The sequence below is a fragment of the Nocardioides kribbensis genome (assembly GCF_015070375.1).
In the GTDB taxonomy this organism is placed as follows: Bacteria; Actinomycetota; Actinomycetes; order Propionibacteriales; family Nocardioidaceae; genus Nocardioides; species Nocardioides kribbensis.
Window position 1 is genome coordinate 1 of sequence record NZ_JADCLL010000002.1, and the last position, 56,553, is coordinate 56,553.

Sequence of the window (56,553 nt, forward strand, 5' to 3'; positions counted from 1 at the left end):
TCGCCCAAGTCGCCTCCGCCGCCGACGACACCCGCCACGGCGCCCACAACACCCTCGAGTCCGCCACCGCCCTGGCCACCATGGCCACCGAGCTCAAGGCCCTCGTGGCCCGCTTCCAGGTCTGAGGGGGCTGACATGGAGGCATCCACCCAGCAGTCCCAGACCGTCACCGTCGACGTGTGGTCGAGCCCGCAGGCCCTCGAGCGCGCCGTGCCGGAGGCCTTCCGGCTCTGGGCGTCCTGGTACGGCGAGCCGCACCCCGACCGGTCGGTCCACCTGCTCGCCTGCCCCTCGGGGGCCTACGCGCCCTCCAAGACCGGCGTCGCCGCGGCGCTCGACGAGCCCCGACCGCCCGGCACGCCGGGGCGGGTCTCGGTCGTGCTCACCGACGACCCCACCGCCGGCGAGTCGCTCTGGCTGCTGCGCACCGTCACCCGCCTCGCCGAGCCGCAGCTGCCCTGAGCCCCCGGCTGCGCCCGCCTGAGCCCCCGGGGGACCGGGCCCTGGGGCTCAGGCGGGGGCGTCCACGCCCAGCGGCGGCGGCGCGTGCCGCTCGAGTCGGCGTACGTCGCGCGAGAGCAGGGCCAGCAGCGACGAGGCGGCCATGACGCCCGCGACCACGAGCAGCCACCGGTCGTAGCCGACCGCCTCGGCCACCGGCCCGGTCAGGGCCAGGCCCACCGGGCGGAAGACGAAGGAGCCGACCTGGTCGAAGGAGTAGACCCGGGCCAGCCGGTCCTCGGGCACGTTCTGCTGGATCGAGAGGTCCCAGGCCACCGAGAAGACCTCGAGGCCGAGGCCGTGCACGAAGGCGCCCAGGAGCACCAGGACGAGCTGGTCGGAGACGGCCATCGCCAGCGGGAACGCCGCGGTGAGCGAGAGCATCGCGACCCCCACCCGCAGCCCGTGGCGCGGTCGCCAGCGCAGGGTGAGCAGGCCGCCGACCACGAAGCCGGCCATCAGGCTCGCCAGCGCCCAGCCCCACGCCGCGCGGCCGAACCCGTCGCCGACCACGATCGGCCCGAGCACGCCCTGGGCGCCGCCGTAGACGAGGTGGTAGAGCAGGGCCTGGCCGATGAGCAGCCACAGCCAGGTGCGGCTGAGCACCTCCCGCAGCCCGACCCCGAGGTCGCCCAGCACCGAGGCGCCGGCCGAGACGCCCCGCACGTGCGGCACCCGGAGCGCGGCGTAGCACCCCGCGGCCACGGCGTACGTCGCCGCGTCGACCGCGATCGCCCACCCCGGCCCGGCGGCCGCGACGAGCACCCCGCCCACCGAGAAGCCGACGATCTGCGAGCCGGTCTGCCCGATCCGCCGCACCGACACCGCCGAGGCCAGCTCGGCCGCGGGCACGGTCAGCCGGGTCATCGCCTGCGACGAGGGGCCGCTCAGCGCGGCCAGGCAACCGGTGACCACCCCCATCGCCGTCAGCAGCGCGATGCTGGCGCCGCCGGTGAGCAGCACCGCCGCGAGCACCGCCTGCACCAGCGCGCACGCGCCCGCCGAGCCCTCCATCAGCACCTTGCGCGAGACCCGGTCGCCGAGCACCCCGCCGAAGAGCACCGTGACCACCTCGGCCAGCGCGAACGCCGCCACCACCAGGCCCAGCTCCTGCGCCGAGCCGCCGAGGTCGATCACCGCGAAGGCCAGCGCCACCGGCGCCATCGCGTTGCCCAGCGAGCTGGTCGCCGTGCCGGCCACGAGCAGCCGGAAGTCGCGGTGGCGCAGCGGCCCGAGCCGGTCGGTCACGCCGACCACCCAAGCCTGCGCGGGCCCGCGGGGTCAACCGGATTGCCGGCGCCTCCGAGCGGGCACAGGCCAGACCCCGTCAGCACTCGGACCGCGGAGCGAACGCACCCGTCGCCGCTCGCGCGACGAGCGCGTCGATGCGGGCGGCGAGCCCATCCTCGCCAGGTGCACCGGGGAAATCCTCCCGGTGCACCACGACGGGGGCGACGTCGCGCCACGTCCGTGCCGCTCCCAACCGCACGACCCCCACGACCCAGTCGCGGCGCCGACGCCTCACACGAGCCGTAGCCCACCGGATGCCGCGCCCCACGAGCACCGGCAGGTCGACGAGGAGCTCGCTCGTCACCCCGGTCCGAGGCAACAGCTCGCCGTCGTGGCGCACGCCGCGGACGTAGTAGACCCAGCCGTCGCGCTCCAAGCGTTGGTCGTGAGCTCGCAGCCGCACGTCGTAGAGGTCGTCCCTCCGTCGTTCGTCGTCGATCGTCACGCGGCCATGGTTCCTCCTCCGACCTGAAACCGCCTGCGCGGCGTCCGAGGTCGTGTCGCACGGGGGTTTAGCCGAGCGACGTCGGCTCGTCACCCTCCTCGTACACGGCGAATCCTCCAGGAGCCAGATCCAACAGCTGCTTGAAGGCGTCCCTGGTCTGGGTTCCCCAGTTGCTGTGGACCACCCAGGTCTTGTCGCCCTCGACGATGGGATGGGCGAGGTGCCAGCGGCGGGGGTCCGGCTTGCCGAGCTGTGTCTGGATGGCAGCCCACAACGCCTCCGCATCGGGATACGTCCCGGTGACGTGCAGGATCTTGCTGTCGGGCAGGGCTCGGCTGACGTGCTCCATCGCCACCCCCGCCTCGGCAAGACCCTTAACCAGTTCAAGCACTGCCCACCGCTTCGGCAACGGTTTGGTGGTGCTCGTCGGAGACTGGACGACGAACTTGGTCCAATCAGCGCCGGATTCCTTGGCCTGCTTGACGGCGATCTCCTTCTCGCGCACCCGCACGGTGTACTCCGAGGCCTCTGGCAGCGGGATGACGTGCTGCACGTCCAACAGAAGACGGTCCTCCAGTCGGTAGGGGCTGAGCCGCACGCAACGGATGTCGAAGCCGTAGAACTCGTTCAGCCACAGGACGGTCGTCGTGATCTCCTGGCTGAAGTCCTCGGAGGCGAGCACGACACCCACCTCTCTCGGGATGACCAGCTCCTCGTCGTCGAGCGCCAGCCAGGCCAGGAGGCGGTCACGTGCGTCCTCCTCGGAGTGGTCGGCGTCGCCGCGACCCTTGCGGTACTTGGCGAACGCCCTCACCACCTGAGCGAACGTCATGGTCGAGACCATCGCCGCGTAACGGAGGGCTTGGAGCTCCATGTGCCCCCCGTCGACCGTGCGCTTGAGCTCGACCACGACGAGCTTGCAGTTCTTGTCGATGCACAGCAGGTCGATGCGCCGGTTGGCGCCCTCGAAGTCCCCGAACTCCTCGGCGATCACGTGGAGGTCGTGGTCGATGAGGTCGATGTGATCTCTCAGCGCGGCTTGCAGGTGCGAGCGCTCCTGGATCCCCTCCTCGGCGAAGCTGGTCCGCGTCACCTCGACCAGAGCAGCGGACGTCGAGGGGAGACCGCTCTTGATAGCGGTCATGTCGTACAGGGTCACGGGCACTCCTTGGTTGAAGAATCGGGGGCCGAGCGCGGCGGGGTGCGGCACGACCCAGCCGAAGGTAAAGCCTAGAAGCCGAAGAGCTTGCCCAGGCCGGAGAAGAGCGCGTTGAACGTCCGGGTGACCGGGTTGGCCGCCTCGCCGGTGTCGGACTGCTGCCCGAAGAGCGGGTGGTGGCCGGTGAACTCGTCGTCGACGAGGGGCGCGCGGCCGCGCAGGTAGGGCCAGAAGACCTCGGTGCGGTTGACGCCCAGGCTCAGGCGGGAGTCGAAGCCCATCACCAGGTTCTGGTTGACCCTGGTCGCCCTGCCCTCGGGGTTGGTCGCCACCACGTCGCCGCAGCCCTCGACGATGAGGCCGCCGGTGCCGGCGAAGAGGATGTAGCGCACCTGCCAGGTCGCGAAGGCGTGCACGCCCCACCGCCAGCGCGTCTCCAGCGTGGGCGTCCCGACGACGCCGACCACGTGCTTGGGGTGCATCACGAGGCCGGGGTGGTCGCGGAGGTCGATGCGCATCAGGTAGGCGTTGGGGTCGTCGGGGTTGGCCAGGGTCACCGAGCCGCCCGCCTCGTCCCCGACCAGGCGGCTCATCTCGTGGAGCCCGGCGGCGTAGCTGATGAAGGGCGAGGACCAGTCGTAGAGGAGTCGGCTGCGGGCCCTGCCCTGCACCGAGCGCACGTGCGCCGACCGCGTCGACAGCACCTCGCCGGCGCCGACGTGGACGGTCATCGTGCGCTGCGCGTCGCTGGTGCGGATCTCGGCGTCCGCGGCCTCCGCCTCGTCGGCCAGCCGCACCGGCGTGTGGAGTCGGCGCACCACCGGCATCAGCACGAAGTAGCTGACGACGCGCAGCACGATCGGGGCGAGCAGGACGGTGAGCGCGATGACGGCCAGCCACTTCCACGACCGGGCCCACTGGTCCACGACCCAGCCCGTGCCGGAGCCCTGGGCCTCCTCCAGGGTGTCCTCCTCGCTCTGGGTCTCCTCAAGCGCCGACTCCTGCGCGTCGATCTCGTCCTGGCGGAACGCCGGGTCGTCGCCCCGACCCAGCCGGTCCAGCTTCTCCTGGTCGCTGAGGTCGGGGTCGCGCAGCACGGCCACACCCTCCTCGGCCCGGGCGAGACCGCCCTCCAGGGAGTCGAGCGCCTCGTCGGCCTGCCGCACCGCGGCCTCGGCGGCGTCGCACGCGTCGCCCGGCGTCACCAGGTCGATGAGGTCCCGCACCAGCCCGCAGACGTCCTGCTGGCCGTCGCGCAGCCGCTCGACCTCGGCCCTCTTGTCGGCGACGGCCCCCTGCAGCGTGCCGACCTCGTCGCCGAGCTCGGCCTCCAGCGAGGCCGTCGCCTCGCTCCGGGCCGCGGCGGCGGCCGCCTGCAGCCGGCCCAGGTCCTCCTGCAGCGCGGCTCGCTCCTCGACGACCCGCTCCAGCCGGTCCCGGTCGGCCGCGGCCTCGCGCAGGGCCGGCACCAGGGACTGCATGACCAGGTAGCCGAGGAACAGCGAGAGCACCAGCGCCGCCAACAGGCCGAGCTTCCGCAGGAAGAAGCCGACGACCGTCGACACGAGACGCATGGGCTCGATCCTAGTGTCGGACGTCTTTACCGTGGCGCGCTCTCACGGGCGGTACGTCAGCATCCTTCGCCGGCCCCGGCTCCCGGCCGCGGTCCGGCGTCCTCCGGTCGTCGTCCCGCGGCCGACGCCCCGCACCGGCGCTGACACCGACCGGCAGACTGGCGCCGTGACCAGCGCGCGCGACGTCCTCGGGCAGGTCGTGCGCGCCCTCGACGCCGACGGTTTCGGCGCCGAGGCCGTCCACGTGCTCCTCGCCGACGACAGCGCGGTCCACCACTGGTCCCCCGACGTACGCCGCGACGTGCACTCCGCGGCCAAGGCGGTCTGCACCCTCGCCGTCGGGCTGGCCTGCGACGCCGGCCTCTACGACGTCGACGCGCCGGTCACCCGCTACCTGCGGCCCCCGGTGGTCGGCGAGGGCGTCGAGTCGGTCACGACGCGGCACCTGCTCTCGATGACCAGCGGCATCGACCTGGCGTGGAGCGAGACGATGCTGACCGACTGGCCCGACCTGGCCCAGGAGTTCCTGTCGCGCCCGTCCGCGGGGCGGGTCTTCCAGTACTCCAACGCGAGCACCTACACCGCGATGCGCGCGCTCAGCAGCGTCGTCGGCGACGTCGTCGACTGGCTGCAGCCGACCCTCTTCACCCCGCTCGGCATCGACGCGCCGCCCTGGGACCGGTGCCCGCACGGGTACGTCGCCGCCGGCGGAGGGCTGCACCTGCGGGTCGAGGAGCTCGCGCGCCTGGGCCGGCTGATCCGCGACGACGGCGTCTGGGACGGACGGCGACTGGTCTCCTCGCGCTGGACCACCGGCCTGCGCTCGGACTGGACCGAGCGGGACGCGGCCTCCCCCGCCTACGCGCGCTACTCCCTGGGAGCGTGGGGCGGACCGGGCGACGCCTGGCGCCTGCACGGCGCCCACGGTCAGCTCGTGCTGTTCCTCGGCGACGCGGTCGTGACGATCCAGGCCCACGACCACGCCGGGGCCGACCTCGCGTCCGAGCGCGTCGTGGCGATCCTCGACTCCATCTGACTGAGATCAGTCGAAGATGAATCGCCCCGGGTTTCGTGGAGGCCCTGGCGTGTCCCGGGTCCCTTGGAGATGCCATCTGAATTTTAGTTTCCGTCACCAGAAGGCAGCAATGGGAAGACGGGGCTATCCGCCGGAGTTCCGACGCAAGGTCTTGGACCTACTGAAGAAGGCAGATCAGTCGCACAGGTCGCACACGACCTGGACATAAGCCAGGAGTCGATCTACACCTGGCGACGCCAGGACAGAATCAACCGCGGCCTCACGCCCGGACTGTCAAGCGGCGAGAAGGCCGAGCTAACCGCTGCCCGCAAGCAGATCGCTGACCTCGAAGCCGAGCTGAAGGCGACATGGCGAGCGATCGAGCTACTGAAGGAGTCAGCGCACCCAAAAGGCGGTACTCGGCGGCGGAAGTAATCGTCGCCGAGGGCACTCCCGTCCAGATCGCCTGCCGGGTCGCAGGGATCTCCGAGTGCGGCTGGTTCGCCCGGATCAAACGGACGCCCTCACCGCGCTCGATCCGCCACGCCCTGCTCACGACCTCATCATCCAGATCCACCGCGACTCCCGCGGCAGCTACGGCGGTCACCGAGTACACGCCGAGCTCGCCCTCGGACGCGGGATCGAGGTGGGCCACGGCCAAGTCGAGCGCCCGATGCGCCGCGCCGGCCTGCAGGGCGTGGGAGAACGATCGCGGTGGAAGCGGGTCAAGCCTGACAACATCGCCACTGACCTGGTCAAACGAGACTTCGCCTGCCCCGGCCCGAACCAGCTGTGGGTCACCGACATCACCGAGCACACCTCGCACCGAACGGTGCTCGTCGAGGAGGTACACCCGAGCACGATGAGCTTGCTGCACTCACTGTCGGCGGCTCTAGGCAGCCGATCGCGTGGCCGCCGGCAGCGGGCTGGTGCTCGCCGACACGCTAGGCCGCGGGGTGTCACCAGACGCCTACTTGGACCGACTCCGGACGCTGTGCGTCAAGGCCGGCGTGCCAACCATCCGCCTTTACGAGGTGCGCCACACGTTGGCGCTTGTCCTGCATCGGGCAGGCGAGGCACCAACCTATGTGGCGGCGTTACTGGGACACACGCTGGCGACACTACGCCCACTACGTGCCGCGCACCGAGCGCGGCGTGACATCGGCGGCTGGGCGTCTCGCGGAGGTGCTGGCAACGGTCTGCTAAGCACCTAGTTTGCCACACTCCACGCGGCTAGCAGTCCCCCGCACGGGTTGCAGCACCGCCCGCACGCGGCAACGCAGCGTGACACCGTTAACGCGAACCTGCTAGCAAAACCCCGAACCGGTTGCAGCGTCAGCTACACGCAGCAACCACACGTTGTGGACACACTCCACGCGGCTAGCAGTCCCCCGCACGGGTTGCAGCACCGCCCGCACGCGGCAACGCAGCGTGACACCAAAACCCCGAACCGGTTGCAGCGTCAGCTACACGCAGCAACCACACGTTGTGGACACACTCCACGCGGCTAGCAGTCCCCCGCACGGGTTGCAGCACCGCCCGCACGCGGCAACGCAGCGTGACACCGTTAACGCGAACCTGCTAACAAAACCCCGAACCGGTTGCAGCGTCAGCTACACGCAGCAACCACACGTTGTGGACACACTCCACGCGGCTAGCAGTCCCCCGCACGGGTTGCAGCACCGCCCGCACGCGGCAACGCAGCGTGACACCGTTAACGCGAACCTGCTAACAAGTCCCTCGGGTGCTTGCAGTAAGGTCCATTCGACGTAGCAGCAGTTGCTCGCCTTCTTCAAAGATGCAAACTTTCGCATCATTATTTGGTAGTATTCGCCCATGGACCCGAACCGTTTCACCGCACCAGTCTTCGGCGAAGCTGTGCGCGAGCCTGGGAACAAGTGGGGATTCTGGTACTTCAAGCCTGCCCCGATCCCCCGCGATCTCGCCCTCACGACCGCAACCGTTCGCGCCCTCTCCGAGGCAGACGCGTCTCTCGGACGCTTGCAGGGACTAGGGGCCCTCATCAGAGACCCTGAGCTTCTGCTGGGCCCCTACCTCACACAGGAGGCGCTGGCTAGTTCGCGCATTGAAGGCACGCAGGCATCTCTGTCCGATGTGCTGCAAGCTGAAGCCAGCGGCCACCCGAGCGACAGCGAAGACATCGCCGAAGTTGAGCGCTACATCGACGCCACGCGTCAGGGCTACGCACTCGTGGGGACCCTGCCGATCACTCAAAGACTGATCCTGCAGTTGCATGAGACGCTGTTGTCTGGCGTGCGAGGCCAGGAAAAGCTGCCCGGCGAGTTCCGGCGGACTCCCGTCTGGGTGGGCTCTACCACTGACAGCCCTGACACAGCGATTTTCGTCCCGCCCCTTCCGGACGACCTACTTAACGCCTTCAGTGATTGGGAGACATTCGTCAACACTCCGGGGGACCTCCCGACGTTGATCCGCTGCGGCCTCATGCACTACCAGTTCGAGACCATCCACCCTTTCTTAGATGGCAACGGACGCATCGGTCGACTGCTGATCAACCTCATGCTGTTGGAGGAGGGAAGGCTCAAGACACCGCTCCTCTACCTGTCCGGCTATCTCGAGCAGCATCGTCGCGAGTACTACGAGCGGCTGCAGTCGGTTCGTGAGAGCGGTGAGATCCAGGAGTGGCTTCAGTTTTTTCTGACAGCTGTCAAGCGGAGCGCCGATGACGCTGTCATTCGAGCCGAGCGCCTCGTCGACGTCCGGGAGAACTACCTCAGAGAGGCCAGTGCCTCCCGGTCCAACAACCTTCACACACTGGTCGAGCTCATCTTCAGCAACCCCTACATGACGGTGGCCCGCCTGCAGCGCAAGAGCGGACTGACGCCCCAGGGCGCGCGCAACGTCATCAAGGACGCCGCCAGTCGCGGCTGGCTGGAAGAGATCGGGACTACCGGTCGTGGGGGTCGCATGTTCTGGGTCGCCAAGGAGCTGTACAGCATCGTGGATGCCCCTTGGTCATACGCAGACACAGCCGCTTTGTGAGGCATCTGTAAAGAAGGAAGGCCCCCGAGCGCTAAGTCTCGGGGGCCTTCGTATCTTTCCGCAGTTCAATCGCTGTTTTGCTCTGTGCGCCTGTAGGGATTCGAACCCCAAACCTTCTGATCCGTAGTCAGATGCTCTATCCGTTGAGCTACAGGCGCATGTCGGCCGATCCGGCCGGGGCCGGTGCGACGACTGGTCGAGGATAGCCGACCGGGCACCGTGGGTCGAAATCGGCCCCTGCCCGGTCGGCTACACGCTCAGGAGTCGGCGTCGGCGAGGGCCTGGGCGACCCGGCGGTGGGCCTCCCAGATCTCCTCGGGCAGGCCGTCGAACTGCTGGAGGTGCTCCTCGCGGAAGCCCATCTCCTGGCGCCAGCGCTCGACGTCGATGTCGAGGATGCGGGCCAGCTCGTCGGCGGGCAGGTCGAGGCCGGTGAGGTCGAGCTCCTCCTCGGTGGGCAGGACGCCGACCGGGGTCTGGCGGCCCGAGACCTCGCCGGCGGCGTACTTGACCAGCCACAGCAGCGGGCGCAGGTTCTCCCGGTAGCCGGGCCACAGGAAGTGGCCGTCCTCGGCGTCGCGCTGGAACCAGTTGACGTGGGCGAAGATCGGCTGCTGCGTGGCGGCGCCGATGATCTTCAGCCAGTGCGCGGCGTAGTCGGCCTCGGCGTAGGCCATGAAGGGCCGCATCGACATCGGGTCGTAGCGCAGCTGGCCGTCGAGGCCGTCGGCGGCGAAGGTCGCCTCGGCGCCGAGCGTGAGGCCGTCGTAGACGCCCTCGGCGAGGTCGGTGATCGCGCGCACCAGCGGCTCGCGGTCGCGGGTGCGGCCGCCGAAGATGATCGCGTCGACGGGCACGCCGGCGGGGTCCTCGAAGTCGCCCGCGACGTTGGGCACGTTGGCCAGCGTCGTGGTGAAGCGGCTGTTGGGGTGGGCCCACGGGGAGTCGTCGCCGGCCTCGCGGTCGGAGATCTTCTCGCCCTTCCAGTCCTCCCACCCGGTGACGTCGGCGGGGTATTCGGGCGTCTTGCCCTCCCACCACACCTCCTGGGTGTCGGGGTTGTAGGCGACGTTGGTGAAGATCGCGCCGCTGCCGGGCTTGATGGAGTCCAGCGCGGTGGGGTTGGTGAGCTCGTTGGTGTCCTTGGCGACGCCGAAGACCCCGTTCTCGGGGTTCATCGCGTAGACCTTGCCGTCCTCGCCGACCCAGAGCCAGGCGATGTCGTCGCCGTAGAACTCCACGTGGTAGCGGCTGCCCATGGCGTCGGGCGCCAGCGTCATGGCGAGGTTGGTCTTGCCCGAGGCCGACGGGAAGCCGCCGCACACGTGGTACTTCTTGCCGGTCTCGTGGTCGGTGATCCCCAGCAGCATGAACTGCTCGGCGAGGAACTTGCCCGACGCGCGTCCGTCGTAGCAGGCCTGGCGCAGGCCGTGGGCGATCTTGCCCAGCAGCGCGTTGCCGCCGTACGACGAGCCGAAGTGCAGGATCGTGCGCTGGTCGGCGACCGTGACGAAGTAGCGCTGGTCGTCGGGGGTGCCCTGGCCGAGGTTCTCCAGGTCGCCGGTGACATGCACGGCGCGCACGAACGAGGTGGGGTCCTCGAGGTTGTCCACATGGGCGGTGCCGACGCGGGCCATCCGGATCATGTGGAGCACGACCGGGCGGTTGTCGGTGAGCTCGACGCCCGCGGCGTAGGCCTCGAGCGGGGAGCCGGGAGGCGCCATCAGGTAGGGGATGACGTACATCGTCTTGCCGCGCGACTGACCGCGCATGCGCTCCAGCTGGCTGGAGGTCATCTCCTCGGCGTCGCGCCAGTTGTTGTAGACGCCCTTGTCCTCGGGCTTGCTCGTGGCCACGATCGTGCGCTCCTCGGAGCGCGCGGTGTCCTTGAAGTAGGAGCGCGAGTAGTACAGCCCCTCGCCGGCGGGCAGGAGCTCGCCGGCCTCGAGGGCCTCGGCCACCAGGCGGGCGTCGTCGGAGGCGTTGACGACCTCGATCCGCTCGGGCTCGGTCACCCCCGCCCAGTACGCGACGTACTCACGCACGTGCGGGTTCTTGAGACCCGCCTCGTCGAGGACCTTCTCCACATCGACCATGTCCAGATTCGCCTTTCCCGGGGCTGCTTGACAGGCACGCTAGCCGCTCTTTACCCCCCCTCCGCACGCCAGGGTCGTTGGATCGATCCAGACTGGACAGGCGATTTTCGGACCTTCCACGAGGCCCTCCGAGGCCTGTGACCTGGGCCACGAATCATGGATCGATCCAAGTCAGGACGCCGTCCGGCCGGGCCACGGGGCGCTCGCCGGCCGGTCGCCGGGGTCTCGCCCGCGGAGGGTCTGCGCGGGGTGTGTCATCATCCGCAGCAGACTCGGGGAGCGCGGCACACCAGGTGCTCGCGCACGACGACGAGCCAGGTCAGGGGCCAGGTCAGGGGGACGCGTGGCGGTGTTCGGGCCCGAGGACAGGGCGGCCTTCGAGGAGCACTGCGTCGCCCTCTACGAGGACATGGTCGCGGCCGGTGGCATCGCCGCCGACGACCCGCGGGTGGCCGAGGGCGCCGACGACCGGCCGGCCTTCGACCTGCTGGTGCAGCTCGGTCTGGTCAGCCTCGACGCCGACAGCGCGACCTGGCTCCCCGAGGACCCCGCCGCCGTCCAGTCGCGGGTGGTCACCCCGCTGAGCGCGGAGGCCGGGCGCCTGCTGGAGGAGTCCTCGCAGTGGGCGCGCGCCTTCGGCCCGCTGCGCCAGGCGTGGCGTCGCGCCCCGGAGACCGGCGGCCGCGGGCCCTTCACCTACCTGCGCGGCGCCGCGATCGGCCCCTACATCGGCGGGCTCACCGCCGAGACCGAGAGCGAGCTGCTCACCGCGCAGCCGCAGACCGGCCGCGACCCGCAGACCCTCGCCGAGGCCGCGCTGCGCGACACCGCCGCGCTCGCCCGCGGGGTCAGGATGCGCACGCTCTACCAGCACAGCGCCCGGCGCAGCGCGGTCACGCACAAGTACGTCGCGGCCGTCACCGGCCTCGGCGCCGAGGTGCGCACGCTGGACGAGTTCTTCAACCGCATGATCGTCGTCGACCGCCGCGTCGTGGTCATCCCCGCCACCGACGACAACACCCTGGCCATCGCCGTGCGCGAGCCCTCGGTGGTGGCCTACCTCGTCGACGTATTCGAGCGCGCCTGGGAGCGCGCGCGCCCCTTCGGCAACCGCGAGTCCACGACGATGAAGGACATCGCCGAGGAGCAGCGGGCCATGACGATCCGGATGCTCATCGAGGGCCACGCCGACCCGGTCAGCGCCAAGCGCCTCGGGGTCAGCCCCCGCACCTACGCCGGCTACGTCGCCGACCTCAAGGCCGAGCACGACGCCGACACCCGCTTCCAGCTCGGCTACCTGATGGGCCGGCGCGGGGTGCAGGGCGACCGGGCCCTCGACGGCGAGACGGGCGCGCCCGACCAGGAGTGACGCTCCGCCGCACGGCCCGGCGCGCGCGGTGCCGGGCGTGACCGGGCCGGGCGTGACCGGGCCGGGCGTGACCGGACCGGAGGTGGCGGGGCCTGACGTGGGCCGGACCCGCACGCCAGCGGCGTACGGGTCCGGAACCAGCGAGGACAGCGACCGGAGTCGCTGTCCTCGGGGGGAGACGGGCCGTGGACCGGCACTGGGACCGAACAAGTCGGGGGGGACGTTCGCTCCCCGTCTCACAAGGGAGAGGCGCGGGACCAGCCCGCGCTCAGGTCACTTCTTGCTGACGCAGCCGCCGCAACCCCAGCTGGTGTCGGCCTGGGCGGGAGCGGAGGTGAGACCGACGAGGCCGACGCTCAGGACGGTGGCGGCGACGGTGACGGCGAGCTTGCGGGCGACGTTCATGGCGGAGTCCTTGTCCTCGGGGGCCCACGGAATGGCCCGTGGCTCCATCCTGCGTCGTCGGCGGCGCGATCGGGCGCGGCGGGTTGGCTCAGAAACCTGCATTGCAGAAGATTGCAGCCGCCGTCGCGGAATAGCGGTCCGACCCCGAGGCCGGCCCGTGCACTGCCACGAGGGTCGCCCGAGCCGCGGGTCCGTGGCAAGCACCCCGCCGGTCGCCGCCGGTGTCGCCCGGGTCACGCCGTCACCCCGGCGGGCGCGCGCCGTGCGGTCGGCGGGGACAGGACGACCCCCGGCGGAGGAGTCCGACGGGGGTCGTGGCTGGCGGAGGCGGCGGGATTTGAACCCGCGAGAGGGTTCAACCCTCAACCCGCTTAGCAGGCGGGCGCACTAGGCCACTATGCGACGCCTCCGGGAACAGCGAGCACAGGCTACAAGGAGGCCGTCCCGGCGCACCAATCAGGCGCGCGGACCGGACCCCACCGGCTCGGAGCCGCGTCGCGGCGGCGGACCGGCGCGGTCAGGAGTCGCCGAGGCGGCGCAGGCCGCGACCGGCGTCGAGGCGGCGCTGCACCTCGCGCACCAGCTGCTCGCGGTCGATCGCGACGGCCTGCACCGGGATCGTCGTCGTGCCGCCGCCGCGCAGGTGCAGCACCAGGCACGGGATGCCGCGCGGGGAGGAGGTGGCGGCCGACTCGACGTCGCGCCAGGCGGCGTCCCGCACACCGGCGCCCCGCACCAGCCGCACGTGGTAGCCCTCGGCGTCGGCGCGCAGCACGTAGGCCCGCGAGCGCAGCCACCAGCCGAGGGTGATGACGCCGACGACGCCGAGCACCAGCGGCACGAGCAGCAGGTCGCCGGACCACCCCGCCACCGCCACCAGCGCGGTGCCGCCGAACATCACCAGCGCCAGCGCCACCAGGCCGGCGCCCACGAAGCGGGCGGCCAGGGCGGGGTGCATGCGGTAGTCGTGCGGGGTCGGCAGCGGCTCGGGCATGCCTCGATTGTCCACCCGCCCGCTCCTCGTAGACTGCGCGGGTCGCACCACCCGCGCTGCGGGCGGGCGCGGCGAGGAGGGGTGCCGGAGCGGCCGATCGGAACCGCCTTGAAAGCGGTCGTAGGGAGACCTACCGCGGGTTCGAATCCCGCCCCCTCTGCCACGTGCCGTGCCTGGTCGCCTGGGTGCCCCGCGGGTACGGCGCCGACGGGTCGGGCCCGGTCGATGGGGCCCGGTCGGCGAGGGCCGTCGGTGGGGCCGGTCAGGCGCGGGTGAGGGCCACGAGCAGGTCGCCCTCCTGGACGACGTCGCCGGGGCTGACGCGCACCTCGGTCACGACGCCGGGGACCTCGGCGATGACCGGGATCTCCATCTTCATCGACTCCAGCAGCACCACGGTGTCACCGGTCTCGACGCGCTCGCCGGGCGCGACCGCGATGGTGAGCACGTTGGCCACCATCTCCGCGAGGATCTCCGTCACCTGTTCACGAGCCACGCCTCGAACCTAGCCGTTACCGGCGCGTACTACTGCAGCGCCGAGGCCCGAGGTGGCTCCGGGCGCACCGCGGCCTCGGCCTCGGCGCGGCGGGCCCGCGAGCCGCGCGGGCCGGTGAGGGCGAGGTCGACGCGGATGACGACGAAGCCGATCACCAGGCCCACCACGAGGCCGTAGCTCACCGAGAGGCCCGCCTCGAGCAGCGAGGTGGCGGGGTTCATCAGCGCGGTGGTCACCGGGGCCGTGGCCGCCACGCCGAAGGCGCAGATCCACCAGCCCTGACGGCGCCGGGCGCGCATGTGGCAGCCCCACGCGAGGGCGGGCACGCCCAGGACGGTCTCGATCGGACGGGGGAACGCACCGAGGGTCTCCCGGGTCCACCGGACGCCGTCGAGCACGCTGTCCACGGCGTCGCCGGGACCGTAGCGGCGCAGCAGCTCGGCGTAGGCCAGGGTCAGCGCGAGCAGGATCCCGCCGCCGAGCACGCCGACCAGACCGCGGCGGCCCAGGCCGTGGAGCCCGGCGCCGAGGCGGTGGACGAGCGCGAAGGCGGCGAGTAGGGAGAGCCCGAAGACGGTGTACTCGAAGCGCACCTGCGCGATGACCGGCTCGAAGCCGAGCATGGCCAGCGCCCCGCCCGCGGCCACCAGCACCGCCAGGGCGCACTCGCGGGCGGCCTGCACGAAGCGCTGCGCCGGCACCGTGACCATCACGCCGAGCACGGAGGCGACCGCGCACGTCATCACCGCCGCGCCCGTGCGCAGCCAGTCCTCGTCGAGCACCAGGACACCCACGCCGAGCAGCAGGGCGAGCGCGCCGAAGAGCAGCGGCCGTCCGCCGGCGCGGGCCACCAGCGCCCAGGTGTAGGCGCTGGTGACGGCCACCGACCCGATGCCCGAGAGCAGCCGCTCGTCGGCGGGCACGACGTCGAGCAGCGCCACCACGAGGGCCGCCACCCCGCCGAGCACCACGACCCACCAGGCGGCCAGCGGGGCCACGCGGCGCCATCCGGCGCGGGTCGGCGTGCCCGGGGAGGTGTCGGGCCGGGCGTCGGACGGGGCATCGGAGGGGGTGCCGGAGGGCGCGGTGCTCGAGGGCGCGGGGGTCGCGGGGTCGGGGGCGGGCACGAGCGGAGAGGCTACAGACGCCGGTTGGCCAGGGAGGGGTTGGTACGACGCGCCTGCGCCAGCACCGCCGCGCTGATCTCGGCGCCGACGACCTCGGAGCCGTCGCCGGCCTCGGCGAGCACGTCGCCGAGCGGGTCGACGAGCATCGAGTGGCCGGAGTAGCGCGGGGCCGGCTGGGCGGCGGCCGCGACGTAGACGGTGTTCTCGATCGCGCGGGCCCGCACGAGGGTGCGCCAGTGGTCGACCTTGCGCTCCCCCGCGACCCAGGCCGCGGGCACCACGAGCAGCTCGGCGCCGGCGTCGACCAGCGCGCGGGCGTGCTCGGGGAAGCGCAGGTCGTAGCAGGTCATCAGACCGACCCGCAGGCCGGCGAGGTCGACCACCCGGGGGGTCGTGGGGCCGGCCGTCAGCACGTCGGACTCGCGGTAGCCGAAGGAGTCGTAGAGGTGGATCTTGCGGTACTCCGCGCTCACCGCCCCGCGCACCACCAGCGTGTTCCACGGGCGCTCGGGGTCGGGGCCGGTCTCGAACATCCCGGCGACCACGGTGGTGCCGGCGGCGCTCGCGACCCGGGCCACCTCGGAGGCGAAGGGCCCGTCGACCGGCTCGGCGTGCTCCCCCAGCGGCGAGCCGGCGGTGCCGAAGTCGCGGGCGAAGGCCTCCGGCAGCACGACCAGGTCGTGGCCGGTCGGCACCAGCGCGGCCAGGCGCTCGCGGTTGCCCGCGGGCTCGAGACCCGAGGCCTCCTGCACGAGGGCGACCCGTGCCGTGGTCCACGTCGTGTCGGCGGTCATGGCTCCAGCCTGCCAGCCGGCCGCGACCGGTGCGAGACTCCAGGCATGCCCGGCTCCTCCCCCACCGGTCCCCTGCTCGACCCCGACACCGGCGGCTTCTGCGCCGTCGTGCTCGCCGGCGGCACCGCGGTGCGCCTCGACGGCGTCGACAAGGCCGGCGTCGAGCTGCACGGCCGCTCGCTGCTCACCCACGCCCTCGACGCGCTCGTCGACGCCGCCGAGGTCGTGGTGGTCGGCGACCCGGTGCCGACCGAGCGGCCGGTCACCTTCTGCCGCGAGTCGCCGCGCCACGGCGGCCCGGTCGCGGCGCTGCTCACCGGGCGCGACGCCCTCGTGCGGGCGCCCCGCACGCTCGGCGTACTGGCCGTCGACATGCCCCGCGTCACCGCCCACACCTTCCGCCGCCTCCACGACGCGCTCCTCGGGGAGGACGGTCTCGACGAGGACCTCGACGGGGCGCGCCTGGTCGCCCCCGACGGGCGCCACCAGCTCGCCCTCGTGCTCCGCACCGACCGGCTCGACGCCGTGCGCCCGGACCACGAGGGGCAGCACGGCATGGCCATGAGGCACCTGCTGCGCGACCTGCGGCTCGCCGAGGTCGCCGCCCTGGGCGAGGAGCACCGGGACGTCGACACCTGGGCCGACCTGCGCGACCTCGCCGAGCCGCCGGGCTGAGGCGGCTGACCCCAGGGGGCGGTCGTGGGGCGGCCGTCAGGTGGGCGGCGGCCGTCGGGGGCCGCCGGGGGCCGCCGGCGGGGGCCGTGGTCGGGGCTGCGCAAGCGGCGCAATTGCGCGGGACCGGCGGGACCGCCAGGCCCGGTTTGCGTGGCTGGAGCACGGCCGCCGACGCCTGGACTGCGGAAACAGCGCAATTGCGCTGGACCCGGCGGGCCGCTGGGCCAGGATTGTGCGGCTGGTGCAGCGGTGCGGACGGCTCCGCTGCGGACCGGGCGCAATCGCGCTGGGGGACCGCGACGCCGGCGGGGCTGCGCAAGCGGCGCAATGGCGCGAGAAGGACCGAGCCGCCGAGCCAGGTTTGCGTGGCTGGTGCACCGGTCCGGGCGTCTCGGCTGCGCAAGCGGCGCAATTGCGCGGACAAGACCGGGCAACTGAGCCAGGTTTGCACCGTTGGCGCACCGGCGCGGACGTCTCAGCTGCGCAAGCAGCGCAATGGCGCGGGAAGGACAGCGCCGCGGGTGGGGTTCAGCGGGGGGACCGGGGCCGGCACCCGAGCGGCCGGTACCTGAGAGGCTGAGGCCATGACCTCCCCCGCGGACGACCAGACCCCCGCCCCCGCCGAGCCGACGCTGGCCGACTGGATCGACGAGGCCACGGCCGCGCTCGGGCTCGAGGGTCACGAGGTCGACGAGGCACTCGTGCTCGACCTGGCCCGCGTGGCTGCGCACGGGGTGCTGCGGCCGGCCGCGCCGGTGACGACCTACCTCGTCGGACTCGCCGCCGGGCTCCGCGGCGGCGACCCCGCGGTCGTCGAGGAGCTGTCGGCCCGCGCCGAGCGACTGGCCGAGGAGTGGGCCGCCCGCCACAGCGCAGGCTGAGGGCTGCGGCCTAGCGACCGACGGCTGCGGTCGCAGGGCTCAGGGCTCCGGGCCTCGGGCCCCGGGCGCGGCGTACGGCGGCGCTGCCGCGGGTCGGCACCGGGCCTGGACCTAGGGGTGGTCCGGGCGTCGTCGCGGCGGCCTAGGGTCGCAGTCATGCGTGCTGTCGTCGCCCAGGGGACCGGTGGTCCCGAGGTCCTGTCCGTCACCGAACTGCCCGACCCCGAGCCGGGGCCGGGCGAGGTCGTGCTCGACGTCGCGGCCGCGGGCCTCAACCGCGCCGACCTGCTGCAGCGCCAGGGCCACTACCCGCCCCCGCCCGGCGCCTCCGACGTGATCGGCATGGAGTGCTCCGGCACGGTCTCCGCCGTCGGCGAGGGCGTGACGCGCTGGGCCGTGGGCGACGAGGTCTGCGCGCTGCTCGCCGGCGGCGGCTACGCGACGAAGGTCGCCGTGCCCGAGGGCCAGGTCATGCCCGTGCCGGCCGGGCTCGACCTGGTCACGGCGGCGGCCGTGCCCGAGGTGGCGGCCACGGTGTGGTCCAACGTCTTCATGATCGCCGGTCTCGAGGCCGGGCAGACCTTCCTGGTGCACGGCGGCGCCGGCGGCATCGGCACCTTCGCGATCCAGCTGGCCCACGCCCGCGGCGCCCGCGTCATGACCACCGGAGGCACCGCCGAGAAGCTGGCCTTCTGCCGCGACCTCGGCGCCGACGTGACCATCGACTACCACGACCAGGACTTCGTCGAGGTCGTCACGGAGGCCACCGACGGCGCCGGGGTCGACGTCATCCTCGACAACATGGGCGCCAAGTACCTCATGCGCAACGTCGACGCGCTCGCCCTCGAGGGCGTGCTCGTGGTCATCGGCATGCAGGGCGGTGCCAAGGCCGAGCTCGACCTCGGCACGCTGCTGCGCAAGCGCGGCAGCGTCGTCGCCACCTCCCTGCGGGCGCGCTCGGTGGAGAACAAGTCGGCCATCTGCCAGTCCCTCGTCGAGCACGTGTGGCCGCTGCTGGCCGACGGGTCGGTCACGCCGGTCGTGCACGGCACCATGCCGCTCGACGAGGTCGTCGCCGCCCACGAGCTGATGACCTCGGGATCCCACACCGGGAAGATCCTGCTCACGACGTGACCGGCCCCGCCCGCGACGGCCGCGACCCCACGGTCACCGCCGCCGCTGCCGTGCGCCCCCGACCGACCCCCCGACCGACCTCTCGACGTACCTAAGGTGGAACCCATGACCGAGCAGCAGGGCGAGAGCCCCGAGCAGGAGCAGCAGATCGTCATCGTCGGCCCCGACGGCCAGCCGATGGGCAGCGTGCCCGCCTCGGCCTTGGCCGTGGCCGCGCAGGCCGCGAGCGGCGACGAGGACGGCGACGGCGACGGCGAGCGCGCCGTGACCGACCTGGTCGAGCAGCCGGCGAAGGTGATGCGGATCGGCAGCATGATCCGTCAGCTGCTGGAGGAGGTGAAGGCCGCGCCGCTCGACGAGGCCAGCCGCAACCGACTCAAGGACATCCACCAGGCCTCCATCGCCGAGCTCGAGCAGGGCCTGGCCCCCGAGCTGGTCGAGGAGCTGCAGCGCCTCAGCCTGCCCTTCACCGAGGACTCCACCCCGTCGGAGGGCGAGCTGCGCATCGCCCAGGCCCAGCTGGTCGGCTGGCTCGAGGGTCTCTTCCACGGGATCCAGACCGCGATCTACGCCCAGCAGATGCAGGCGCGGGCGCAGTTCGAGCAGATGCGGCGCGGCCTGCCCGCGGGCCAGGGCCACCCGGGCGCCGCTCAGCCGGGTCAGCCCGGCCAGCCGGGGCAGCCGGGTCCGGGTCAGCCGGGCGGCGAGTCGGGCGGCGGCTCGGGGGGCATGTACCTCTGAGCGCCTGACCCGCGCTCAGCACGGTGCGGAGGGCGCGGGTCCGTCCGCGGCCGCGGCGGCCGCGAGGGTCGCGAGACCGGTGAGCGCCACGGGGAGGCGCACGGCGCGACGGGCGTTCGCCCGCCCACTGGCGACGTGAGCGCGGACGGGCGCGAGGTGGTGCGAGGGCACAGCGGCTCCTCGGGTCGTCGCAGAGCGGGACCCGGTGACGGTGCGACCACGGCCCCCCCGAGATGGGCCGGAGTCGGCCTGCGCCCGGCGCTGGGGGCGGTCTGAGGAGGGCCGCGGTCGGAGGGTCCCTCCGGTGCCCGGCCGTGCGGAGTGGTCGAACGGTCGTCCGACGCTGGGACCTCCGGGCAGACCGTCCGGGTTGATCGAACGTTCGTTCAACCCAGGAGACGTCGCCGCCGGCGTCGTGGAGCGCCGCGCAGCCGCTGCCACCCCCAGGGGGTGCCGGTCGAGCGGCGCCTCACGGGGAGCCAGGCGGAGTGCGGGCCGCGGCCCCGGGCCCAGAGGCGGAGGCGGAGCCGGAGCCGGGCCCGGAGCCCGAGCCGGTGTCGGTGTCAGAGCCGGGGCCGGGGCCGCGGCCGGTGTCAGAGCCGGGGCCGCGGCCGGTGTCAGAGCCGGGGCCAGGGCCGCGGCCGGTGTCAGAGCCGGGGCCGGGGCCGCGGCCGGTGTCAGAGCCGGGGCCGGGGCCGCGGCCGGTGTCAGAGCCGGGGCCGGGGCCGCGGCCGGTGTCAGAGCCGGAGCCGGGCCGGCGTCCGGTCGCGGGAGGCGTCGGCAGGCCGGCCAGGCGGCGTACGACGGCGAGCCCGTCGGGAGTGCCGGGCCAGTGGCGGTCGAGGGCGCCGGGCCCGGCACGACGCACCACGGAGCGCAGCGCGAGGGCGACGACCACGACGTCGTCGGCCCAGCCGACGACGGGGATGACGTCGGGCACCAGGTCGAGCGGCATCAGCAGGTAGCCCAGCAGCAGCACGAGCCGCAGCCGCACGCCGCGGGGGAGGTCGGGGTCGGCGGCCAGCGCGCGCAGCAGCCGCACGACGTCGGGCAGCAGCCGAAGCGCCTCGCGCAGGCTGCCCGTGCGCTGGTCGCGGCGGGCCAGCAGCCACAGCGTCAGGACCAGCCCGGCCCACAGCAGCAGGAGACCACCGCCGACGGCGACCAGGGTCGACCAGGGCTGGCTCACCGCGCGGCCTCGCGGTCGCACCCGGTCGCGGGTCCGACGGCGGTGGCGAGCCCGGCCGCGGGTGCGGGCACGGGTCCAGCCGCCCGGCAGCGCAGCACCGACGGTGGGCGCGTCACCGAGGGTGGGCAGGGCACCGAGGGTGGGCGGGGCAGCGAGGGTGAGCGGGTCAGCGCCGGTTGAGGCGGCGGACGACGACGAGGCCGAGCAGCCCGACGATGACCAGGGCCGCGCCGGGGGCGGCGGCGCGGGTGAGCGTGGTCGGCTCGGCCGGGTCGAGGGCCTCGAAGGAGGCCTGCTCGGGCTCCGGCGAGACCGGCGGGCGGGGCTCGGCGATGACGATGGCGTCGACCTGCTCGACGTAGGAGGCCGTGGCCGGGGCGGTGCCGCTGTCGCCCGCGGCGAACCAGGAGTCGCCGTCGGCGGCGACGACGAAGACGTACTCCTCGCCGTCGACCAGCTCGCCCAGGTCGCAGCCCTGCTCGGTGCCGCGCAGGCTGCGCACCTGCACCTCGGGGGTGGTGACGCTGCTGCGGCCCTTGTAGACCAGGTCGACCTGCACCTCGTGCAGGATCTCCGCGCCGTCGCCGCCCTCGGCCTGCGAGCTCGTCGAGGAGGTCACGACACCGGTGAAGACGGCGTCGGCGGTGCGGATCTGCTCGGCGAGGTCGGTGTCGGCGCAGGTGTTGGGCGTGCGGGAGGGCGACGGCGAGGCCGACGCGGAGCCGGCGCCGCCGGAGGCTCCCTGACCCACCAGCACCGCGAGGACGACCAGCGCCACCACGAGCAGACCCGTGGCCCACCGCAGCAGGGGCGTGGCGGCCGGGGCCGGCGGCGTCGCCGACGCGGCGGGTGTCTGTCCGAGGGCGGGCACGCGCCCATGAGACCAGATCACAGCCCGAACACACCAGCCAGCACGGTGGCCACACCGTCCTCGTCGTGACCCGGCGCGACGTGGTCGGCGGCGGCGGTGACGGTGGGGTGCGCGTCGGCCATGGCGTAGGCCGTGCCCGCCCAGCCGAGCATCGGCAGGTCGTTGGGCATGTCGCCGAAGGCCACGACGTCGGCGGCGTCGACGCCCAGGTCGGCGCAGAGCATCGCCAGCGTCGAGGCCTTGGTCACCTCGGCCGCGCTCACCTCGAGCAGGGCGCTCGACGACGACCAGGTGATGGTGAGCCGGCCGCCGGTGGCGGCCTCGGCGCGGTCCCAGAAGTCCTGGGCGTCGAGCTCCTCGTGGCGCGCCAGCAGCTTGAGCGCCGGGCGGTCCATGAGCTCCTCGAGAGGGGCGCGCCGGCTGGCGTCGGGGATCGGGTGGCGCTCCATGAACCCCGGCTCGAGGGCGATGCCGTCGAGGTCCTCCACCGCGAACGCCGTGCCCGGCACGGCCGCGCGCAGGTCGCGGCAGAAGGCCAGGGCGTCCTCGGCGGAGATGGCACGCTCGAGGCGGGCCCGGTCGGCGGCGACGTCCCACAGCAGGGCGCCGTTGGAGACCACGGCCAGACCGTGGTCGCCGACGTGGTCGAAGACGTCGCGCGCCCACCGCAGCGGCCGGCCGGTCACGAAGACGACGGGCACGCCGAGGCGCTCGACGCCCACCAGCACCTCGCGGGTGTAGTCGGACACGCTGCCGTCGGAGCGGACCAGGGTGCCGTCGAGGTCGGTGGCCACCAGGCGGGGCAGGCTCACGGTGTCTCCTCCGCCGGCGTCACGCCGGCCGTCGGGCCGGTCGCGGGGCCGGTCGCGGGGTCGGCCGCCGGCTGATCGTGCTCCAGACGCTCCTGCTCGAGCCGCTCCTGCCGCTCCTGCTCGCGCTCCGCGGCGCGCCGCGCGCCGGTGCCCGCGAGCGGCGAGGCGGTGCCCGGCAGGGGCCGCGCCATCATCAGCCGGCCCTCCTCGTCGGAGCCCCGCAGCTCGGTGAAGCCGCACTTCGCGAGCACGCGCACGCTCGCCCGGTTGTCGGGGCGTACGCCGGCCCGCACCCGCACCCCCACGTGGTCGGTGTGGGCGAGCAGCCCCTGCAGCGCCTCGGTGGCGAAGCCCCACCCCCACGCCTCCTGCACCAGGCCGTAGCCGACCTCGGTCTCGGGGGTCGCGTCGGCCGCGGGCTCGGGCGGACCGAAGAAGCCGATCGAGCCGAGCACGGTGCGACCGCGCACGATGCTGCGCGGTCCCCAGGCGTCGCCGTCGACCCACAGGGTCGCGGCGTCGGCGTCGTCGGGGCGCGGGAAGTCGGGGTGGAACTCGGGACGTCGGCGGCGCGCGCGCACGTCGGCCGCGACCTCGGGGGACCACAGCACGAGCGCCAGCCGCTCGGTGGAGACCACGCGCGGCGGCCCGGCCACGAGGGCCGCCTGCTCGCTCACGCGGGGAACCAGCGGCGGATCTCGACGGCGGCGCCGTCGTCGTCGACGCTGGCGGTGGTGGCGTCGGCGACCGCGTGCACCTCCGGCACGGCCTGGCCCATGGCCACCCCGCGCCGGGCCCAGGCGAGCATCTCGAGGTCGTTGCGCCCGTCGCCGATGGCCAGCGCGTCGTCGGCGGTGACGCCGAGCTCGGCGGCCACGTGGTCGAGGCCGGAGGCCTTGGAGACCCCGGCGGCGGCGAGGTCGAGCCACGCCGTCCACCCCACGACGTAGTCGGTGCCCTGGAGGCCCAGACGGGCCGCGAGGGCCACGAAGTCGTCGGCGGTGGCGGCGGGGTCGCGGATGATGACGCGGCTGACGGGCTCGGCCACGATGTCCTCGACGTCGGCCAGGATCATCTCCCCGGTGAGCTCGCCCTCGGGGAAGGGCTTGTTGAGCCGGTAGCCCACGCCGCGCTCCTCGACCGCCACGATGGCGTCAGGGTGCTCGGCGAGCACGGCGGCGACCGCGGCGCGGGCGTCGAAGGTCTCCTCCAGCACGACGTCGAGCGGCGGGTAGCGGAAGACGACCGCGCCGTTGGAGGCCACGACCCAGACCGGCTCGTCCTGGCTGCCCAGGCCCAGCTGGTCGGCCACGTCGGTCATGCTGTGGGGGCTGCGCCCGCTGGAGAGCACGATGTGGGCGCCCCCGTCACGGGCGGCCTGCACGGCCTCGCGCACCGCCTCCGACATCTCCTCGTGGGCCGCCCCTCCGCCGTCGACCCAGCGCAGCAGCGTGCCGTCGATGTCGAGGGCCACCAGCCGCGGGCGCCAGCCCGGGCCGGGGGCGGGGCGCTCGTCGGCGCCGTCGGAGCCGCCGGGCTCGGTGACCAGCTCAGCCACGCGCGGGCTCCAGCGGCTCGAGGACCTCGCGGCCCATCCACTTCTGCAGCGCCTTCGGCACCCGCACCGACCCGTCGGCCTGCTGGTGGGTCTCGAGGATGGCCACGATGGTGCGCGTCATGGCGCACAGCGTGCCGTTGAGGGTCGCGACCGGGCCGACCTCGGTGCCGCTGCCGGTGCTGCCGCCGCTGCCGCCCGACCCCTCGCCGGCCGCAGCGCCGGCGGCGTACCGGGCGCGCGTGTCGAGGCGGCGGGTCTGGAACTCGGTGCAGTTGGAGGTCGAGGTGAGCTCGCGGTACTTGCCCTGGGTGGGGATCCAGGCCTCGCAGTCGAACTTGCGGATCGCCGAGAGGCCGAGGTCGCCGGCGGCGACGTCGATGACCTGGTAGGCCAGCTCGAGCTTGTCGAGGAACATCTTCTCCCACTCCAGCAGCCGCTGGTGCTCGGCGACGGCCTCCTCGGGCGTGGTGAAGACGAACATCTCGACCTTGTCGAACCAGTGCACCCGGATGATGCCCTTGGTGTCCTTGCCGTGCGAGCCGGCCTCCTTGCGGAAGCAGGGGCTGAAGGCGGCGTAGCGCAGCGGCAGCGAGGCGCCGTCGAGGATCTCGTCGGAGTGGTAGGCCGCCATGGGCACCTCCGAGGTGCCCACGAGGTACATGTCCTGGCCCTCGATCCGGTAGACGTCGTCGGCGGCCTGGCCGAGGAAGCCGGTGCCGTCCATGGCGCGGGGCTTGACCATCGAGGGCGCGATGACCTGGGTGAAGCCGACCTCGCGGGCCTGCTCCATGGCCAGGTTGACCAGGGCCAACTCGAGCTCGGCGCCGACGCCGGTGAGGAAGTAGAACCGCGAGCCCGACACCTTGGCGCCGCGGTCGAGGTCGATCGCACCGAGCAGGCGGCCCAGCTCGACGTGGTCGCGCGGCTCGAAGCCCTCGGCGGCGAAGTCGCGAGGGGTGCCGACGGTCTCGAGCACGACGAAGTCGTCCTCGCCCCCGGCCGGGGTCTGCTCGTCGGCGAGGTTGGGGATGCTGAGCAGCGCGGCGCGCCAGGCCTCCTCGGCCTCGCCCTGCGCGGCCTCGGCCGCCTTGACCTCGGCGGCGAGGGTCTTGGTCTGCGCCAGCAGCGCCTGCTTCTCCTCGCCCTGGGCCTGGGGGATCTGCTTGCCCAGCTGCTTCTGCTGGGCCCGCTTGGCCTCGAACTCCCCGATCGCGGCCCGGCGCGCGGCGTCGGCGGCCAGGGCGGTGTCGACCACCGCGTCGGACAGGCCGCGCTTGGCCTGGGCGGCGCGCACGCGGTCGGGGTCGTCTCGCAGGATCCGGGGGTCGATCATGGTGAGAGGCTATCGGGGCGGCCGGCGCCGTCTCACGCGAGTTCCACAGGCCCCCCGGGGCGTCGGCATACTGTCCGGGTGCTCGACCGCCCCCGTCTCGTCCTCCTGAGCTGGGCCGGCGCGTGCTTCGTGGCCTTCGCCCTGCTCACGCTCGCCGTCACCCAGGCCTGGGGCCCGCTCAGCGGCCTCGACGAGCGCGGCGACCCGATCGAGGCCTGGGCCGTCGACCTCGGCTGGCTGCGCACGCCGCTGCACCTGGTGGAGGCGGCGTTCGGCACGATCGGCATGACCGTGCTCACGGCGGTCGTGGCGGTGCTGATGTTCACCCGCGGGCACCGCCGCGCCGCGCTCTACGCCGTGCTGGTCATGGCCATCACCTCCGCGGCCACCACCGGGCTCAAGCTCACCGTGGGCCGGGAGCGCCCGCCGTGGCAGAACCCCGACGCCGTGCTCTCCTCCAACGCCTTCCCGTCGGGCCACGCCTCCTCCATCGCCGCCTGGGGCGCGGTGGTCGTCGTGCTCGTCGTCATGCTCGTACGCCGCGCCGGGGTGCGGCGGCTCGCCTTCGGCGCCGTCGCCGTCCTCGTGGTCGTCGTCTGCGCCGACCGGGTCCTGCTGGGGCGCCACTACACCACCGACGTCACCGCGGGCGTGCTCCTCGGCGTCGGCGTCGCGCTGCTCGTGCTGGCCCTCTACTCCCCGCTGCCGCGCAGCCACGCGGTCAAGTCCGACCCGCTGCCCGACCCCTACCCCTCGGCGCGGCGCCTGCACGTCGTGCTGAACCCCATCAAGGTGGAGAGCGTCGAGGCCTTCCAGGCCACCGTCTCCACGATGGCCGCCGAGGCCGGCTGGTCGGAGCCGCGCTGGCACCTCACCACCGTCGAGGACCCCGGCACCGGCATGGCCGAGGCCGCCGCGGTCGCCGGCGCCGACCTGGTCATCGTGTGCGGCGGCGACGGCACCGTGCGCGAGGTCTGCGCCGAGCTGGCCGGCACCGGCATCCCGATCGGGATCATCCCGGCCGGCACCGGCAACCTGCTGGCCCGCAACCTGGCCGTGCCGCTCTACATCCGCGCCGCCATCGACGTCGCCCTCACCGGCCAGGACCGCGCGATCGACATGGTGGCCGTCAGCGGCGACGGCATCGAGGACAGCCACTTCATGGTCATGGCCGGCATGGGCTTCGACGCCGCGATCATGGAGGGGGTCAACGAGGACATCAAGAAGCGCGTGGGCTGGCTGGCCTACGTGCTCTCGGGGCTGAAGTCGATCATGTTCCCCGCGGTGAAGGTGGAGATCTCCGTCGACGGCGGTGAGCCCACCACCCACCGCGCCCGCACCGTGGTCGTCGGCAACGTCGGCTTCCTCCAGGCCGGCATGCCGCTGCTGCCCGACGCCGCCATCGACGACGGCACCCTCGACGTCGTCATCCTCCACCCGCGCAACTTCCTCTCCTGGATCCCGCTGGCCTGGCGGGTGCTGCTCAAGCGCAAGCACACCGACGAGCTGGTCAACCGGATGACCGGTCACTCCGTCGTCGTCCGCGCCGCCACCGAGACCCCCCGCCAGCTCGACGGCGACTCGATCGGCCCCGGCTGCGAGCTGCGCATGGAGTGCGTGCACGGCCGCGTGCTCGTGCGCGTGCCGCGCTGAGCCGTCGTACGTCGCGGTCGTGCGGCCACCCGGGGAGGTCGCCCGGGGAGGGCGTCCGGGTGCGGCCGGGCCCACGGCCCGGTCAGGTCGCCGGCCGCCCCGCGGCCCCGGCGCCCGAGGTGAGGGCGGTCGCCGCGGTGTGCCGGTCGCGCACGACGACCCGGTCGGCCTCCAGCGGCCCGCCACGCTCGAAGGACTCGACCAGGGCCCCGAGCTCGCGGCGCACCACGGCGTCGAGGTCGGGGTCGGTGCTCGCGGCGAGCACCCTGCCCCCGAGGCGGAGCCCGGCGGAGGTCACGCTCACGGCGCCGGCGCCGTAGACGCGCACCGCCTCGAGCACCGGCTGCACCAGGTCGGCGGCCGAGGGCCAGCGCGCGACGACCCGCAGCGTGCCGTCGGAGTCGAGCAGGCCGGCGGCCGGCTGCGGGCGCGAGGCCAGCAGACCCAGGCCGCCGCCGAGGGCGTCGAGCGCGCTGACCGCGGTGTAGGGGTCGTTGGTGCCCGTGGCCAGGCCGCGCACGGCGATCTCGGTGAGCTGCTGCAGCGCGAAGGCGAGATCCTGGTGCGGGGTGCGGGCGGTGCCGACGCTGAAGCACCGCCGCAGCCGGTCGAGGGCCGCGTCGTCGGCCGTTGCCCCGGCCCCCCGGGGGGTCGCGCGGGCCAGCGGTTCCCCGGGCACCACGTGGGCGCCCGGCATGGCCAGGACCTCGACCAGCAGGTCGCGGTCGGCGGCGCGGCGCACGAGGGAGTCGAGCTCGACGGCCTCGACGTACCCGCACGCCTCGGCGCGCAGGACGACGGCCGCCGCGCCGCCGCCCGGGCCGGTGTCGCGGGTCGTGCCGGGCCGGTCCTCGGCGGGGTACCAGGCCTCGACTGCCCGCAGCAGCTCACCGCCGACCCGCTCCTGCAGCGTCGTGACCTGCACCGAGGAGGCGATGTGGTGGATGAAGTAGACGAGCACGGCCACGTCGACCGCGGCGATGAGCACGGCGGCGTTGACGGCGAGGACCGGCACGAAAGCGGCAGCGCCGTCGACCTCGCTGCGCACCGCCCTCAGCACGACCAGGCAGTAGACGAAGCTCGAGGTCAGCACGGCCAGGACGACCTGGTTGCCGCGGTCGGCCATGAAGTTGCGCACGAGGCGCGGACCGTAGGTGCTCGACGTCGTGGCCAGCACCGAGATGGTGATGGAGAACGACGTCGCGGCCACGCCCAGCATGGAGCCGCCCACGGTGGTGAGCAGGGCACGACTGCCGGTGGCGCTGAGGGAGTCGACGAACCACGGGCCGCCGGACCCGCTGAGCACCGAGCGGTCGAGGAGGAGGAGCACCTCGGCGAGCCCGACCGCAGCCGCTCCCATGACGGCGGGCACGAACCAGAACGACTCGCGCAGCCGGCGCAGACGGGCTCTCCACATGGGGCGACTGTAGGGCGGGGGCGCGGTCGCCGGGTCTTGACGCATCCTTGACGCCGCGGCGCTGGGGTCGCGGCCGGGCCGGTGGGAGGATCGGGGCATGGAGGGTGCGCGCCGGGGCCGGCTGACGGTCTACCTCGGCGCGGCGCCCGGGGTGGGCAAGACCTACGCGATGCTCGACGAGGCCCGCCGGCGCGCGGAGCGGGGCACCGACGTGGTCGTGGGCTACGTCGAGACCCACGGCCGGCGCCACACCGAGGCCGCGGTGGCCGGGCTCGAGGTGCTGCCGCGCCGCGTGGTCGAGCACCGCGGGGCCCGCCTGACCGAGATGGACGTCGACGCCGTGCTGGCCCGGCGGCCCGCGGTGGTGCTGGTCGACGAGCTGGCCCACACCAACGCCCCGGGCTCGCGCCACGACAAGCGCGCCGGCGACGTCGAGGAGCTGCGCGCCGCCGGCATCGACGTCGTCACCACCGTCAACATCCAGCACCTGGAGTCACTCAACGACGAGGTCGAGCGGATCACCGGGGTGCGCCAGCGCGAGACCGTGCCCGACGAGGTCGTGCGCACCGCCGACCAGATCCAGCTGGTCGACATGAGCCCCGACGCGCTGCGCCGGCGCCTGGCCCACGGCAACGTCTACCGCCCCGAGAACGTCGACGCCTCGCTCGCCTCCTACTTCCGCGTCGGCAACCTCACCGCGCTGCGCGAGCTGGCGCTGCTGTGGCTGGCCGACCGCGTCGACGACGCGCTCGGCGACTACCGCCGCGCCCACCGCATCGCCCACACCTGGCCGACCAAGGAGCGGATCGTCGTGGCCGTGACCGGCGGGCCCGAGAGCGAGACCCTGCTGCGCCGCGGGGCCCGGCTGGCCCAGCGGGCGGCCGGCTCGGAGCTGATGGCCGTGCACGTGCTGGCCACCGACGGGCTGCGCCCGCAGGGCGGCGAGCCGATCGCGCGGGTCCAGCAGCTGGTGGCCGACCTCGGCGGCAGCTTCCACCCCGTGGTCGGCGAGGACGTGCCGGCGGCGGTGGTCGACTTCGCCTCGGGCGCCAACGCCACCATGGTCGTGGTCGGCGTCAGCCGCCACGGCCGGCTGCGGCGGCTGCTCGTGGGCTCCAGCGGCGACCGGATCGCCTCCCTGGCCGGCGCCATCGACGTGCACCTGGTCACCCACGACCAGGTCGGCCGGCGGCTGCAGGGCCGCCCGCTGCTCTCCCCGCTCTCGCGCTCGCGCCAGGTCGCCGGCTGGCTCAGCGCCCTGCTGCTCCCTGTGCTCCTCACCGCCGTGCTGACCCGCGTCGAGGGCCCGGGGCAGCTGCCGCTCGCCGAGATGCTGCTGCTCGCGGCGGCCGTGCTGGTCGCCCTCGTCGGCGGGCTGCTGCCGGCGCTGCTGGCAGCGCTGCTCGGCTTCGTGCTGCTCAACTGGTACTTCACCGAGCCCGTCGGCCGGCTCACCATCGCCCAGCCCTCCGACGTCGTGGCCCTGCTGGTCTACGTCGCCGTCGCCGCCGGGGTCGCCTCGGTCGTCGACCGGGCCTCGCGCCGCGCCGCCGACGCCCTGCGCGCCCGCACCGAGGCGGCCACGCTGGCCTCGCTGTCGCGCTCGGTGCTCACCGGCCAGGACACCGCCGAGGCCGTCACCGAGCGGGTGCGCGAGGTCTTCGGGCAGACCTCGGTGGCCCTCCTGGCCCGCGGTGCCGCCGCCTCCGTCGACGCCGGCGGGGCCGACGGGCGGGCCGACGCCTCCTCGGGCCGTACGCCGGGCACCGCGGGGCCGACCGGCGGCGCGCCCACCCCGACCGGGTGGCGGGTCGTGGCCGCCTCCGGCGACGGCCCGGCCGCGACGCCGGAGGCCGCCGACACCCGCGTGCGCGTCGACGACGTGCACGAGCTGTGCCTGCGCGGCGAGACGCTGCGCGCCAGCGACCAGCGGGTGCTGGAGGCCTTCGCCGTGCAGGCCTCCCTCGTGCTGGAGCACCGCCGGCTGCGGGCGCGCGAGGAGCGCGCGGTCGCCCTCGAGGGCGCCGAGGCCACCTCGACCGCCCTGCTGCAGGCGGTCTCCCACGACCTGCGCACCCCGCTGGCCACGATGCGCGCGTCGGTCGACGGGCTGATCGGCAGCGGACCGGGCGGCGCCGACCTCGACCCGGCCGACCGGGCCGCGCTGGTGAGCAGCGTGGGCGCCTCGACCGAGCAGTTGGAGGGCCTCATCGACAACCTGCTCGACCTCTCGCGGCTGCGCACCGGGCTGGTGCACCCGGTGCTCGCCGACCGGAGCCTGGAGGAGGTGCTGCCCCTGGCGGTGTCGGGCCACGCCCCGGGGGCGGTGAGCCTCGAGGTCGCCGAGGACACCCCGCTGGTGCGCACCGACGCGGGCCTGCTCGAGCGCGTCGTCGCCAACCTGGTCGCCAACGCCGTGCGGGTCTCCGACGGCGTGGCCGTGCGCGTGCTCGCCCACGTGCAGCCCACGAGCGTCGAGGTGCTGGTGGTCGACCGCGGCCCCGGGGTGCCGCCGGCGGAGCGGGCGCGGATGTTCGAGCCCTTCCAGCGTCTCGGCGACCGCTCCCCCGGCGGGCTCGGGCTCGGCTTGGCCGTCGCCCGCGGGCTGGCCGAGGCCGTCGGGGCGAGCCTCGAGGCCGACGACACCCCCGGCGGCGGGCTGACCATGGTGCTGTCGGTGCCGCGGGCGGGCGCCGGTCAGGACCCCCTGGGGGACGCACCGGCCGACGCACCGGCCGGCGGACCCGCCACCCGGGCCCAGGCAGGGCGCGTGGCGGATCCCGCAGCCGGACCCGCGACCCAGCCCACGACCCGGCCCACCACCGACGCGGCCGACCGGCCGGCGGCCGGCGGGGACCGATCGCAGGGGGTGGCCCGGTGAGCGGGCAGGAGCGCACCGACCGGTCGCCCGCGCACGGGTCGGGCGACGACGCCGCCGCCCGGCCGCGCCCGCGGGTGCTGGTGGTCGAGGACGAGGCACCGCTGGCCCACGCCCTCGCGGTCAACCTGCGCGCCGCCGGCTGGGACGTCACCACCGCCCCCGACGGCCGCACGGCGCTCGAGGCCGCCGCCGGGGGGCGCCCCGACGTGGTGCTGCTCGACCTCGGCCTGCCCGACCTCGACGGCACCGAGGTGATCACCGGCCTGCGCGGCTGGACCAGCGTGCCGATCGTGGTGCTCTCCGCGCGCCAGCACGGCGAGGACAAGGTCGAGGCGCTCGACCTCGGCGCCGACGACTACGTCACCAAGCCCTTCGCGATGAACGAGCTCATGGCCCGGCTGCGGGCCGCCGTGCGCCGGGCCGCCGAGACCGCCGCCCCCGCCGAGCCCGTGGTGGTCGTGGGCGAGCTGCGCATCGACCTGGCCCGCAAGCGCGTCGCGAGGCGCGGGCACGACGTACGGCTCACGCCCACGGAGTGGGCCTTCCTCGAGCTGCTCACGCGCCACCTGGGGCGGCTGGTGACCCGCGAGCAGGTGCTGCGGGAGGTGTGGGGGCCGGCCTACCACTCCGAGACCCACTACCTGCGGGTCTACGCCGCGCAGCTGCGGCGCAAGCTCGAGGACGACCCCGCCCACCCGCGGCACCTCATCACCTCCGCGGGGCTGGGCTACACGCTGGAGCCCTGAGCCGGCTGCTGCGCCGACGCCTCGGCGGGCGGGGCGCCGTGGACCACGAAGTCCTTCTGACGGATCAGCAGCAGGCACAGCACCCCGGAGACGAAGGCGATGCCGGCGCCGATGGCGGTGATGTGGTTGAGGGCGTCGACGACCGCGGAGGTGCCGACGCCGTTGACGAGGTCGTAGGCCTGCTGGCCGGCCGAGGCGCCCCCGGCCCCGGAGGCCGCGGCGGCCTGGGCGCCCTCCGCCGCGGCCTGGACCTGACCGCCGGAGAGCGCGGCGACCAGACCGGGCAGGGCCTGGTCGGGCACCTGGCCGGTGAGGTCGGAGGTGACGGCGTCGGCGACCTGGTTGCCGAAGATCGAGCCGAGCGCGGCGATGCCGGTGGCGATGCCGACCTGGCGGAAGGTCGAGTTGACCCCCGAGGCCATGCCCGAGCGCTCCGGGGTGACCACGCCGACCGCGGTCGAGGCCAGCGGCGGGTTGATCAGCCCGATGCCGAGACCGGAGACGAGCAGGCCCGGGATGAGGTGGGTCCACGACGAGTCGTCCTCGATGCCGAGCACCAGCAGCAGCCCCACGCCCAGCACGAGGAAGCCGGGGCCGATGAGCCACTTGGTCGGCACCTTCTCGGTCAGCCGGCCCGCCACCGCGGCGGCCACGAAGGAGGCGCCGGAGAGGAAGAGGAAGCGCACGCCGGTGCCGACGGCGGAGTAGTCGAGGACGTTCTGGACGTAGATGACCAGGTAGGTCAGCAGCGAGAAGATCGAGGCGGAGACGCCGAAGGCCGCCACGAGGCCGCCGACGAAGGTCGGCTTGCGCAGCAGGCCCAGGTCGAGCATCGGGGAGCGCTGGCGCACCTGGCTGACCAGGAAGACCGCCATCAGCACCGCCGCGGCCACCAGGAAGCCGACCACCCGCTGGTCGCCCCAGCCGTCCTGGCCGGCCTCGATGAGGCCGTAGACCAGCGAGCCCAGCGCGAGGCTGAAGGTCACGAAGCCGAACCAGTCCGGTCGGCCCGCGTGGGGGTCGCGCGACTCCTTGACCCGCAGCAGCGTGATCGCGATCGCGACCACGCAGATCGGGATGTTGACGAAGAAGATCCAGCGCCACGACAGCCCGCTGGTGAGCACGCCGCCCAGCACCGGGCCGATCGCGACGGCGACGCCGGTGGTGGCTCCGAAGGCGCCGAAGGCCACGCCGCGGTCGCGCCCGACGTACGCCGTGGCCAGCAGCGCGAGCGCGGTCGCGAACATCGCGGCGCCGCCGATGCCCTGGAAGGCGCGGGCCAGCGTGAGCAGGAAGATGTCCTGGGCGGCGCCGCACGCCACCGAGCCGATGGTGAACAGGACCAGGCCGATGGTGAAGACCAGGCGGCGCCCGAAGAGGTCGGCCAGCGAGCCCGCGGTCAGCAGCAGCGCGGCGAGGCTCAGGGCGTAGGCATCGATGACCCACTGCAGGTCGGAGAGCGAGGCGTCGAGCTCGCGCTGGATGTCGGGCAGCGCGACGTTCACGATCGTGATGTCGAGCAGCAGCATGAACACCCCGGTGCAGACCGCGGCGAGGGTCCACCACTTCGAGCGGGTCGCGGCGCTGTGGTCGGTGGCCACGGCTTGGTGGGACATGGGTGCTCCTGCGGCTGGGTGCTCACGTGGCTGACGATGACCCGGTGAACGGTACGCCGACGGTTGCGGTGGTCAACCGATCGTGGCCGGAGGGGTGAGCGGGCCGGCGAGGGGGACGACGCGCCCCCCGGCTCCTGGGGGTTTCACCCGCGGCCCGGCCGGCGACGAGCCAGGCCGGCGCGGTGCTCGCCCGCCGGCCGAGCGGCCACCTGTCGGCCCGGACCCGCACTGGTCGGCCCGTGCATGGGCCGACAGGTGCGGGTTTCGCCAGCCGGCTGGTGAAACCCGCCGAGCCGCTCAGGCCTTGCCCGGGCGAGCCGCGGTGACGGCCTCCTGCTCCTCGGGGGAGAGCTGCTGCTCGCAGCGCCAGGCGACGATCGTCTTGGCGTAGGTGCGGGCCTCGGAGCGGCCGTGGATGGAGGTCAGCACGACGCCGTGGCCGGAGTCGTCGAGCAGGGCCAGCGACCAGGAGAGGTGCCCGCCCATGTCGCCGAAGGCGTCGTAGCGCACGACCGAGAGGTGGCGCAGGGCGTCGCGGGCCTCGGCGCGCAGGGCGGCGACCTCGCGGCGCAGGCCCTCGACGTCGGCGGGCAGCGCCTCGGCGTCGCCGGCCGCGGGCACCGCCGTACGACGCAGCGCCACGACGGCGAGGGCGACGGCGGCGAGGGCGACCACCAGGGAGAGCACGACGACAGCGATCACGCCGCTCAACCTAAACTGCCCGCGTGCCGAACCAGCGACGCATCGCCTACCAGGGCGAGCCGGGAGCCAACTCCCACATCGTGTGCCAGGAGCACTACCCCTCCTGGGAGGCGCTGGCGTGCGCGTCGTTCGAGGACGTCTTCGCCGCCGTGGAGTCCGGGGAGGCCGACCTGGCCATGATCCCGATCGACAACTCCCTGGCCGGGCGTGTCGCCGACATCCACCACTTCCTGCCCGACTCGGGGCTGCACATCATCGGCGAGCACTTCCTGCGCATCCGCTTCCACCTGATGGGCGTGCCGGGCGCGACCCTGGGGTCGATCGACACCGTGCACAGCCACGTGCACGCGCTGGGCCAGTGCCGCAAGGTGATCCGGGCCCACGGCCTCACGCCGGTCATCTCCGGCGACACCGCGGGCGCGGCGCGCGAGGTCGCGGAGGCCGGCGACCCGACCCAGGCCTCGATCTCCCCGCCGCTGGCCGCGCAGATCTACGGCCTGCAGGTGCTGGCCGAGGACGTCGAGGACGAGGACCACAACACCACCCGCTTCGTCGTGCTCTCCCGCGACCTCGTCGAGGCCGCGCCCGGCTCGGGCCCGGTGGTGACCAGCTTCATCTTCAACGTGCGCAACCTGCCCTCCGCGCTCTACAAGGCGCTCGGCGGCTTCGCCACCAACGGCGTCAACATGACCAAGCTGGAGAGCTACATGGTCGGCGGGCAGTTCACCGCCACCCAGTTCCTCGCCGAGGTCGACGGCCACCCCGACGACCCCGGTCTGAAGCGGGCCCTGGAGGAGCTGGCCTTCTTCACCACCGACGTCAAGATCCTCGGCGTCTACCCCGCCGACCCCTTCCGCGCATGACCTCGCCCTCGGAGCAGCACCCGGGCGGCGTGGACGGGGCCGACGCCACCGATGCGACCGACGCTCCCGACGGGCGTACGGCGGACCTCGGCTTCGCCCGTCTCGACCTCGACCGGGCCGCGCGCACCGGCGACCCGGAGGTCGTCTTCGGGCAGGGCAAGACCCCCGCGCAGGTCGTCGCCATCCTGCGCCGCCTGCACGCCGAGCACCCCGACCGCGCGGTGCTCGCCACGCGGCTGGCCCCCGAGGCGCTCGCCGCGCTCGCCGAGGAGCTGCCCCAGGCCGCGCTGCACCCGGTGGCCCGCGCGGCCACCCTCGGTCCGCTCCCGACGCCCGCCGGGCGGGTGCTGGTCGTGGCGGCCGGCACCTCCGACGCCCCCGTCGCGGCCGAGGCCGAGCTCACCGTGCGGGTGCACGGCGCCGGGGTCGAGCGCATCGACGACGTCGGCGTCGCGGGCCTGCACCGCCTGCTCGCCGTGCGCGAGCGGCTCGAGGCGGCCGACTGCCTGGTCGTGGTGGCCGGCATGGAGGGCGCCCTGCCCTCGGTGGTCGGCGGGCTGGTCGGGGTGCCGCTGGTCGCCTGCCCCACCTCCGTCGGCTACGGCGCCTCGCTCGGCGGGGTCACCGCCCTGCTGGCCATGCTCAGCTCCTGCGCGCCCGGCGTGAGCGTCGTCAACGTCGACAACGGCTACGGCGCCGGCGTATTCGCCGCCCGCGTGGCCCGACGGGCAGCGCCGCGCCCGTGAGCGACCCCGACGCCTCGAGCAGCGACCACCTCGGGCGGCCCGCCGGCCGCCCGAGCGGCGCGGGCGAGGCGGGCGGCGCGGGCGAGGCGGGCGGCGCGGGCCAGGACGGCGCCGCAGGCGCCGCGGGCGCGTCGGCCTGGGTCGACGCCTCCTCCGGCGCGAGCGGCGACATGCTCCTCGGCGCCCTGCTGGGCGCGGGGGTGCCGCTGGCGGTGCTGCAGGCGGCCGTCGACGCGGTCTCCCCCGAGCCGGTGCGCCTCGAGGTGGAGCGGGTGCGGCGCGGCGGGTTCGCGGCCGTGCGCTGCCACGTCGTCGTCGCCGACTCCACCACCCACCGCACGTGGCGCGACGTGCGCGCCCTCCTCGGCGCCGCCGACCTCGCGCCGGCCGTCCGCGACCTCGCGCTGGCGGTCTTCGCCCGCCTCGCGGCGGCCGAGGGCGCCGTGCACGGCCACCCCGCCGACGAGGTGCACTTCCACGAGGTCGGCGCCCTCGACGCCATCGCCGACGTGGTGGGTGTCTGCGCCGGCGTGGTCCACCTCGGCCTCCACCCCGGAGCGCATCCCGGTGGGCTCACCGTCAGCCCGGTCGCGGTGGGGTCGGGCACGGTGCGCAGCGCCCACGGCGTGCTGCCGGTGCCGCCGCCCGCGGTCGTGGAGCTGCTGCGCGGCGCCCCGTCGTACGCCGGACCGGCCGGCGCCCCCGCCCAGGAGCTGTGCACCCCCACCGGGGCGGCCCTGCTCACCACGCTGGCCGCCGGCTGGGGACCCCAGCCGCCGCTGCGCGTCTCCGCGGTCGGCGTCGGCGCCGGCGGGCGCGACCCGGCCGGCCACGCCAACGTGCTCCGTCTGCTCCTCGGCGACGCCGTCGACGTCGACGCCCGAGCGGGCGGCCCGGGGGGCGCGCCCGGCGCGGGCGACACCACCACCGAGGTCGTGCTGGAGACCAACGTCGACGACCTCGACCCCCGCGTGTGGCCGGGCGTGCTCGACGCTCTGCTCGCGGCCGGGGCGGCCGACGCATGGCTGACCCCGGTGCTGATGAAGAAGGGCCGCCCCGCCCACACCCTGTCGGTGCTGGTCGTGCCGGCCCGCGTCGCCGCCGTGCGCGACGTAGTGCTGCGCGAGACCTCCGCCATCGGGCTGCGCGAGCACCCCGTCACCAAGCACGCGCTCCCCCGCACCCTCGCCGGCGTCGACCTCGACGGCCACCGCGTCGCGGTCAAGCTCTCCACCCTCGACGGCCGCGTCGTCACCGCCCAGCCCGAGTGGGACGACGTCGCCCGCGCCGCCACCGCCCTCGGCCTGCCCGCCCGCACCGTGCTCGCCCGCGCCGCCGCCCTGGCCCGCGACCTGCTCGACTGAGCCCCGCCCGATCCGCACCCGCGCCCGCGCCCGCGCCGCGTCTTACTGACCGTTGCGACCACTACCCGACAGTCACCACGCCCTGCCAGTGGTCGCAACGGTCAGTAGGACGTGAACGCGTGCGAGGTCGCCGGCGGCCCCCTCCGCGCACCACGCGGTGGGCCAGCGGCGCGCGACCGGCGTACCTCTCTAGGCTGGGCCCATGACCTCGACGCACGAGAACCCGACGCACTACGCCGACAGCGAGGTCGGGCGGCTGCGCACGGTGATGCTGCACCGCCCCGGCGACGAGCTGAAGCGCCTCACGCCGCGCAACAACGACCGCCTCCTCTTCGACGGCCTGCCCTGGGTGGCGCGCGCGCAGGAGGAGCACGACGCCTTCGCGGAGGCGCTGCGGGCGCGCGACGTGGAGGTGCTCTACCTCACCGAGCTGCTCGCCGAGACCCTCGAGAGCGAGTCGGCGCGCAACCACGCCATCACCACCGGCCTGTCGGGTCTGCACCTGGGCGACACTCTGCGCACCTACCTCTCCCGCGCGCTGCGCGACGCGACGCCGAGCGAGCTGGCCGGCCACCTCACCGCCGGCATCCGCAACGACGAGGTGCGCGGCGGCCACGGCCTGGTGACCTCGCTGCTGGCCAGCGACGACTTCCTGGTCGACCCGCTGCCCAACCTGCTCTTCACCCGCGACTCCAGCGTGTGGGTGCGCAACCGGGTCGCGATCACCTCGCTGGCCATGCCCGCGCGGCGCCGCGAGACCCAGCTGACCGAGCTGATCTACACCGAGCACCCGCGCTTCGCCGGCTCGCTGCGCATCCACGGCTGGCACGCCGAGCACGTCGAGGGCGGCGACGTGCTGCTGCTGGCCCCCGGTGTCATCGCCATCGGCGTCGGGGAGCGCACCACCCCCGCCGGCGTCGAGTCGCTGGCGCGTCAGGTCTTCCACGCCGACCTGGCCCACACCGTGCTGGCGGTGCCGATCGCGCAGGAGCGCGCGACGATGCACCTCGACACGATCTGCACGCTGGTCGACGTCGACAAGATCGTGATGTACCCCAACGTCGCGCACACCCTGCAGGCCTACACCGTCACCGCCGCCGACCCCGCCGCCGGCGAGGACGAACTGGTGCTGCGGGTCGGCGAGCCGCGGCCCTTCCTGGAGGCCGCCGCCGACGCCATGGGCATCGACCAGCTGCACCAGATCGACACCGGCCTCGACCCGGTCACCGCCGAGCGCGAGCAGTGGGACGACGGCAACAACACCCTCGCCCTCGCCCCCCGGGTCGCCGTCGCCTACGAGCGCAACGACGAGACCAACGCCCGCCTCGAGGACGCCGGGATCGAGGTCGTCCGCATCGCCGGCTCCGAGCTCGGCTCCGGGCGCGGCGGCCCGCGCTGCATGAGCTGCCCCGTCACCCGCGACCCGCTGCCGACCGCCTGACCCGCACCGCGCCGGCCCGAAAGCCGACCGGCCGGTCGCGCCACCCGACCAGACCACCCGGGCGGCGCGGCCGCATCGGCGTACGCCTGCTGTAACGCGCAGTTACACTTCCTCCCGACCCGTCGTGACGGGGCGGCAGTCGCGCGCACCGGGCGTCACCACGGGGCCGCTGCGGCGGCCGCGGCCACGGCGCGGCCGACCCGCTCGCCGTCGGGCCCCCGGACCGCTTGCCACGCGGCAGCGACTCCGGGAGGATCCCGCGCGGGGAGCACCACGCGACACGCACGCACCAGGAAGAGGCACCAGCCATGGCCGACTCGTTCTTCAGCGCCTTCAGCCCGGCGGAGATCGCCAAGATCAGCTCCGCCGGCACCCGGGTGACCCTGCCCGAGGGCTGGTCGCCGATCTGGGAGCGCACCCCCGCTGACAAGGCCTACGTCATCCTCTCCGGCACCGTCTCGGTGCGCCACAAGGGCACCGAGATCGCCCAGCTCGGCGAGGGCGACATCATGGGCGAGGCCGCCCTGATGAACCACTCGCTGCGCACCGCCAGCGTCGTCGCCCTCACCCCCCTGGAGCTCATCCACTTCACCGACGACGCGATCGCGCGGCTGCGTGTGGAGATGCCGAAGTTCTCCGACGCGCTCGAGTCCGTGGCGCGCGAGCGCTTCGGCGACAAGTCCTGACCCCGCGTACGCCGTGAGCCGCCGCGACGCCGACCGCCCCGGTGACCGGCGCCGGTCGGGCGAGCGCGCGGCGGTCGACGGCGCGACCGACGCGGCCGGCCCCGTGGGCGAGGCAGCCGCGGTCGCCTCGGCGGCCCCGACCGACGGGACCGCCCCGGGCGGCGCCGGCGCGGCCGACGGCCCGGCCGACGGCCGGACTGACGGCGCGGCGGGTGAAGGTTCGGGAGAGGACCGCGACGTCGACCCGGCGGTGCTGGCCGCGGCCCTGGCGCCCCTGGAGACCTACCTGCTCGGCGAGCCACCGAGCCTGACCCGGCGCCAGGTCGCGGAGCGGGCCGGTGTGCCCTCGGAGCTCGCCGAGGAGCTGTGGCGGCTGCTGGGCTTCCCGACCGCCGGTGACGACGACGTCGCCTTCACCGCCGCCGACGTGCAGGCGCTGCGGTGGAGCAGCGACCTGGTGCGCCTGGGGGTGCTGAGCCCCGAGCGCCAGTCGGCGCTGGTGCGCACCTGGGGCCGCAGCTACGCCCGCCTCGCGGAGTGGCAGGCCGCGCTGCTGGCCGACGTGACCCTGGAGTCGGCGCGGGCGGTCGGCGGCGAAGGCGGGCCCGGCGGGCGCGACCCCGCCGAGACCCTCGCCGTGCTCGCCACCGAGGCGCTCGAGCGCGTCGAGCACCTGCAGTCCTACGTGTGGCGCCGCCACCTGGCCACGGCCACCAGCCGCCTGCTCGCCGTCGACACCACCGGCGCCGCCGGCACCCAGACCTCCGCGATGGCGGTCTGCTTCGTCGACATCGTCGGTTACACCTCGCGCTCCAAGTCCCTCGGCGACGCCGAGCTGGTCGCATGGCTGGAGGGCTTCGAGGCCGCCGTCTCCGACCTCGTCGTGCAGGCGGGCGGCCGGGTGATCAAGAACATCGGCGACGAGGTGCTCTTCGTCGCCGACGACGTCGCCGCCACCGTCGACGTCGCCCTGGCCATGGCCGCCCGCGGCGAGGACGAGCACGACGACTTCCCCGCCGTGCGGGCCGGTGTCGCCCACGGCGACGTGGTCAGCCGCCTCGGCGACGTCTTCGGGCCCACCGTCAACGTCGCCTCCCGGCTGACCTCCGTCGCCCGACCCGGCGCCGTGCTCGTCGACCGCGGCGCCCACGACGTGCTCACCGGCGCCGACCGGGGTGAGGCCGACGACCGGGACGGCGACGACGGCGGCGGCGACGGCACCGGGCACGGGCGCGACGAGCGACCCGACACCGACACTGACGCCGACAACGACGCGGGCACCAGGCCCGCCGGCACCGGACCGCCGGGCGACGGGGCTGCGGCGTACCGCTTCAAGCGGCTGCGGCGGGTCTCGGTGAAGGGCTACTCCCGCCTGCCCGCCTACGTCGTGCGTCCCCGCTGACCGCGGGCTCCCGCGGGGGATCGACGCCGCGCCGCGGCGGGCCGTCGCGCTCACGGCGTACCTCGAGCCGACGCCGGGCGGGCGGCTGCTGCGCCGAGGACGAGGCCGACGTCCAGCCCGGTCACACCGGCCCCACGGGTCACACCGGTCGGCCCGGACCCGCACCTGTCGGCCGACGCGTGGGTCGACAGGTGCGGGTTTCACCAGCCGGCTGGTGAAACCCGCCGAGCCGGCCCAGCCCTCAGCGGATGGTCAGCTGCCGGTTGGCCAGGCCGTTGCGGGCCGAGCGCTCCTCGGGGGTGAGGGGCGCGTCGTCGGCGAGGGCGGCGGCGAGGTCGGCGGCGTACTGCGCGGCCGGCTCCTCGAGCGCCTCGGGGCCGGTGCCGACGGGCAGGTCCCAGACGGGGGCGAGCAGGCCGTGGGCGCGGAACATGCCGACCAGGCGCGAGCCGGGGGCGATGTCGTCCTTGCCGGCGGCGTGCAGGCGGGCGAGGGCGTCGAGCAGCCGGTCCTCGGGCTCGGGCATGACCCAGCGCAGGTGCTCCTTGGTGCCGACGTTGGTCCAGTACGCCGACTCCACCGAGGTCAGCCTGGCCGTCGGGGCGGCGGCCTCGTTGGCCTGCTCCAGCGCGGCGGCCATGCCGTCGCGGTCGTCGACGTCGGCGATCCAGTAGTCGAAGCCCTCGTGCACGGTGACGTCGAGCGTGCCGCCCTCGACGAGGTCCTGCAGGCGGGGGCCCTCGCCGGGGTCGCCGGTGAGCCCGACGATGCCGGCCTCGCCGCGCTCGGCCTGCTCGAGGGCCTTGGTGAGCACGGCGCCGAGGTCGCGGGCGGGGTCGCCGAAGTTGTGCTGCACCTGCAGGCCCAGCCACACCTCGCCGGAGTCGCGCACCATGGCGGGCGCGGCCATCGGCAGCAGCGAGCAGAGCGTGACGGCGCGCCCGGAGCCGGTGACGCCGTCCTTGAGGGTCAGCGGGGCGGTGCCGGCGGGCACGAGCTCGCGCAGCGCGATGACGTCGCACTCCGAGGGCAGGCCCTCGAAGGGGCGGTTGACGAAGGTCGCCGCGGGACCGCCGGGGGCGCCGTGGCAGGCCTTGTAGCGCTTGCCGGAGCCGCAGGGGCAGGGCTGGCGTGGGCCGACCTCGCCGGGGGTGGTGGTCTCACGGGCCTTGGTGCGGGACTTCTTCGCCATGGGCGTGAACCTATACGCCGCCCCCCGACCCGTCGGCGCCGGTGCGTCCCCGCGCCTCGAGCAGGTCGAGCAGGTAGGCCGGCCGGTCGGTGATGACCGCCTCCACCCCGAGCCGCACGCACAGGTCGAGCTGGTCGCGGGTGTTGACCGTCCACACGTGCATCCGCCGCCCCGAGGCCGTGATCCGCGGGCCGAGCCGCGGGTGCCCGGCGAGCACCTCGACGCCGGGCCCGACCCGCCAGTCGGGGCCGATCACGCGGTGCACCATCGGCCAGAGCGCGGCCTTGTCGAGCAGCATCACCAGCGGCACGGCGGGCGCGAGCCGCTCCACGCGCTGCAGGGCGGTGTGGGAGAAGCTCATCACCCGCGCCGGGGTGCCCGGGCGGTCCCACCCGAAGTCGCGCAGCACGTCGACGAGCCGGCGCTCCACCAGCCCGCCGTACCTCGTGGGGTGCTTGGTCTCGATCGCCAGCTCCACCCGCCGGTCGTAGTCGGCGGCCACCTCGCACAGCCGGCGCAGGGTCAGCACGGTGTCGTGGGCGGGGTCGCGCTCGGGCGCCTCGTCGTCGAGGTCGGCCCACGGGTGCTTCCACGAGGCGAAGTCGAGCTCGGAGAGCTGGGCCAGCTCCATGGTCGAGACCGCCCCCTCGGCGCTCGCGGTGCGTCGCAGCGTGCGGTCGTGCACGCAGACCAGGTGCCCGTCGGCGGTCAGGCGTACGTCGCACTCCAGCGCGGCGGCCCCGTCGTCGAGCGCCGCGACGTAGGCCCCCAGCGTGTGCTCGGCGTTGTCGTGGCTGGCCCCGCGGTGCGCCACGACCTGCGGGAGCGCGCCGGCCGCAGCCGCTGCCGGCCCGGCCCGGGGGCCGTGCGGAGCGTCGGGGCGTCGTGCGCCGGACCTCATCGACCCAGTGTGCTCCTGCCCGCGCCCGCGCGGGTGACGATCGCGTGTCGGGCCGGTCTCGCCCCGTCCGTCCGGACGGTCCGCGGGCCCGTCGGGCCGCGCAGACTGGCGCCATGACCGCACTCCCGACCGGGCCCTCGACCCAGCCCTCGACCGGGCCCTCCGACCTGCGCGCGCAGGTGCGCGCGGCCCAGGCGCCGCTCAAGCAGCGCTACCGCGACGACCCCGCCAGCGCCCGCACCCCGCTGCGGGCCCGCGCCGGCTTCGCCGACCCCGGGGTCACCGCGACCGTCGACACCTGGGCCGGCCCCGCGCGGGCCGGGCTGCACGAGGCCACCGGCGGCGACGGCAGCGACGCCTGCTCCGGCGACATGCTGCTCGAGGCGCTGCTCGCCTGCGCCGGGGTGACCCTGCGCAGCGTCGCGCTGGCCAGCGGGGTCGACGTGGTCGCGGCCACCGGCACCGCGGAGGCCGTCTTCGACGCCCGCGGGACCCTCGGCGTCGACCGCGAGGCCCCGGTCGGGGTCACCGACGTCGTCGTGACCTTCGACCTCACCCTGCCCGAGGGCTCCACCGTCGACGAGGAGCAGCTGGCGCGCCTAGCCGCGACCACCGAGCGCTACTGCGTCGTGGGGCAGTCGCTGCGCGAGCCGCCGCGGGTCGTCGTACGCCGCGCCTGACCCCCCGCGCGTGACCCTGCGCCGACCCACGCGTCGCCGCCACGCCACCCGGCGGCGCGGGTCAGGCCTGCTCGCGCAGGTAGCGCCCGAAGTGGGGCACGGTGAAGGCGATCCGGCCCCGCTCGCCGGAGTAGACCAGGCCCTTCTTCATCAGCGCGTCGCGCGCCGGGGAGAGCGACTGCGGCTTCTTGCCCAGGGTGGTGGCGACGTCGGCGGTGGCCACCGAGCCGACCGCGTCGACGTCGGTGCCGCCGGCGGCCAGGGCGACGGCGGCGTCGGCCATGCCGCGCAGGTACTCCCGCTCGGCCGGGGTCGCGCGCTCGTAGCGGCTGCCGAAGAAGCCGACGGCCAGCTCGCGCTCGGCCTCGGGGGCGGCCACGGCCACGTCGTCCTCGGTGATCGGCGAGCGGGGCGCGACGTCCCAGACGGTCTTGCCGTAGGCCTGGATGAAGTAGGGGTAGCCGCCGGTCGCGTCGTACATCGCCGCCAGCCCCGCCTCGGTGAACGCCGCGTCCTCGTCGGTGGCCGGGGCGCTCAGCGCGCGGTCGGCGGCCTCCCGGGTCAGCCGGTCGATGCGGGCGTAGCGGAAGAGCCGCTCGGAGTAGGACTTGCTGGCCGAGAGCACGGCGGGCAGGTGCGGCAGCCCCGCGCCGACCACGATCAGCGGCAGGCCCGACTGGCTGATCTCGTGGCACGCCGCGCACAGCGCGGAGACGTCGTCGGGGCCGAGGTCCTGCATCTCGTCGATGAAGACCGCGACCCCCTTGCCCGCGTCGGCGGCCAGCCCGCCGACGTCGGTGAGCAGCTCGACCAGGTCGATCTCGATGTCGCCGGAGTCGGCCCGCCCGCGCACGGCCGGGGCGTCGATGCCCGGGCTCCACCGGTCCTTGAGGCGCGCGTCGGCGCCGGCGTCGCGCTGGGCGAAGGAGCGCAGCACGCCCAGCACGTGGTCGACCTGCTCCTCCCCCGACCCCGGCCCACCACCGGGCCCACCACCAGGCCCGGGTACGCCGAGCTCGCGCACCGCCTGGTGCAGCGCCGACGACAGCGGCCGGCGCAGCCGCTGGTCGGGGCGGGCCTCGAGCTTGCCGGTGCCCCAGCCGCGGCGCACCGCCGCGGAGCGCAGCGCGTTGAGCAGCACCGTCTTGCCCACCCCGCGCAGCCCGGTGAGCACCAGCGAGCGCTCGGGCCGACCGCGCGCGACGCGCTCGAGCACCACCTCGAAGGTCGCCAGCTCCTCGTCGCGACCGGCCAGCTCGGGCGGGCGCTGGCCGGCGCCGGGCGCGTAGGGGTTGCGGATCGGGTCCATGACCGGACCGTATCCACCTCTCTAGCCCCAGCCGTAGACGACGCGCGGAGCACCCTCGCCCGGCGCCCGCTCCACCGGGCGCAGGCAGGCCCCCGCGGCGCCTCGCCCTTCCGAGCGGCGTCGCGCCACACCCGGCGGGGTCGGACGGGGCCGGGGCACCGGCGTAACCCCACCGGGGCGCGCCGCGTTGACCCGCCAACCGATCGAGAGGCCCCACCACCCGTGACCAGCCCGCTGCCCCGCCTGCTCAGCCGCCCCACCGGACGCCCGACCACCCGCCCCGCGCGCACCCTCCGCGCCCGGCTGCTCGCCGTCGCCTGCGCCGCCGCGGTCGCCGCGCCCGCCGGGGCCGCGTCGTACGCCGGAGCCGTGCAGCCCGTCGTCGGCGTCGCGAGCGCGACCACCGCCGACCTCGCCCTGCCCAGCGCCGCCGACCTGGCCGCGCTGCGCGCCACGCGCCCGGGTCTCGACCGACTGCTGGCCACCGGCGCTCTCGAGGACCGCGCGGTGGTCTCCTTCGCCGCCGCGCCGAGCGCTGCCCAGGTCGCCGCACTGCGCGACCTCGGCCTCGTCGTCCAGCCGATGCAGCGCCTGCCCCTCGCGCTCGTGCAGGGCTCGATGGCCCAGCTCGTGGCCGCCGTGGCCGGCGGCACCGCGCTCGACGCGCACCCCGACGAGGAGCTCGACCTGCTCGACACCGCCTCCAGCGACGTCGTCTCCTCCTCGCCGGGCGCCGCCCGCGCGCTGCGCGCCCGCGGCCTCACCGGCGAGGCAGTCACGGTCGGCGTCGTCGACTCCGGCTGCGACGCCACCCACCCCGACCTCGCCGACCACGTCGACCACAACGTCACGCTGGTCAGCCCCGAGTACGTCAACGCCGGCACCGAGCCCGCGCTCGTCGTGCCCGTCGACCAGGGCCCCTACTCCAACACCGACCTCGGCTCGGGCCACGGCACCCACGTGGCCGGGATCATCGCCGCCGACGGCACGACCGGCGCCGGGCAGCTCGGCGTCGCCCCCGACGCCCGCCTGGCCTGCTTCGCCATCGGCGCCGTCATCACCACCACCGCGGTCGTCACGGCCTACGACTACCTGCTGGCCCAGCCCGACCACCTCGGCATCGACGTCGTCAACAACTCGTGGGGCAACAGCTTCCGCCAGTACGACCCCACCGACCCCGTCAACGTCGCCACCCGCGCCGCCGCCCGCGAGGGCATCGTGAGCGTCTTCGCGGCCGGCAACTCCGGTGCCGAGGACGGCGAGGCCAGCGTCTCTCCCTTCAACCAGGCCCCCTGGGTCGTGTCGGTCGCCGCCAGCGATCTCGACCGGGTGCGCGGCGGCTTCTCCTCCAACGGTCTGGCCGTCGACAACGGCCGCGCGGTGCCGATCGGGGAGGACGGCCACACCGTGCTGCTCGGCGACCGGATCGGCAACACCCAGCCCGACCTCTCCGCCCCGGGCGTCGACATCTCCTCCACCTGCGACAGCACCGGCTCGGTGATCGGCCCGTGCCCGCAGGGCGGCAACGCCACCGCCAGCGGCACCTCGATGGCCTCCCCGCACGTCGCCGGCGCCGCCGCGGTGCTGCTGCAGGCCAACCCGCGGCTCACGGTGGCCCAGGTGCGCAGCGCCCTGGTCGCCACCGCCTCGCCGATGAGCGACGACACCGGTCGTGAGCCCTCGTGGCAGGTCGGCTACGGCCACGTCAACCTCGACCGCGCCGTCACCCTCGTGCGCTCCGACGGCTGGAAGGACCGGCTGCGGTCGGCCCAGCGCCGCGCCGACCGCCGGCTGCTGACCCAGGACGGGTGGAGCGTGCGCCGCGCCGACCTCTGGCAGGAGGCCGCACCCCCGCTCACGGTCGGCGGCAGCTACACCGCCACCCACGAGGTCACCGTCGGACGCGGCGTCGCCGCCCTCAAGGTGGCGCTGGTCTACCCCACGCCGGCCACGGTGGCCAACCTGGCCGGCTTCACCGCCACGGTCACCGATGCCACCGGGGAGGTCGTCGCCACGACCACCACCGACACCTCCTACGCCACCGGCATCGCCACCGCCCTCGTCGAGGGCCTGCCCCGCGGCGACTACACCGTCGGGGTCACCGGCGACTACGCCGTCTCCGACCCCGACACGGTCGACAGCGACTCGGTCAACGGCCGCGTCGTCTTCCTCCAGGTGGCCCAGCTGGCCCGCCGCTGACCCTGCGTGCACGCCGCGCACGCCGCGCACGCCGCGCACGCCCGACGCCCCGTCGCCGACCACCCTCGGCGGCGGGGCGTCGTACGCCGCCGCCGCTCGCGCGGTGCCCCGCCGCTCCCACGACGGCCCTCTGACGGCGTATCGCACCGTCTCGGCCCACGGCTAGACAGTCGCAGACGGCCTGAGAGGCAGCGGGAGGCGACCCCGCCGCACCGGGGCCCGCCCGGGGGCGGATGAGAATCCTCTTACGACCACCGGGATCCAGGTCACACGCCCGGGTGTCGGGGCCTCGCGTCTGCCTACTCTCGCCGTTCCCCCACAGACCGCACACTCCGTCGATCCCAGGGAATTCTCGGTGACCCACACGCACGCACCCCCCGCTGCCCACCCCGCCTCCTCCCCCGGCTCCCCCGGCTCCCCCGCCGGGTCCGGACCTCCCGGAGGCCTCCCCTCCCCCCGCGACCTGGGCCGCTCGCTGACCGGCTGGGCCCGGCGCGACGCCCGCTTCGACGTGCCGGCCTCGCTGGTGGTCTTCCTCGTCGCCGTACCGCTCTCGCTCGGCATCGCCGTGGCCTCCGGCGCCCCGGTCGCCGCCGGCCTCATCGCCGCCGCCGTCGGCGGGATCCTCGCCGGCATCGTCGGCGGCGCCCCGCTCCAGGTGAGCGGTCCGGCCGCGGGGCTGACCGTCGTCGTGGCCGAGGTCGTCGCCGAGTTCGGCTGGGAGGCCACCTGCGCGATCACCGCCATGGCCGGCCTGCTCCAGCTCGTGCTCGGCGCCACCCGCCTCGGGCGCTACGCCCTGGCCATCTCGCCCACCGTGGTCGCCGCCATGCTGGCCGGCATCGGCATCTCGATCGTGCTGGGCCAGCTCAACGTGGCCCTCGGCTCGACCTCGCAGCCCTCGGCCTGGGCCAACCTGCAGTCCATCGGCTCCTCGCTGCTCTCCCCCGACTCCCACGCCCTGCTCGCGGCCACCGGCGTCGTGGTGATCCTGCTGCTCTGGCCGCGGATGCCCGCCAGGGTCAAGGCGGTGCCCGGCCCGCTGGTGGCCGTCACCCTGCTGACCCTGATGGCCGCCGCCTGGCTGCCCGACGCCGAGCGCGTCGACCTCGGCGGGGCGCTGCTCGACCAGATCGGCACCGTCGCCATGCCCGAGGGCACGCCCCTGGCCGTGGCCGGCGCCGTGCTCACCGTCGCCCTCATCGCCTCGGTCGAGAGCCTGCTCTCGGCGGTGGCCATCGACAAGCTCCACGACGGGCCCCGCGCCCGCCTCGACCGCGAGCTGGTCGGTCAGGGCGTCGCCAACACCGCCTCCGGCGCGCTGGGCGGCCTGCCCGTCACCGGCGTCATCGTGCGCAGCGCCACCAACGTCGCCGCCGGCGCCCGCACCCGCGCCTCCGCGATCCTGCACGGCGTGTGGGTGCTCGTCTTCGCCCTGCTGCTGGTCGGCCTGGTCGAGCAGATCCCGCTGGCCGCGCTCGCCGGCTTGCTGCTGGTCATGGGCACCGGGCTGGTCAAGCCGGCCGACGTACGCCGCTCCCGCGCCCGCGGCGAGCTGTGGATCTACGTCGCCACCGTGGTCGGCGTCCTCGCGCTCAACCTGGTCGAGGGCGTACTCATCGGCCTGGTCGGCGCCCTGCTGCTCACCCTGTGGCGCACCGCCCAGGTCAAGGTCGACGTGCGCGAGGCCGGCCCCGCCCCCGACGGGCGGGCCCTGTGGGTCGTCGAGGTGCACGGCAGCGTGTCGTTCCTCGCCCTGCCCGTGCTGGCCCGGCGTCTGGCCACCGTGCCCGAGGGCCAGGTGGTCGAGGTCGACCTGCTCGTCGACTACCTCGACCCCGCGGCCCGCGACCAGATCGACGACTGGCGCAGCCGCTACGAGGCCCAGGGCGGGCAGGTCGTCGTCGAGCACTCCGGCCCGGCCGGCGAGGAGGCCGCTGCCGAGCGGGCCGCCAAGTCGCGACCCGTCTCCCCCCGTGCCTGGCTGCCGTGGGGCGCGTGGCAGAACGGGGGCGCCGACCTCGGCACCACCGCCCCGGCCCACCCGCTGGCGGTCGGGGTGCGCGAGTACCACCGCCGCACCTCGGCCTCGCTGCAGCCGGTCTACGACGAGCTGCGCGAGGGCCAGGCCCCCCGCGCCGCCTTCCTGGGCTGCGTCGACTCGCGGCTAGTGCCCAACCAGCTCACCAGCAGCGGGCCCGGGGACCTCTTCACCATCCGCACCATGGGCAACCTCGCCCCCGCCGACGGCGACGACGACGGCGCGGTCTCCGCGCCGGTGCTCTACGCCGTCGACCAGCTCGGTGTCGAGGTCGTCGTCGTCTGCGGCCACTCCGGCTGCGGCGCGATGACCGCCGCGGTCGCCTCCGACGAGGCGGCCGGCCCGGCCACAGGGGCCGCGGGGGCCGCGGGGGCTGCGGGCGCTGCGGGCGCCGACGCCAGCGACCCGGTCGACCGCTGGCTGCGCCACGCCGCACCCTCGGTGTCGGCCTGGCGGGCCCAGCACCCGGTGGGCGCGTCGGCCGCGGCCGCCGGTGACGGCGAGGTCGACCAGCTCGCCCAGGTCAACGTCGCGGTCACCCTCGACCGGCTGCGCGAGGTGCTCGGCGCCGAGCGGCTCGAGCGGGTGCGGCTCGTCGGGCTGTTCTTCCGCATCGACGACGGCTCGCTCTCGGTGCTGCGCGACGACGCCTTCGTCGACCTCACCGACGCCGAGCTCGACCGGCTGGCCCACCTGGCCGGCTGAGCGCACCCCGCGACCGCCCGCGGTCGCGGACGACCCGCACCCGCGCGGCCCGGGCTCCCGGCCCGGCCAGCACCCTCAGGCCGGCTCGGCCCGGGCCGCGCGGCGGCGGGCGCGCGCTGCGTCGTAGGCCTGGTCGAGGCCGCGGCGCAGCACCTCGATCATCTCGGGCACCTCGTCGACGCTGAGCCGGAAGGACCCGGCGCAGACGTTGTCGCGCCACAGCGACAGCACGACGACCTCGGCCTCGGGGTGCCAGGAGACCCGCAGCGCGCGGTCGTCACCGCGGGCGTCGAGGTGGATCGACCCCGTCTCGGGCAGCGTGCGCACGCGTGACATCTGCCCATGATGCTCCGCCCGCGCCCGTCTGTCACCGGGTCGGTCCGCTTGCCTGCGACCCCGGGACCGCGGCGTACCCGAGCCTGTCGGCCCGGACCCGCACCTGTCGGCCCGTGCGACGGCCGACAGGTGCGGGTTTCGCCGGCCGGCCGGTGAAACCCGCCGGTCGGCCGACCCCACCCCCCTAGACTCGGCGACGTGCCCGAGCTACCCGAGGTGGAGGCGCTGGCCCTGGACCTGAAGGGCCGGCTCGACGGACGTGCGATCGTCAAGGTCCACGTGGCGGCGTTCAGCGCCCTGAAGACCTTCGACCCGCCGCTGTCGGCGCTGGAGGGCACGCTGGTCGACGACGTGACCCGCCACGGCAAGTTCCTCGACATCGACGCCTCGGGGGTCCACCTCGTGCTCCACCTCGCCCGGGCGGGCTGGGTGCGCTGGCGCGAGGAGCTGCCGATGGTGCCGCCGAAGCCGAGCAGCAAGTCGACGCTGGCGGTGCGCATCGAGCTCGACGACGGCACCGGTCTCGACGTCACCGAGGCCGGCACCCGCAAGAGCCTGGCGATGTACGTCGTGCGCGACCCCCACGACGTGCCCGGCATCGCGAGCCTGGGCCCCGACCCCCTCGAGGACGGCTTCACCGTCGACGTCCTCGGCGCGATCCTGCAGCGCGAGGGCCGCAAGCAGGTCAAGGGGGTGCTGCGCCACCAGGGCACCATCGCCGGCATCGGCAACGCCTACTCCGACGAGATCCTCCACGCCGCGCGGATGTCGCCCTACAAGCCGGCCAACAGCCTCACCGACGACGAGCTCGCCACCCTGTACGCCGCCCTGCGCCGCACCGTCGGCGACGCCGTCGAGCGCTCCCGCGGCCTGGCCGCCAGCGAGCTGAAGGGCGAGAAGAAGTCGAACCTCGCCGTCCACGGCCGCGCCGGCGAGGCCTGCCCGGTCTGCGGCGACACCGTGCGCGAGGTCTCCTTCGCCGACTCCAGCCTGCAGTACTGCCCCACCTGCCAGACCGGTGGCAAGCCGCTGGCCGACCGCCGGATGAGCCGGCTGCTCAAGTAGCGTCGGACCCGGCACGCCCGGCTAGACCCGGCACGACCGGCGAGCCCCTGCACGGACCCGACGCACCCCCGCACCAGGATCGAGGCCCCCATGACCGGCATCCCCACCGTCTCCGTCGACGGCGTCCCGCAGCCCCTGCCCGAGGGGCTGGCGGTGCTCGACGTGCGCGAGCCCGTCGAGTGGGAGCACGGCCACATCGAGGGCGCGGTCCACATCCCGCTCATGGACCTGCCCCAGCGCCTCGCCGACGTGCCCGAGGGCCAGGTGCTCGTGGTGTGCAAGGTCGGCGGCCGCTCGGCCCAGGCCACCGGCTACCTCGCCCAGCAGGGTCACGACGTCGTCAACCTCGACGGCGGCATGCTCGACTGGGAGGCCGCCGGCCGGCCCATGGTCAGCGAGACCGGCCAGCCGCCCCAGGTCGTCTGAGCCCGGTCGAGGCCGGTCGCCCGAGGCCGCCCGGCCTCACTCGGCGGGCGACTCCGACGGCGACCCCGAGGGCGACTCCGACGGCGACCCCGAGGGCGACTCCGACGCCGCGGCACCGGCGCAGACCTGGCTGACGTAGCCCACGAAGGCCGCCACCTGGGTCTTCTCCTGCTTGCTCAGCTGGAAGTCGCCCTCGGCGGCCAGCTCCTCGGCGGTGAGGTCGGGGTCGACCTCCTGGAGCTTCTCGAGGTAGACGTCGTAGCCGGTGGCGGCGTCGGCCGGGGCGTCGGAGGGCACCTCGGCCGAGCCCAGCGCCTCGGCGAAGGTGGCGACGTCGGATCCGGTGTCGAGCCCGTCGACGCTGGTCAGCGCGTCGCAGAGGCCCTGAGCCTCGCCGAGGTCGGGCGCGGCGGCGCTGCTCGCCGCCGCCGGGCTGGCCGCGTCGGAGGCCGACTCGGAGTCGTCGGACCCGCAGCCCACGAGCACGAGGGCCGAGACCGCGAGGCCCGCCACGAGCAGCGGCGCACGCCGGGGCCGGCGCGAGGACCGCGGGGTCGTGGGGCGGGCGGGTCGGTCGGCGAGGGTGGAGAACAGCATGGTTGCGAGCGTGGCACGCGCACCTGAGAGCAGCCTGGGCGGGTGCGGAGCGCACCCCGGCGGGCGGCGACCCCGTGTCGGGTCACCGCCCGCCGGTGCGCAGCGGTGCGGGACGGGCCCGCGGTGGGTCGGGGCGCAGCGGCCCGACCCGCGGGAGTCACTCGGTGGACTCGCTGGAGGAGTCGTCGGGCAGCTCGGCGCTGGGCAGGTCGGAGGGGATGCCGAGCGCCTCGGCGCACTCGGTGGCGGTGTACTCGAAGAACGCGTCGACCTTGGCGTCGTCCTCGTCGGAGATGTCGGGGTCGAAGTCCTCGATCTCGGCGGCGGAGGCGTCGTCGGGCAGGTCGTTGATGGTGTCGATGAAGATCTCGAAGCCCTCGCGGGCCTCCTCGGAGATGTTCTCCGGGGTGCCGACCTCGGCCAGCTGGTCGGCGAAGTCCTTGATGGCGCCGGCGTCGGGCTCCTCCTGGTCGCCGATGCCCGAGAGGATGTCGGAGTAGGTCGAGCAGAAGTCGTCCGACGAGGCGTCGTCGGGGGTCGAGGCCCCGTCGTCGCCGCCACCGCAGGCGGTGGCCATCGAGGCGAGGAGGACGAGGGAGCCAGCAGCGGCTCCGCGGCGCAGACGGGTCAGGGACATGCGATCTCCAGACGTGGGGGTCGGTAGGGGGTCGTCGGGGACCACGTGGTCCTCGCCCGTGAGGGCCCGAGCACGCTGACCCTGCCCCAGCGCGCGCGGTTCATGCCTCCTCCCACCCCGAGGATTTCCCGACCGCGCCGGCACGACCGGCGTCACGACGGACCCGGGGCGCCCGGGCCGCCGAAGGCCGCCGGCAGCGGGCACTCCAGGGCGCGGGCGAGGCGGGCGAGGTAGTCGGCACGGCTGAGGATGACGACGCCGAGGCTGGCCAGGTGCTCGGTGCTCCACTGCACGTCGAGGAGCCGGTCGGGGTGGGCGTCGAGGTCGGCGGCGAGCAGGTCGACGAGCCCGACCAGGGCGACCTTGGAGGCGTCGCGCACGCGGTGGAACATCGACTCCCCCGCGAAGAGCCCGCCGCTGGCCACGCCGTACAGGCCTCCGACGAGGCGCCCGTCCTGCCACGCCTCCACCGAGTGGGCCCAGCCCAGGTCGTGCAGGCGCAGGTAGGCGGCGCGGATCTCGCCGTCGATCCAGCCCGCCGGGCGCCGGGGGTCGGCGCAGGCGTCGAGCACCTCGGCGAAGGCGGTGTCGACCCGGATCTCGAAGTCGCGCGTCGCGCGGCGCAGCGAGCGCGAGACACGCAGCCCGTCGAGCGGCAGCACACCCCGCTCGAGCGGGCAGAACCAGTACATCGGGTCGCCGCGGTGGCCCGAGGGCATCGGGAAGAGACCCTGCCGGTAGGCCGCGAGCAGGGTGCCGGGCTCGAGGTCGGCGCCGATGCCGACCAGGTCGTCGTCGGGGAAGCGGCCCGGGTCGCCGAAGGACCACGGACTGGGCGGGGGCTCGACGGGCACCCGCCGACCGTAGCCCCCGTACGCTGTAAGTCATGAGCGCCCGACGCACCCTGACCGGCACCGTGACCCGCAAGATCGCCCCGAAGGTGACCGGCATGGCCCCCGGGCTGACGACCTCCTTCGTGCGCGAGGCGCTGGCGCGCGCCATCGCCGGCGCCGGCCCGCTGCCTCCCGCCGCCGCGGCCGCCGACAAGCAGCTGGAGGAGCAGGGGGGCGACGTCGACAAGGCGATCCACGAGGTCATCGAGAACCACGTGCGCTACGCCGGCGCCCAGGGCTTCCTCACCAACATCGGCGGCGTCGTCACCGCGGCGGTCACGATCCCCACCAACATCACCGGGCTGGCGCTCGTGCAGTGCCGCATGATCGCCGGCATCGCCCACCTCCGGGGCTACGACCTCGACGACGCCCGCGTGCGCAACGCGATCCTGGCCTGCCTCATGGGCGAGGACACCGTCAACTCCCTGGTCAAGGCCAAGAAGCTGCCCGCCCCGCCGATGGCGCTGGCCACGGCCCCGTCGGGCTCGCCCGACACCGACCGCGCGGTCTCCACCGAGGTCGCCTCCGACCTGGTCACCCGGGTCATGGGCAAGCGCCTGGCCGTCACCGTGGGCCGCCGCGTGCCCGTGGTGGGCGGCGTCGTCGGCATGGGCGCCGACGGCTACTCCACCTGGAAGATCGGGCGCTACGCCGAGCGCGAGCTCCTGCCCCGCACCGCGCGGTAGGCCCCCAGCGCCGCGCGCCCGACCCGCCCGCCCTGGAGCCGGCCCACGACCCGCTCGCGCAGCCGGTACGACGGGCGCAGGTAGGACCGCTGCAGGGCCTCGCGGGTCTCGGCCAGCTCGGCGTGCAGGCGCTGCTCCTCGTGGCTGAGCCGCGCGTTGTCGAGCAGCAGCGCCGCGATCGCGTCGACCGCGGCGCCGGCGACCTGGGTCTCCGACGGCGCGTCGGGGTCGGCCCAGGCGGTGCTGGCCGACGGTCCGCGCAGGTCCTCGAGGTCACCGACGACGTCGTAGCCGCGCGCGCGGACCTCCTCGACCCAGCGCGCGCACAGGTCGGCGGCCCACGGGTGCACGTCGGGCGGCAGCGCCAGGCGGGGCGAGCGCGAGCGCTGCGACAGGGTGCGGTGGGCCAGCAGCTCGCGCACCAGCGGCCGGTAGTCGGCCGGCTCGAGGCGCTGGTTGACGGCCTGGTTGATGCGCCGCACCAGCGCGGTCTCGGGCGCGCCGAGGGAGGGGTTGGCGCGCTCGACGGTGAGGTCGAGCTCGAGGCCGTCGAGGCCGAAGGCGCGGGTGAAGCGCTGCCACAGCAGGTCGGGCGGGCCGCCGGGCGCCGGCACCGTGACCACGTGGATCCGCTCGGGCGGCAGGGCGTGGCCCCAGCGGTCGAGGATGTCGGGGATCTCCTGCACGCCCCAGAACCACGTGGCGATCCGGCTCTCGCGGGCCGGGTCGCGCAGCTGCTCGAGGAAGCGCTCGAAGGTGATGGTGCTGCGGTGCTTGACGTTCTCCTGCCACTCCGCGGGCACCTGGCGCACCAGGTCGCGCACCGAGAGCACGACGTGCACCTCGGCGCCGGTGCCGTCGGCGCGGTGGCCCAGCGACTCCAGGGCACGACCGACCTGCGAGCGCGAGGCGGTCGCGAGGATCTCGTGGCTGATGATCGCCGTGCCCTCGTGGGCGCGCACCTGCGCGGCGAGGTCGTCCCAGGCCCCGAAGGCCTCCGTCTCCAGACCGCCCCACGGCAGCCGCATCAGGTCGAGGGCGGCGAGGAAGTGGGCGTCGAAGCGCTCCGCGGGATAGAGGATGCCGTGCTCCAGCAGCCGCTCGCGGTTGCGGAAGAGCACGTCCTGCAGCCCCGACGTGCCGGTCTTGGGGGTGCCCACGTGGAGCAGGACGCGCTGGCTCATCGCTCGTCCTCTCGGGTCGTGGGGATCGTCGGGGTCGCAGGGCTGGTGGCGCCGCGGTCGTCGTGACGCCGCAGCAGGGCCACGGCGAGGTCGAGCACGGCGGCGTCCGACGGCGGGGCGCCCTCGGCCTCGGCGAGCGCGTCGGGGGCGTCGACGAGCGCGTCGGGGTCGCCGAGCACAGGGTAGCCAGCGCGCAGGACCGCGGCGCGCACCTGCACGGAGCGTCGCGCCACCCACCGGTGGTGCTCCGGCGGCACCACGAGGCGGGGCCCGGCGGTGGCGGACGGGAGGTCGTGGAGCATCGGCACGAGCACCCCGCGCAGCAGCTCCTGGCGCGCCCGCGGCAGCACGAGCAGCCCGAGCCCCACGCCGACCCGGCGTACGAGCTCGACGGCGTCGCCGGAGAGCCGGGGCGCCTGGGGCCGCACCGGGGCGTCGACCACGGCGGGCAGGCGGTCGAGGTCGACCACGACGCGCACGCGCTCGCGGCCCACCCGCGTGGCCCACCGGTCGGCGACGGCGGCGACGTCGAGGGGGCGCGGCACGTGGCGGCGCTCGGTGGTCGCGGCGAGCCACTGCGGCCACGGCGGTGCCCCGTCGACCCCGGCGCTGCGGGCGCTCCAGGTGTGGGCCAGGCCCACCGAGAGCGGGCCGGCGAGCACGAGCACCTCGGGCGCGCGCCCGCCCGGGGGCCGGCCCGCGGCG

General features: G+C 74.7%; 53 protein-coding genes and 3 tRNA genes (1 of these 56 only partly in view). 26 read left to right on the forward strand and 30 right to left on the reverse strand.

The features are described 5' to 3' along the window. Positions 1 to 135 precede the first annotated feature (135 nt). Positions 136 to 462: a hypothetical protein gene (locus IR170_RS05755; RefSeq protein ID WP_193661621.1), complete on the forward strand. Its 327-nt coding sequence runs from the start codon at positions 136 to 138 to the stop codon at positions 460 to 462. Positions 463 to 510: 48 nt separating this feature from the next. Here IR170_RS05755 and IR170_RS05760 read toward each other — a convergent pair whose 3' ends face one another. The 4 genes from IR170_RS05760 to IR170_RS05775 form a co-directional block, all read right to left on the reverse strand. Then, complete coding sequence (locus tag IR170_RS05760; protein ID WP_319804921.1) at positions 511 to 1,749, reverse strand: MFS transporter; 1,239 nt, start codon at positions 1,747 to 1,749, stop codon at positions 511 to 513. A 79-nt stretch (positions 1,750 to 1,828) separates the two neighbouring features. Beyond that, positions 1,829 to 2,236, reverse strand: a complete 408-nt coding sequence (locus IR170_RS05765; RefSeq protein WP_193661623.1) for a hypothetical protein — start codon at positions 2,234 to 2,236, stop codon at positions 1,829 to 1,831. A 67-nt stretch (positions 2,237 to 2,303) separates the two neighbouring features. After that, a complete protein-coding gene (locus tag IR170_RS05770; RefSeq protein ID WP_193661624.1) occupies positions 2,304 to 3,395 on the reverse strand; it encodes an endonuclease NucS domain-containing protein in 1,092 nt (363 codons plus the stop codon). Between the two features lie 71 nt (positions 3,396 to 3,466). Then, entirely contained in the window at positions 3,467 to 4,969 is a 1,503-nt protein-coding gene (locus IR170_RS05775; protein WP_193661625.1) for a hypothetical protein, read from the reverse strand. A gap of 166 nt (positions 4,970 to 5,135) precedes the next feature. Here IR170_RS05775 and IR170_RS05780 point away from each other — a divergent pair, with 166 nt between their 5' ends. From IR170_RS05780 to IR170_RS05795, 4 genes are all read left to right on the forward strand, one after another. Continuing rightward, positions 5,136 to 6,005, forward strand: a complete 870-nt coding sequence (locus IR170_RS05780; protein ID WP_193661626.1) for a serine hydrolase domain-containing protein — start codon at positions 5,136 to 5,138, stop codon at positions 6,003 to 6,005. 219 nt (positions 6,006 to 6,224) lie between these two features. Continuing rightward, on the forward strand, positions 6,225 to 6,419 hold the full coding sequence (locus tag IR170_RS20520) for a hypothetical protein (RefSeq protein WP_406603375.1): 195 nt from the start codon (positions 6,225 to 6,227) through the stop codon (positions 6,417 to 6,419). A gap of 55 nt (positions 6,420 to 6,474) precedes the next feature. Then, complete coding sequence (locus tag IR170_RS20525) at positions 6,475 to 7,143, forward strand: IS3 family transposase (protein WP_193661627.1); 669 nt, start codon at positions 6,475 to 6,477, stop codon at positions 7,141 to 7,143. A 677-nt stretch (positions 7,144 to 7,820) separates the two neighbouring features. Beyond that, the gene (locus IR170_RS05795; RefSeq protein ID WP_193661628.1) at positions 7,821 to 9,005 is read left to right on the forward strand and encodes a Fic family protein; all 1,185 of its coding nucleotides are present in this window, start codon (positions 7,821 to 7,823) and stop codon (positions 9,003 to 9,005) included. Positions 9,006 to 9,090: 85 nt separating this feature from the next. On the opposite strand, the gene IR170_RS05800 is transcribed toward IR170_RS05795, so the two are convergent. Next, positions 9,091 to 9,163: transfer RNA gene (locus IR170_RS05800), tRNA-Arg, on the reverse strand. Between the two features lie 99 nt (positions 9,164 to 9,262). Then, positions 9,263 to 11,101, reverse strand: coding sequence for a phosphoenolpyruvate carboxykinase (GTP) (locus IR170_RS05805; RefSeq protein WP_193661629.1), 1,839 nt, complete (start codon positions 11,099 to 11,101; stop codon positions 9,263 to 9,265). A 343-nt stretch (positions 11,102 to 11,444) separates the two neighbouring features. On the opposite strand from IR170_RS05805, the gene IR170_RS05810 reads away from it, so the two are divergent. Continuing rightward, on the forward strand, positions 11,445 to 12,470 hold the full coding sequence (locus IR170_RS05810) for a LuxR family transcriptional regulator (RefSeq protein ID WP_193661630.1): 1,026 nt from the start codon (positions 11,445 to 11,447) through the stop codon (positions 12,468 to 12,470). 273 nt (positions 12,471 to 12,743) lie between these two features. Here the strand turns inward: IR170_RS05810 and IR170_RS05815 are convergent, their stop codons facing one another. From IR170_RS05815 to IR170_RS05825, 3 genes are all read right to left on the reverse strand, one after another. Beyond that, complete coding sequence (locus tag IR170_RS05815; protein ID WP_193661631.1) at positions 12,744 to 12,923, reverse strand: hypothetical protein; 180 nt, start codon at positions 12,921 to 12,923, stop codon at positions 12,744 to 12,746. Positions 12,924 to 13,194: 271 nt separating this feature from the next. Next, a tRNA-Ser gene (locus IR170_RS05820) sits at positions 13,195 to 13,285 on the reverse strand. Between the two features lie 107 nt (positions 13,286 to 13,392). Beyond that, positions 13,393 to 13,869, reverse strand: coding sequence for a hypothetical protein (locus IR170_RS05825; RefSeq protein ID WP_056905065.1), 477 nt, complete (start codon positions 13,867 to 13,869; stop codon positions 13,393 to 13,395). A 75-nt stretch (positions 13,870 to 13,944) separates the two neighbouring features. Between IR170_RS05825 and IR170_RS05830 the strand changes: the two genes are divergently transcribed. Then, positions 13,945 to 14,032, forward strand: a tRNA-Ser gene (locus tag IR170_RS05830). 99 nt (positions 14,033 to 14,131) lie between these two features. Here the strand turns inward: IR170_RS05830 and IR170_RS05835 are convergent. The 3 genes from IR170_RS05835 to IR170_RS05845 are packed head-to-tail and all read right to left on the reverse strand — an operon-like array spanning position 14,132 to position 16,286. Beyond that, the gene (locus IR170_RS05835) at positions 14,132 to 14,365 is read right to left on the reverse strand and encodes a biotin/lipoyl-binding carrier protein (RefSeq protein WP_156697971.1); all 234 of its coding nucleotides are present in this window, start codon (positions 14,363 to 14,365) and stop codon (positions 14,132 to 14,134) included. Positions 14,366 to 14,394: 29 nt separating this feature from the next. After that, positions 14,395 to 15,492 (reverse strand): hypothetical protein, encoded by a 1,098-nt coding sequence (locus IR170_RS05840; RefSeq protein WP_193661632.1) that lies wholly within the window; start codon positions 15,490 to 15,492, stop codon positions 14,395 to 14,397. A gap of 11 nt (positions 15,493 to 15,503) precedes the next feature. Then, the gene (locus IR170_RS05845; RefSeq protein ID WP_193661633.1) at positions 15,504 to 16,286 is read right to left on the reverse strand and encodes a carbon-nitrogen hydrolase family protein; all 783 of its coding nucleotides are present in this window, start codon (positions 16,284 to 16,286) and stop codon (positions 15,504 to 15,506) included. A gap of 45 nt (positions 16,287 to 16,331) precedes the next feature. On the opposite strand from IR170_RS05845, the gene mobA reads away from it, so the two are divergent. The 4 genes from mobA (at position 16,332) to IR170_RS05865 (ending at position 19,717) form a co-directional block, all read left to right on the forward strand. Then, positions 16,332 to 16,961 (forward strand): molybdenum cofactor guanylyltransferase, encoded by a 630-nt coding sequence (gene mobA / locus IR170_RS05850; protein WP_193661634.1) that lies wholly within the window; start codon positions 16,332 to 16,334, stop codon positions 16,959 to 16,961. A 584-nt stretch (positions 16,962 to 17,545) separates the two neighbouring features. Beyond that, positions 17,546 to 17,842 (forward strand): DUF6457 domain-containing protein, encoded by a 297-nt coding sequence (locus IR170_RS05855; protein WP_056865196.1) that lies wholly within the window; start codon positions 17,546 to 17,548, stop codon positions 17,840 to 17,842. 156 nt (positions 17,843 to 17,998) lie between these two features. Beyond that, positions 17,999 to 18,976 (forward strand): NAD(P)H-quinone oxidoreductase, encoded by a 978-nt coding sequence (locus IR170_RS05860; RefSeq protein WP_193661635.1) that lies wholly within the window; start codon positions 17,999 to 18,001, stop codon positions 18,974 to 18,976. Positions 18,977 to 19,081: 105 nt separating this feature from the next. Further along, positions 19,082 to 19,717: a bacterial proteasome activator family protein gene (locus IR170_RS05865; protein ID WP_193661636.1), complete on the forward strand. Its 636-nt coding sequence runs from the start codon at positions 19,082 to 19,084 to the stop codon at positions 19,715 to 19,717. Positions 19,718 to 20,186: 469 nt separating this feature from the next. On the opposite strand, the gene IR170_RS05870 is transcribed toward IR170_RS05865, so the two are convergent. The 6 genes from IR170_RS05870 to serS form a co-directional block, all read right to left on the reverse strand. Then, positions 20,187 to 20,906, reverse strand: a complete 720-nt coding sequence (locus IR170_RS05870) for a YkvA family protein (RefSeq protein WP_193661637.1) — start codon at positions 20,904 to 20,906, stop codon at positions 20,187 to 20,189. Between the two features lie 166 nt (positions 20,907 to 21,072). Continuing rightward, on the reverse strand, positions 21,073 to 21,777 hold the full coding sequence (locus tag IR170_RS05875) for a hypothetical protein (RefSeq protein WP_193661638.1): 705 nt from the start codon (positions 21,775 to 21,777) through the stop codon (positions 21,073 to 21,075). A 17-nt stretch (positions 21,778 to 21,794) separates the two neighbouring features. Further along, positions 21,795 to 22,589 (reverse strand): Cof-type HAD-IIB family hydrolase, encoded by a 795-nt coding sequence (locus IR170_RS05880; protein WP_193661639.1) that lies wholly within the window; start codon positions 22,587 to 22,589, stop codon positions 21,795 to 21,797. Beyond that, positions 22,586 to 23,266, reverse strand: a complete 681-nt coding sequence (locus tag IR170_RS05885) for a GNAT family N-acetyltransferase (protein ID WP_319804922.1) — start codon at positions 23,264 to 23,266, stop codon at positions 22,586 to 22,588. The genes IR170_RS05880 and IR170_RS05885 overlap by 4 nt, the downstream gene beginning before the upstream one ends. After that, positions 23,263 to 24,147 (reverse strand): HAD family hydrolase, encoded by an 885-nt coding sequence (locus tag IR170_RS05890; protein WP_251534581.1) that lies wholly within the window; start codon positions 24,145 to 24,147, stop codon positions 23,263 to 23,265. Before IR170_RS05890 ends, IR170_RS05885 begins: the two co-directional genes overlap by 4 nt. Continuing rightward, entirely contained in the window at positions 24,140 to 25,480 is a 1,341-nt protein-coding gene (serS, locus tag IR170_RS05895; protein ID WP_193661640.1) for a serine--tRNA ligase, read from the reverse strand. The genes IR170_RS05890 and serS overlap by 8 nt, the downstream gene beginning before the upstream one ends. 78 nt (positions 25,481 to 25,558) lie before the next feature. On the opposite strand from serS, the gene IR170_RS05900 reads away from it, so the two are divergent. Then, positions 25,559 to 27,133, forward strand: coding sequence for a diacylglycerol kinase family protein (locus tag IR170_RS05900; RefSeq protein ID WP_193661641.1), 1,575 nt, complete (start codon positions 25,559 to 25,561; stop codon positions 27,131 to 27,133). 82 nt (positions 27,134 to 27,215) lie between these two features. On the opposite strand, the gene IR170_RS05905 is transcribed toward IR170_RS05900, so the two are convergent. Continuing rightward, complete coding sequence (locus IR170_RS05905) at positions 27,216 to 28,550, reverse strand: DUF2254 domain-containing protein (RefSeq protein WP_193661642.1); 1,335 nt, start codon at positions 28,548 to 28,550, stop codon at positions 27,216 to 27,218. A 97-nt stretch (positions 28,551 to 28,647) separates the two neighbouring features. On the opposite strand from IR170_RS05905, the gene IR170_RS05910 reads away from it, so the two are divergent. Together IR170_RS05910 and IR170_RS05915 are read left to right on the forward strand one after the other, a co-directional pair. Beyond that, positions 28,648 to 31,431: a sensor histidine kinase gene (locus IR170_RS05910; protein ID WP_193661643.1), complete on the forward strand. Its 2,784-nt coding sequence runs from the start codon at positions 28,648 to 28,650 to the stop codon at positions 31,429 to 31,431. Between the two features lie 74 nt (positions 31,432 to 31,505). After that, positions 31,506 to 32,177, forward strand: a complete 672-nt coding sequence (locus IR170_RS05915; RefSeq protein ID WP_193662065.1) for a response regulator — start codon at positions 31,506 to 31,508, stop codon at positions 32,175 to 32,177. Here the strand turns inward: IR170_RS05915 and IR170_RS05920 are convergent. Both IR170_RS05920 and IR170_RS05925 read right to left on the reverse strand, forming a co-directional pair. After that, a complete protein-coding gene (locus tag IR170_RS05920; RefSeq protein ID WP_193661644.1) occupies positions 32,159 to 33,793 on the reverse strand; it encodes an MFS transporter in 1,635 nt (544 codons plus the stop codon). The two genes, IR170_RS05915 and IR170_RS05920, sit on opposite strands and share 19 nt — an antisense overlap. 297 nt (positions 33,794 to 34,090) lie before the next feature. Then, positions 34,091 to 34,495 (reverse strand): DUF4446 family protein, encoded by a 405-nt coding sequence (locus tag IR170_RS05925; RefSeq protein ID WP_193661645.1) that lies wholly within the window; start codon positions 34,493 to 34,495, stop codon positions 34,091 to 34,093. Between the two features lie 23 nt (positions 34,496 to 34,518). Here IR170_RS05925 and IR170_RS05930 point away from each other — a divergent pair, with 23 nt between their 5' ends. The 6 genes from IR170_RS05930 (at position 34,519) to IR170_RS05955 (ending at position 40,997) form a co-directional block, all read left to right on the forward strand. Continuing rightward, positions 34,519 to 35,358, forward strand: coding sequence for a prephenate dehydratase (locus tag IR170_RS05930; protein ID WP_193661646.1), 840 nt, complete (start codon positions 34,519 to 34,521; stop codon positions 35,356 to 35,358). Then, a complete protein-coding gene (gene larB / locus IR170_RS05935) occupies positions 35,355 to 36,104 on the forward strand; it encodes a nickel pincer cofactor biosynthesis protein LarB (RefSeq protein WP_193661647.1) in 750 nt (249 codons plus the stop codon). The genes IR170_RS05930 and larB overlap by 4 nt, the downstream gene beginning before the upstream one ends. Further along, entirely contained in the window at positions 36,101 to 37,468 is a 1,368-nt protein-coding gene (gene larC / locus IR170_RS05940; RefSeq protein WP_319804923.1) for a nickel pincer cofactor biosynthesis protein LarC, read from the forward strand. The genes larB and larC overlap by 4 nt, the downstream gene beginning before the upstream one ends. A gap of 202 nt (positions 37,469 to 37,670) precedes the next feature. After that, on the forward strand, positions 37,671 to 38,909 hold the full coding sequence (locus IR170_RS05945) for an arginine deiminase (protein WP_193661648.1): 1,239 nt from the start codon (positions 37,671 to 37,673) through the stop codon (positions 38,907 to 38,909). A 308-nt stretch (positions 38,910 to 39,217) separates the two neighbouring features. Next, on the forward strand, positions 39,218 to 39,595 hold the full coding sequence (locus IR170_RS05950; RefSeq protein ID WP_193661649.1) for a Crp/Fnr family transcriptional regulator: 378 nt from the start codon (positions 39,218 to 39,220) through the stop codon (positions 39,593 to 39,595). A 13-nt stretch (positions 39,596 to 39,608) separates the two neighbouring features. After that, positions 39,609 to 40,997, forward strand: coding sequence for an adenylate/guanylate cyclase domain-containing protein (locus tag IR170_RS05955; RefSeq protein WP_319804924.1), 1,389 nt, complete (start codon positions 39,609 to 39,611; stop codon positions 40,995 to 40,997). 241 nt (positions 40,998 to 41,238) lie between these two features. On the opposite strand, the gene IR170_RS05960 is transcribed toward IR170_RS05955, so the two are convergent. Both IR170_RS05960 and IR170_RS05965 read right to left on the reverse strand, forming a co-directional pair. Continuing rightward, positions 41,239 to 42,189, reverse strand: a complete 951-nt coding sequence (locus IR170_RS05960; RefSeq protein ID WP_056865182.1) for a DUF5926 family protein — start codon at positions 42,187 to 42,189, stop codon at positions 41,239 to 41,241. A gap of 10 nt (positions 42,190 to 42,199) precedes the next feature. After that, a complete protein-coding gene (locus IR170_RS05965; RefSeq protein ID WP_193661650.1) occupies positions 42,200 to 43,090 on the reverse strand; it encodes a glycerophosphodiester phosphodiesterase family protein in 891 nt (296 codons plus the stop codon). 113 nt (positions 43,091 to 43,203) lie between these two features. Between IR170_RS05965 and IR170_RS05970 the strand changes: the two genes are divergently transcribed. Continuing rightward, positions 43,204 to 43,770: an OsmC family protein gene (locus IR170_RS05970; RefSeq protein WP_193661651.1), complete on the forward strand. Its 567-nt coding sequence runs from the start codon at positions 43,204 to 43,206 to the stop codon at positions 43,768 to 43,770. Between the two features lie 61 nt (positions 43,771 to 43,831). Here the strand turns inward: IR170_RS05970 and IR170_RS05975 are convergent, their stop codons facing one another. Next, positions 43,832 to 45,079: an ATP-binding protein gene (locus tag IR170_RS05975; RefSeq protein ID WP_193661652.1), complete on the reverse strand. Its 1,248-nt coding sequence runs from the start codon at positions 45,077 to 45,079 to the stop codon at positions 43,832 to 43,834. Between the two features lie 222 nt (positions 45,080 to 45,301). On the opposite strand from IR170_RS05975, the gene IR170_RS05980 reads away from it, so the two are divergent. Together IR170_RS05980 and IR170_RS05985 are read left to right on the forward strand one after the other, a co-directional pair. Continuing rightward, positions 45,302 to 47,278 (forward strand): S8 family peptidase, encoded by a 1,977-nt coding sequence (locus IR170_RS05980; RefSeq protein ID WP_193661653.1) that lies wholly within the window; start codon positions 45,302 to 45,304, stop codon positions 47,276 to 47,278. Positions 47,279 to 47,633: 355 nt separating this feature from the next. Then, positions 47,634 to 50,024 carry a SulP family inorganic anion transporter gene (locus IR170_RS05985; RefSeq protein WP_193661654.1) on the forward strand — a complete coding sequence of 797 codons (2,391 nt, stop codon included), beginning with the start codon at positions 47,634 to 47,636 and terminating at the stop codon, positions 50,022 to 50,024. Between the two features lie 75 nt (positions 50,025 to 50,099). Here IR170_RS05985 and IR170_RS05990 read toward each other — a convergent pair whose 3' ends face one another. After that, positions 50,100 to 50,360 carry a hypothetical protein gene (locus IR170_RS05990; protein ID WP_193661655.1) on the reverse strand — a complete coding sequence of 87 codons (261 nt, stop codon included), beginning with the start codon at positions 50,358 to 50,360 and terminating at the stop codon, positions 50,100 to 50,102. A 198-nt stretch (positions 50,361 to 50,558) separates the two neighbouring features. Here IR170_RS05990 and IR170_RS05995 point away from each other — a divergent pair, with 198 nt between their 5' ends. After that, a complete protein-coding gene (locus IR170_RS05995) occupies positions 50,559 to 51,425 on the forward strand; it encodes an Fpg/Nei family DNA glycosylase (RefSeq protein WP_193661656.1) in 867 nt (288 codons plus the stop codon). A 90-nt stretch (positions 51,426 to 51,515) separates the two neighbouring features. Then, a complete protein-coding gene (locus tag IR170_RS06000) occupies positions 51,516 to 51,851 on the forward strand; it encodes a rhodanese-like domain-containing protein (protein ID WP_193661657.1) in 336 nt (111 codons plus the stop codon). A 36-nt stretch (positions 51,852 to 51,887) separates the two neighbouring features. Here the strand turns inward: IR170_RS06000 and IR170_RS06005 are convergent, their stop codons facing one another. The 3 genes from IR170_RS06005 to aat form a co-directional block, all read right to left on the reverse strand. Beyond that, positions 51,888 to 52,448: a hypothetical protein gene (locus tag IR170_RS06005; protein WP_193661658.1), complete on the reverse strand. Its 561-nt coding sequence runs from the start codon at positions 52,446 to 52,448 to the stop codon at positions 51,888 to 51,890. Between the two features lie 157 nt (positions 52,449 to 52,605). Beyond that, positions 52,606 to 53,085 carry a hypothetical protein gene (locus tag IR170_RS06010; protein WP_193661659.1) on the reverse strand — a complete coding sequence of 160 codons (480 nt, stop codon included), beginning with the start codon at positions 53,083 to 53,085 and terminating at the stop codon, positions 52,606 to 52,608. Positions 53,086 to 53,237: 152 nt separating this feature from the next. Beyond that, positions 53,238 to 53,939 (reverse strand): leucyl/phenylalanyl-tRNA--protein transferase, encoded by a 702-nt coding sequence (gene aat / locus IR170_RS06015; RefSeq protein ID WP_193661660.1) that lies wholly within the window; start codon positions 53,937 to 53,939, stop codon positions 53,238 to 53,240. Positions 53,940 to 53,971: 32 nt separating this feature from the next. Between aat and IR170_RS06020 the strand changes: the two genes are divergently transcribed. Beyond that, positions 53,972 to 54,664, forward strand: a complete 693-nt coding sequence (locus tag IR170_RS06020; RefSeq protein ID WP_082500454.1) for an EcsC family protein — start codon at positions 53,972 to 53,974, stop codon at positions 54,662 to 54,664. Here the strand turns inward: IR170_RS06020 and IR170_RS06025 are convergent. Further along, positions 54,625 to 55,848 (reverse strand): hypothetical protein, encoded by a 1,224-nt coding sequence (locus IR170_RS06025; protein ID WP_193661661.1) that lies wholly within the window; start codon positions 55,846 to 55,848, stop codon positions 54,625 to 54,627. The genes IR170_RS06020 and IR170_RS06025 overlap by 40 nt on opposite strands. Next, positions 55,845 to 56,553: the 3' portion of a hypothetical protein gene (locus IR170_RS06030; RefSeq protein ID WP_193661662.1), read on the reverse strand. It continues 512 nt past the right edge of the window; the window shows 709 of its 1,221 coding nt (coding positions 513–1,221); the start codon falls outside the window, past its right edge; its stop codon occupies positions 55,845 to 55,847. Before IR170_RS06030 ends, IR170_RS06025 begins: the two co-directional genes overlap by 4 nt.

Coding starts and splice junctions, on each gene's coding strand:
- IR170_RS05755 (WP_193661621.1), top strand. CDS start 136: ATGGAGGCATCCACCCAGCAGTCCCAGACCGTCACCGTCGACGTGTGG.
- IR170_RS05775 (WP_193661625.1), bottom strand. CDS start 4,969: ATGCGTCTCGTGTCGACGGTCGTCGGCTTCTTCCTGCGGAAGCTCGGC.
- IR170_RS05795 (WP_193661628.1), top strand. CDS start 7,821: ATGGACCCGAACCGTTTCACCGCACCAGTCTTCGGCGAAGCTGTGCGC.
- IR170_RS05805 (WP_193661629.1), bottom strand. CDS start 11,101: ATGGTCGATGTGGAGAAGGTCCTCGACGAGGCGGGTCTCAAGAACCCG.
- IR170_RS05815 (WP_193661631.1), bottom strand. CDS start 12,923: ATGGAGCCACGGGCCATTCCGTGGGCCCCCGAGGACAAGGACTCCGCC.
- IR170_RS05825 (WP_056905065.1), bottom strand. CDS start 13,869: ATGCCCGAGCCGCTGCCGACCCCGCACGACTACCGCATGCACCCCGCC.
- IR170_RS05845 (WP_193661633.1), bottom strand. CDS start 16,286: ATGACCGCCGACACGACGTGGACCACGGCACGGGTCGCCCTCGTGCAG.
- mobA (WP_193661634.1), top strand. CDS start 16,332: ATGCCCGGCTCCTCCCCCACCGGTCCCCTGCTCGACCCCGACACCGGC.
- IR170_RS05855 (WP_056865196.1), top strand. CDS start 17,546: ATGACCTCCCCCGCGGACGACCAGACCCCCGCCCCCGCCGAGCCGACG.
- IR170_RS05860 (WP_193661635.1), top strand. CDS start 17,999: ATGCGTGCTGTCGTCGCCCAGGGGACCGGTGGTCCCGAGGTCCTGTCC.
- IR170_RS05865 (WP_193661636.1), top strand. CDS start 19,082: ATGACCGAGCAGCAGGGCGAGAGCCCCGAGCAGGAGCAGCAGATCGTC.
- serS (WP_193661640.1), bottom strand. CDS start 25,480: ATGATCGACCCCCGGATCCTGCGAGACGACCCCGACCGCGTGCGCGCC.
- IR170_RS05905 (WP_193661642.1), bottom strand. CDS start 28,550: ATGTGGAGAGCCCGTCTGCGCCGGCTGCGCGAGTCGTTCTGGTTCGTG.
- IR170_RS05910 (WP_193661643.1), top strand. CDS start 28,648: ATGGAGGGTGCGCGCCGGGGCCGGCTGACGGTCTACCTCGGCGCGGCG.
- IR170_RS05920 (WP_193661644.1), bottom strand. CDS start 33,793: ATGTCCCACCAAGCCGTGGCCACCGACCACAGCGCCGCGACCCGCTCG.
- larB (WP_193661647.1), top strand. CDS start 35,355: ATGACCTCGCCCTCGGAGCAGCACCCGGGCGGCGTGGACGGGGCCGAC.
- IR170_RS05945 (WP_193661648.1), top strand. CDS start 37,671: ATGACCTCGACGCACGAGAACCCGACGCACTACGCCGACAGCGAGGTC.
- IR170_RS05950 (WP_193661649.1), top strand. CDS start 39,218: ATGGCCGACTCGTTCTTCAGCGCCTTCAGCCCGGCGGAGATCGCCAAG.
- IR170_RS05960 (WP_056865182.1), bottom strand. CDS start 42,189: ATGGCGAAGAAGTCCCGCACCAAGGCCCGTGAGACCACCACCCCCGGC.
- IR170_RS05965 (WP_193661650.1), bottom strand. CDS start 43,090: ATGAGGTCCGGCGCACGACGCCCCGACGCTCCGCACGGCCCCCGGGCC.
- IR170_RS05970 (WP_193661651.1), top strand. CDS start 43,204: ATGACCGCACTCCCGACCGGGCCCTCGACCCAGCCCTCGACCGGGCCC.
- IR170_RS05975 (WP_193661652.1), bottom strand. CDS start 45,079: ATGGACCCGATCCGCAACCCCTACGCGCCCGGCGCCGGCCAGCGCCCG.
- IR170_RS05990 (WP_193661655.1), bottom strand. CDS start 50,360: ATGTCACGCGTGCGCACGCTGCCCGAGACGGGGTCGATCCACCTCGAC.
- IR170_RS06000 (WP_193661657.1), top strand. CDS start 51,516: ATGACCGGCATCCCCACCGTCTCCGTCGACGGCGTCCCGCAGCCCCTG.
- IR170_RS06005 (WP_193661658.1), bottom strand. CDS start 52,448: ATGCTGTTCTCCACCCTCGCCGACCGACCCGCCCGCCCCACGACCCCG.
- IR170_RS06010 (WP_193661659.1), bottom strand. CDS start 53,085: ATGTCCCTGACCCGTCTGCGCCGCGGAGCCGCTGCTGGCTCCCTCGTC.
- IR170_RS06020 (WP_082500454.1), top strand. CDS start 53,972: ATGAGCGCCCGACGCACCCTGACCGGCACCGTGACCCGCAAGATCGCC.
- IR170_RS06025 (WP_193661661.1), bottom strand. CDS start 55,848: ATGAGCCAGCGCGTCCTGCTCCACGTGGGCACCCCCAAGACCGGCACG.